Source organism: Nitrincola sp. (assembly GCF_048264025.1).
GTDB lineage: Bacteria > Pseudomonadota > Gammaproteobacteria > Pseudomonadales > Balneatricaceae > Nitrincola.
In genome coordinates this window covers 56,373-112,681 of sequence record NZ_JBLXDN010000013.1, presented here as the reverse complement: position 1 = coordinate 112,681, position 56,309 = coordinate 56,373, and the positions used below count along the sequence as shown (strand labels likewise).

Here is a 56,309-nt window from a genome sequence, read left to right as displayed (position 1 = left end):
CCAAGATTAATCGGAAAAGCGTTATCGTGGTGGGTGATGGCATGAAACAGTATAAGGTATCACCAGGTCTTCTCAGACCACTTAAGGATGTGAAGTAAGTCTATAACGTCCTAGAATGAACGATTACTCCCGATAAGGTGTTTCGGCTCGAGCTGCTCACCGAGAATTGCAGTACCGAGCAGAATGGCGCTAATTGGGATAAGGAAGGTTACGAGTAATAAATTGGTCGCACCAGCTGTCGCCAAAATGCGGAAATAAAGGATATAGGCGAGTGCTGTGGAAAACAAGGCGAGTCCGATAACCGCCCCCCAAACTTCTACGCCGGGCAAAGGCTGCCCCCAAGGCTGCTCAACCACAAGTGCTAAAGGAAACAGCACGAGCGCTGAAGCTGTCACTTGACCCGACGCCGTCACCAAAGGCGAACACCCCAGTGTGCGAAAGCGCCGACCGAAGATACCAGCGCAAGCGTAGGAGATCGCCGCACCGAGCACAGCAACCCCATTGAACTATTCACGGCTTTCATGTGCATTCTTCCTTCCGTTGTTTGAATGCACTTAATTTAGGCGGATTTGCAAGCGGCAACACTCCGATTCTTGCGGTGTGATTTAACCCGTCTGGAAGTTAATCGACTAGCTCTATTCCCAATAACTCCAACAAACTTGATGCCTCATAACGTGAAAACTTGGCACCTTTAACTTTGTTCTCTAACACATTGATTGCAAAGTCAGTTGATTCACTGAAATCAACGTTTTCCAAGTTCGTATTCATAAACAAGCTATGGGTAAAGTCGCAACCACTCAGGGTAGATTTTCTGAAATCCCCTTCCCGAAAATCTACCTCATGTAGTTTGCACGCATCTGCAATCAGTTCGTTTAACGTCAGTCCGAAAAATGATGAATCATTCAAAATGCAACGCTGGAATTTCAACTCAAAGTCAAGGTGGTACACAGGCCAGGTGGCTTTGGTCCAGTCAACACCCACCAGCTTGCTCTCTTGAAAGGTGGCTCCGAAAAACTTGCTGCCAGATAAATCTATCAAGCTCAGATTACAACGGACAAAATCGCAATTAATGAATTTGCACTGTTTAAATTTTGCCCGGGAAAAGTCACAGTCTTCAAACAAACACTCTTCAAACTCTATATCTGTATAATGTATATCTGGCAATTCAAGTTTTTTAAATTGAGTATCTAAATACTGCATACCATCGGTAAAACTTTTCATCATTTAATCAGTTCTCACTTGAAATAATATCAACCCTGTCCCACCAGAGTGAGCCGACTTTCTGAAACTCTAAATCATTAGCTGTGTGCCAGCTAGCCTGAGGGTTTTGCGGGGCCGGTATTCTGATTTTTCCACTTGAATACTCTGAATTTTCAATATCATATGCAACTTTAAAAATTCCAACCGGAAACACCCCAGTTACCATGGTTTTATTATTTTCTTGATTCTCATTGGATTCAAACATTACAAAAAATTGATTAAGGTTATTACCACCATGAAAACCCTCTACTACAAATGAAGCAAGAGTTATTTTATTACTACCATTATCATTACGAATAATTTTTAGATTTATTGACTCTTCCACAAGACTGGCTTGGGAATCCTTATATAAATCATATATCAAAAATATTTCATCTTGGTATTCTGATGAAACTTCGTCAATAGCAAATGCTGAATTGAATGCTAGTGCAACAACCAATAACATTATGTATTTTATGTTCACGGGCCAACCTATTAAACTAAGAGTATATAACACTCGGCTTTAAAGCTTCCAACCTACATCTAAGCTTTACTTTTGTCAATAATGATAATCATTATCCATGCAAGCATGCTCGAATGACAATACAGCTCAGAGCCACAGATCAAACGTATGGCTCTGAGCATTTTCTTAGCTACTGAGCCAGCTTACGCAGTACAAAGTGTAGTATGCCGCCATGCAAGTAGTACTGGAACTCATTGGGCGTATCTATGCGCACTTTGGCCTCGAAGCTCACCTCTTCACCGTTCTCTTTTCGGGCTGTTACCGTCACCCGTTTGCTGTGCTGGTCCACTGCAGGCACAGTGAAATGTTCACTGCCATCAAGATCCAGAGAATCGGCACTTTGTCCGTCGACAAACTCCAGCGGCAGAATACCCATCCCCACCAGATTGGAGCGGTGTATACGCTCGTAGCTTTGTGCAATCACCAGTTTCACCCCCAGTAAAGCCGGCCCCTTGGCTGCCCAATCCCTTGAGGAGCCGGTACCGTATTCCTTACCTGCCAGTATCATCAGCGGCGTACCCTGCTCCTTATACTTCATTGCCGCCGCGTAGATCGACATTGGCTTGTCATCAGGGAAATAATGGGTGGCGCTGCCTTCAGTGCCCGGTGCCAGCTGGTTCTTCAGTCTGACATTGGCGAAGGTACCGCGCATCATCACTTCATGATTACCGCGTCTGGAACCATAGGAATTAAAGTCTTTCGGCGCTATCCCCTGCTGTTGTAGATACTCACCTGCCGGGCTATCAGACTTGATCGCTCCCGCCGGAGAAATATGGTCGGTGGTAATACTGTCACCTACTTTGACAAGGCAACGGGCATCATGTATCACCGGCACCTGATCAGGCTCGGCCTTAATCCCGTCAAAGAAAGGCGGTTTACGTATATAGCTGGAATCCGGCCACTGATAGCGATCCGAGTCGTTGACCTCCAGATTGCGCCAGTTAGCATCGCCTTTAAAGACATCGGCATAACTCTCAGTAAAGTCCTTGGCATGGATATTGGCATGGATGCATTGCTGGATTTCCTTGCTGCTGGGCCAGATGTCTTTAAGGTACACTGCCTTGCCTTGGGTATCCTGCCCCAGGGGATCATTATAAAAATCGATATTCATGCTGCCGGCCAGGGCATAAGCCACCACCAACGGAGGCGAAGCCAGGTAGTTGGCATGTACATCCTGATGAATGCGCCCTTCGAAATTACGGTTGCCGGAGAGTACCGCAGCAACCAACAGGTTTTTCTGTTTAATGGCTTTACTGACAGGTTCGGGCAAAGGACCGGCATTACCGATACAGGTGGTACAGCCGTATCCCACCAGATAAAAACCCAGCGCTTCGAGATCAGCCATCAGGCCAGCTTGTTCCAGATAGCCGGTTACTACCTGTGAGCCTGGCGCCAGACTCGTCTTCACCCAAGGCTTGGTTTTCAGCCCCAGTTCCCTGGCCTTTCTTGCCAGCAGGCCAGCGGCCATTAGCACCGCCGGATTAGAGGTGTTGGTGCAACTGGTTATGGCTGCAATCACCACATCACCATGAGTCAGATTGAAGGTTTCTCCCTGGTGTTTGGTGTCATCTTTACCCTCCTCACTGGCGTTTTCATTCCCTACCGCGGTGCTGCCACCTTCATTTTCAAACCGGCCAATCAGTTGCTTTTGTGCTTCCTGATGATTGCTGGCCAATGTGGCAAATTCGGTTTTGGTATCGGTCAAACTGATTCTGTCTTGTGGGCGTTTTGGCCCGGCGATGGACGGCACCAGAGCAGATAAATCCAGCACCAATAAATCTGAATATTCTGCTTCAGGCGTGCGGTCATCATGCCACATACCCATGTGCTGCATATAACTGCGCACCAGCTCTATGTGTTCATCATTACGGCCCGTCAGGCGCATATAATTCAATGTTTCTTCATCAACCGGGAAGATACCGCAGGTAGCACCGTACTCCGGTGCCATATTGGCGATGGTGGCACGATCAGCCAAGCTAAGCTGTTTTAAGCCCGGGCCGAAAAATTCTACAAACTTACCGACCACGCCCAACTTGCGCAGCTGTTCAGTCACAGTCAGCACCAGATCGGTCGCAGTAACCCCTTCGGGCATTGAACCACTGAGCCTCACACCGACTACCTGCGGAATCAGCATACTGATGGGCTGACCTAACATGGCCGCTTCAGCTTCAATGCCGCCTACCCCCCAGCCGAGGATTCCGAGGCCATTGATCATCGTGGTATGGGAATCAGTGCCCACTAACGAATCAGGATAAAGCACACCGTCGCGCTCGAAGGTCACTCTGGCCAGATATTCCAGATTGACCTGATGAACTATGCCGGTACCTGGCGGCACTACCTTGAAATTATCAAAGGCCTGTTGGCCCCAACGCAGGAACTGATAGCGTTCCTTGTTACGCTGCATCTCTATGTCAGTATTTTTTCTGAAGGAATCAGCGGCACCGTATTCGTCCACCATCACCGAGTGATCGATTACCAGTTCGACGGGGGTAAGCGGGTTAATTCTATCCGCTGGCTTGCCAAGCTGCTGCATGGCATCGCGCATGACAGCAAGATCCACAATGGCGGGTACACCGGTAAAGTCCTGTAACAACACGCGCGCGGGAACAAAGGCAATTTCCTTGTCCGGCTCGGCCTTTGGCTGCCAGTTAACCAGCGCTTCGATATCTTCATCGGTGACAAAGTCCTGATTAGCATGACGAAGCATGTTCTCCAGCAGGATTTTCAAACTGTAAGGTAGGCGCTGTGGGTTGAACTTGTCAGTCAGGGCATTAAAAGGATAGTACTGATATGAACGCCCGTGATGCTCCAATGTTGTCGATTTTGCATAAGCTGATGACATGTTGCCTCCTTGGTCCCAAGTAAACTGATGGTATCAGTATAGCGGACCAGACGGGTTGTACCTGTTTGATGGCACTCCGAAGGTAACATGTTTCTATAACCGACGTCCGTGTTGATGAATGAATTAAGTTTTTGCCGCCCTGAACTGGCTGGATTCTATAATTTCACCAAACACTCGCATAAGGTCCGGGTCATACTTTTCTCCGGTTTCTTGATGCAATATATCCATGATTTTCGAGTGAGTTCGTACGTGATGATAGGACCTCTTCACGGCTATGGCATCATAGCTGTCGGCAATGCTGATAATGCGTGAGCAAATCGGAATTTTTTCTCCAGATAGGTTATCTGGATAGCCCATACCGTTGTAATGCTCGTGGTGATGACGAATCAACAGCGCCGCCTGCTGCGAGCCCTCGAGTTCAGTGGCGCGCATTATCTCCTCTCCGATTTCGGAGTGCTGTTTCATCGTTTCCCACTCAGTTTTATCAAGTTTAGAAGGCTTGAGCAGGATGTGGTCGGGTATGCCTATTTTACCTATGTCGTGGAACGAAGCGGCAACAATAAGCGTATTAATCTCATTATGTGACAGGCCACACGATTTCCCAAGACTCACAGAAAGACCTTGCACCCGCTCGGAATGGAGTTGGGTTGAAAGATCGCGGTAACCCAATGCAACAGACAAGGCTTTGGTGTACTTGAGCAGGGAGTTAAATGCCTGATCTTCCAGTTTCATGTGACCTCCTCGGGAACCTAAAGCCAGTCCATCTATGAAATACTGAACTCAGTATAGGTCAAACTCTCACGGTAAGATCGATGAAAGCGATTGCTACCCAGGCCGTTGGGAAATTACAGCCGAATGAGTGTGCTGCCGGAATGAAATAGCTTCCAGGAAAACCAATACTCATCAGAGATGGCTATCGGCATCAGATCTGCTGTTACCTCACCGGCCATATACTTACCCCGAATATCCCATACTGTTCCGCTGGAGATATCAGCAAGGGTGTTATCGGCATTCAGGGTAATATTTACAGGTGTTCCGGCTACTGAGCGTTTAAAGCCAAGTACGGTGTTGTTCACGGCAACAAGAACAACATCCAGCTCATCGTTTGTGATCACGCCTTGCGTTAGCAATTCTTCTTTAAGATACGCCACCTGAGGTTGAGCAATGTTATCGATAATGCCCACTACACGCGTTCTGGCGGGAAAGGTAGTATCTCGCTTTGTTGCAGACAGTCCCGGTGTAAATTCACTGGCTAAGATGTTTTTCCAGATTCCAGGAACAGGCAGCTGAAATTCCTTAAAGTCCTGTTTCGTTACCTTGACCAGTTGAGGGCAAGGACTCAGCTGCTTCACTTCAGCCCAGGGTAAAATCTGAAAAGGAATCATCGTCAATGTACGAGGATGTAGCCTGCCTATGATGGATTCGAAGGTAGCTTGCTGAAAAAATGTCTTAGTCTTTCTATCAGCCACAATCATATTGGCATTTTTGAACGATCCAACAAACAGTGGCCCTATGTCGCTCACATCAAAAGGGATAATACTGTGACACATGGCACAATAGGTTAATGCAACAAGACGATCGCCAAAGCGATCATTAATGATGTGGTGATGTATCACATAGTCCAACGGATATGCCTTTGTAACCCCGTTGTATTCAATCACCCCCAACTGCATATCGTCCTGAAGCAGCAGGTTTGATCGATCATCGGCCATCACTGGGAAATCTACGGCTTTAAAGGCGCTTTCCTGATGCATTCGGTAGGCTAAAACCACGGCCAACCCCATCAGCATGAGAGGCAACAGTGTCCACAGAGGAAACTCACCGGTTTGCCAGGTTATCAGAACCGTAGCGACACCACCGCCAACAAGAATGCCCCAGGTAAAAGGCTTTCTGATGAAATAGTGATAATACAGCCACTGCACCGGAAATGACTGAATGAGGGTCATGTAAATGGCTGCAGTGCCCACCACCAATGACAGAATTGCAAACCCATAAAATATAAATATCATTTTTCAGTCCATGACTCTTACACGAGTTTTCATAAATGCCAGGGCCCACAGCTACAGCTGTTCACAAGGTACATCAAAGTCGATGTGATAATGCTCATCATGGCGTACCCAGGATCGTCTGGTGGAAAATTCTATATTACTACGCAGGTACTCTGCATACTGAGTGCTAAACAGGTTGGGCTGCAACTCAGGATCGAATATCACTCGCCACAGATCATACCCTCGTAATTTTGACTGCTGATGCAACGCCACGATATGGGCAGCCATCGCCTCATAATCGATCTGCAATCCGTCGTAATGACTATTTTCGTCAAACTCAATGTTGTAACCAAACTTGTTGAGAGAATGTGTGGGTAGATGGACAGAGCGACCATCCGAATTGATGACTGGAACCATAAAGTCTACAGAAAGACCATTCATGTGGGTCTTATGAGGGCTGAATGGTCCTCCCTCTCTAAAACCCGCCTCCGCATATTTGTAGACTTTATCCGGCTGCTCACTCTCAAGATCCTGGTAGGCAGACACAACAATATCCCTTACAGCAGAATGAACATAGGTTCTTCCTGCCAAGCGAGCAATTGAACTGTAGCCTTCATAGTTAGTACCGCCAGACGGCAATTGCGCAGCATTCTCTAACCTGCCATTGGAAGTCGTGCCGTAACAGGTACTGTCTTGCGCCATTGCCAACACAGGAAAAAATATAAAAATAGCCAGGATAAATCGCATAGGTTACCGAGGGTTTAAACCCAACTCTATTTGTTTACGCTTACTTAAACCGAGTGACACAATGCGATAAGACTCTGATAAATAATATATTAGCTCTTCATCCAACTCACTGGATGTGCCTATTTGCTGTATCCATTTCATACCACGGTTTGCAAAGTAAGGTGCAGGAATATAACCATCCAGATTGCTGAGAAAATCAAAGTTCAAATCTGAAACTTTAAATGTGAATGCCGGTTGTTTATTCTTTCCCCAACCACCAACAGCAAATACCTTACCACCCACTTTCCATACATGAGAACCTCCCCATTGCACAACGTGGGTTGTCGCTGGAAAAGAACCACAAAAGTGATTGAACTCATCATAGTTCATGCTTGATATTCCCTAGCCTTGCTCGTCAGGTCACATTGTAGCTCGAAAAATAGCGGCGGATATACTCACTGGCAGCTTATAGCTTAAAGTGAGCCACAAGCGAACGCTGTCGCTTGGCCATACCTTTCAGCTCATCAGCAATCTGAGCACTGGATCTGGCATCGGACGCATTATTCTCAGCGGCTTCGTTAATCGAGACAATACTTTCGCTGATTTCACGTGCTGTGTAGCTCTGCTCCTCAGTAGCACTGGCGATCTGCACGTTCATTTCGACGATATCAGATATGGCGGCATTCATTTCGACTAAACCACTTTCGGCAGACCCGGCCGCTTCGAGACTGACCCGGCTTTGCGACTGGCTTTTCTCCATAACATTAACGACGGCAGTGATCAGTTTTTGCATCAATTCGACCATTGACTGGATTTCGCTGGTGGATTGCTGGGTTCGTGCAGCCAGGGTTCTAACTTCGTCAGCAACCACTGAAAAACCACGACCATTATCTCCAGCTCTGGCTGCCTCAATCGCCGCATTAAGCGCTAAAAGATTGGTCTGAGCGGCGATGTTATGAATCGTATCAACGATGCTGTCGATCTTCATGCCATACTCATTCAACTCAGCGGTTTTCTCCGATGCATCGTTAATTTGCACAGCCTGGCTGCGAATACTCTCTGTAGAGGTGTTGATCCTATCTTTGACATTATCCATCAAGCTCTTAGAGCGCTCTGCTACCTCAAGCGTATGCTGACTGCGATTGGCAATTTCCTGAACTGCACTTTCCATCTCGGTCATTGCAGAGGATGTTGATTCCAGCAGAGCCCGTTGTTTATCCACGCCACTGGTTGTGGAGGCACTAAAATCTGCATTGTTCTGTGATTTTTCCGCCAACTGCTCAGAAATTTGTGATATTTCTTCGAGAGTCTTGTGCAAGGTTTTACTCAGATCATTCAGGTAACCACCAAGCTCTCCAAATTCATCCTTGCGGGCCGCATCGAAGCTGACCGTCATATTACCCTCGGTCATTTTTACCAATTGTGTGCGGAAAGCCTGAATACTGCCTTTAATCGAGCGAGCAATCAGAACGGCTATGATCACCGTAAGCAAAACAGCGACACCTGCTACGACCCAAAGCAAAAACAGGCTACGTTCAAGTGTTTTATCCGCCACCGTCTGAGACTGGGCTAACAGTCTGTCACTGATCGCGGTCAATACAGACAGATCCTCGAGTGTATTATCAACTTCGCTGACGGCTTCGTTCCAACGCGCATCAATGGCATTGTTAATCTCAACCTGAGCCCGATAGCTCTGCAGCAATCCCTGCCCCGACTCCAGATCATCCAGTAACAGCGGTACCATCAGGCTAAAAAGTTTACCTAAATCCTGGTTGAAACTAGCCAACGCCTCGTAGTTTTCGCGAATAATCAACTCCTGTCCTTCGACGGCGCGATTTAAAGCTTCCAGATCAGGATTCGCCAGATAATTGCTCATTCCGTTCAACACACTGCGTGTTGAACGGCTCAGGGTTTCAAGTACCAGTTTCAAATCCGGGTTGCGGCGACTGAGAGAACTATTGAGGTATTTATCCAGATATTTACTTAGTTGACGGTCAAGCTTGCCGACCCGATTGATACCGCTCAAAACCCTCTGGTCGTTTTCCAGCTTATCGACTTCAAGGGCCATCAGTCTCTCCGCGAGTTCCGCATAAGTAGTAGCTGCCCCCTTGATTTCGGATACCATCTCAGCGACTTCAGGCTCCTTAGTCAGCACTCGCTCGGGAATGGAGTTCAGTGCGGCAAGCACATTGGAAAAACTACGCTCAAACTGCTCGGACTGTTGGCTTACATTCTCCGCAGACTGCGCTCTCAGCGCCAGATTCAACGCCTGGTCAGCACGCAAAAGCGAGTTCTGTGTTTCTCCGGCGGCGCGAGATAAAGGAACGGCCTCACCATTCAAATTCCCGATCTCATCATTGATTGCGAGCATGGAAAACAGACTGGATCCAGCAATAACAACCAGCAGTAGCAACAGTGCAAAAAAACCGAGCGAAATCTGTCGAACCAGAGAAAGAGAGCGCATATCAAAACCTTCTCGAATAGGGTGATATTAAACTTATTTTACGAACTGCTGAATGTTCTCCGTCGTCACCAAGCGGAATGGGACCCAAATTTTTTCCGGCACATCAAGACCATTTATCATCGCCAGTGCGGTATCGACAGCACCCTTACCCTGACTGTCTGCATCCTGAAGAACCGTGACATCGAGAAGGCCTCGCTGCATGGATGCCAGCGCATCCCGGGTCGCATCGATGCCGCCAACAAGGTATTGATTTGGATCGATGCCGGCTTGCTCAAACGCCATAATCGCCCCAAGCGCCATTTCATCATTATTTGCGGCAATAATGGAGAATTGTTCCGGTGACTCCTCAAGCCAGCGTTTGACTATCGTCAACGCCTGGTTCCTGGCCCAATTGCCACGTTCTTGAAGCGTAACACTCATTCCAGGATACTTATCGACCACCTCGCGCACATAGTCGGTACGCACCGTGGACGCCGGGTTACCATCAGCTCCCTGAAGGATGGCAACCTGTCCCTCATAGGACGCCAGACGTGCCAGCTCCTCCATCTGCATGGCGCCTGATTCGGTTTCATCAGAACCTATGTACACGACCTTTTCGGGATAGGTGTCGATTTCGGGGAGTCTCTGCAGGAACACTATGGGTATATCACTGTCCCCTCGTGCATCCAGCATTTGATTGATCGCGTCGGGCGTGGTGAGAACAGGCAGCAGGATAATCGCATCGGCTTCAGCCTCGACAAAATGCCTGATCTGCTCCAATTGCAGATCCAGTTGATCCTCGGCATTGCCCACATAGACCACGAGATTGAGCTGATCTCCGCGTGTCTCAATACTCTCGCGAAGAGCCGTCTGGAAGTTGTCATCGAATTTTGGCATAGATACAGCCAGGAAGTTGGCGCTGACTGTTTGGGCACAAAAAATCACCAACACCACTGATAATACCAGCAAGAATTTTTTCACCAGCGCACCATACTTTACTTTAAGTGTTTTATTAAATTGGCTTACTCAACTCAGATTAGCCTAGATCAGGATAGCTTGCATATCCAGCCATAGACATTTTTTGTGCGGGTATTATTAGTCTGGGAGAATAGGTTGTCTGGCTCGACGAAGCAGACAACCTACTGGGATATAGAAGACTCAGCCTTCTTATTAAGCAATTACTTAGCTGGCTTTTTCACTGCCAATAAAGCGATAGATTACTGCACCCAGCATACCGCCAATGATCGGGGCCACCCAGAAAAGCCAAAGCTGGGCAATCGCCCAATCACCTACGAATAGAGCAACGCCTGTGCTACGTGCAGGATTCACCGATGTGTTGGTAACTGGAATGCTAATCAAGTGAATCAGCGTTAGACATAAGCCAATTGCAATCGGTGCGAAACCTTGCGGTGCACGTTTGTCAGTGGCGCCAAGAATGACAAGAAGAAACATCATCGTCATGACCACTTCGGTGATCAGTGCGGCAAACAAACTATACTCACCAGGTGAATGCGCACCATATCCGTTTGACGTAAACCCGGCTGAAACATCAAAGCCAGCCTTACCGCTAGCTATCAGATACAGCACACCACCCGCCACAATGCCGCCCAAGACCTGTGCAACAATGTAAGGTAAAAGCTCTTTTGCTGGAAAACGACCACCAGCCCAGAGCCCAATAGATACCGCCGGGTTGAGGTGACATCCAGATATATGCCCGATGGCATAAGCCATGGTAAGGACTGTCAGACCAAATGCCAGCGATACACCAAGCAGACCAATACCTACGTCTGGGAAAGTGGCCGCTAAAACTGCGCTGCCACAACCGCCGAGCACCAGCCAGAATGTCCCGAAAAACTCTGCACCATATTTATTCATACAGCTTTCCTTTCCAATGATGATATCCATCGAGGGTTATAGAAAACCCCGCTGTTTATAATTTAATACAATAGCCAGCCGAAGACGGCTTTAAAACACGCTGGCAAGTATAATCTGGAAAGGTTTCATTATTGAACAACAAAAACACTCAATATAATAAATATTATTTTCAATTTATTACATTTAATTTCAAGGAATTACATTTAATTTCGATTACCCGTTTTGCAGAATATTTTGGAAGCCACCGATATTTCACGCTGACAGCAGCCGCTTTTTAGGTTGCATGTCGCTTCACTAATTGAGGAAGCCAAATCATGTCAGTATATCGGTAGCCTTCAACATCGCACGAATGCGGTCAATGTGGACTTGAGAATCCTTAGCCCGCTGGGAGATCGATGAAGACGATTGTTTGCTTTCATTCTTACTCATAGTGACCAGTAGATTCTGGCGCTCCTCAAACATTCTCAGTGCTACCCAGAGGGTTTCTTCAATTTTTACAGTTTGTTGCGCCAGCAACACCGAGGAAGTAAACGCATGGCCTGTATGACAGCGATACCTTAACAGCTTTCCTTCCGTCATTTGCCATAGCACCCCACCGCAGTCCGGACAATTATACGGCACCTGATCGCCGAGCGCCTCGACAGCAGGCAAATCGCTTAAAACCCGCTGTGCTATCTTAGCCTCGATAATTATATCTTCCGGTACCGGCTTGTTCTCCGGTAGCTCTCTGCTTAAAAGATCAGACAACACCGCCCCCATTTCGGCTACTGGCAAACAATAATCAGCGCCGACATTGGCTATTACCGATTGTGGCATATCCGGATAAGACGCCTCCTCTGGATCTTGAGCAATGCAAACACCACCGCAGCGTTTGATAGCCATCATGCCGCTGGTGCCATCATCCAGATATCCTGTCAGAATGATGCCAATCACTCGATTACCATAAGCCACAGCGGCTGAACGAAATAAGGGATCAATAGCCGGTCGTGAACGGTTTTCTCTGGCACCTTTGGTAACCAGGATTTTTCCCTTCACGATCAGCATGTGTTGATCTGATGGCGCCAAATAAATATTACCGCTTTTGAATGCCTGTTTATCCTGTGCATGGACACAGGTAAGCTGGCTGCTCTCATTTAAAGCGTTGACCAGCACGTCTCCTGTGGTGTCAGCACTCATGTGGGTGACAATAAAAACAGGTGCCGGAAAATCCTGCGGAAACTGCGTAACTAGTTTTTTTAATGCGGCCATGCCACCAGCGGATGCTCCAATAACTATGAGCATTGAACTTCTGTTTTTATTCATCACCACTTCCATCGATGCAGCAGGCTCGAAAAATCTATTGGCACCGCCTAACTGAAATTGAGACCAGAAATAGTGATGCCACCGTCAACCAGGATGCTTTACCCAGTGGCTTATGCTAACAAACTCTGCTGGATCGATATGCGCTATTGGGCACATACTAGTGAAGACTCTCTTTGGCCACTTCTGATGCATACAGGCGTTGGGATACCGTGCAATTATACTCGCTGGACTCGCATATCAGATTTCGAATCCGGACAGGCCAATGTCATAACGGGTAATAGCATAAAAATAAGGGGACATGCCCAAGTAGAGAGGTGCTTTACTCACATTCTCCTATGCCGTATTCACTTCTGCGTTTATGCTGATACATACGGTCGTCAGCCAGAATTCTGAGTTCATTAATATTGACTGTTTCTACCCTACTGGCCGAGCCATGACTGACACCAGCCTTTTCAAATCCATTTTGATGCATATAACTTATAGTTTCAGAGATAATCTGTTTGATATTTTCTACGTAGGCAAAGCTATCACTGGTGATAGCAAACTCATCGCCCCCCATCCGGTGCAGCACGCCGAATTCTCCAAGTCTTTCAGAGAGTATCTGGGCGAACATCTGCAGCATCTCGTCACCTTTGTGATGCCCATAGGTGTCGTTATAAAGCTTCAGATTGTCCATATCCAACATCGTTATCATACCCTTGGCAGGTAGTTTTTCCAGTGTAAGGCCTAATGCATAACGGTTGGGCAAACCCGTTAAGTCATCGTAATGCGCAATCCTCAAACTATGCTGGGCCAAAGCTAAATTATATTCTTTTTCGCGGTAGACCTCGGCAAACTGATAGCCCAGTACCAGACCGATAAGCAACACCTCAACTGTCACGGCTAACAGACCGATATGCTCGATATAGATGGTATAAACACCCTCTAAATCCTTGCTGGAAATAGCAAATGAGCCAATCATAAAAAAAGCCACAATTGCCACCAGGTAAAAATAGGCAATTTTATAACCTTGAATGGCCCGTACTAGAGCGGCAATCAGTCCATAAAGCATCATTAATCCAACCCCATAACGGGCACACTCTATGACCAAATTTTTATTGAAGATTGCTACAACAAGCAAGACGGCAAGCATCAGCAAAGAAAATTTGGCCAGGTTATTGAGCCAGGGGTGTGTGCTGGCTCTTATTTGCAATAAATGTTTGGCAAACAAAATATAAGCGAAGTTGCTAAATAGAATGGGCCCACCAACAAAATAAAACCAATGTATATTGAAAAGATCCGGAGTCACTAACAGGGCCGAGCCGTTATAAATCACATTCATAACGATAAAAAAGGTATAGGTGATTTCGGTAATACGCCTTCTGAGAAAGGCCAAAATACCGTAATACACGGCCAAGCTTATCAGCACACCCAGACTGACCAAGGTGATCACACTACCCCATTTAATGGCTTCTCGGTAATGCGGGAGTGAGTCCCAATAAGGCTGAGGTATAGCAATAAAATAGGTTGAAACCAGTGCGGTGGTAAGTTGATATTGTCCTGGAGGCAAGCGAAACTCGCGCCCATGGCGCATAAAAAAAGGATTATCAGATGCCGACTCAATGCCACCTTGCGCCTCGGCGACAAGCTTGCCAGCCTTATCGGAAACATAGTGATGAAAGTAGCCTAAGGCACTGGCATTTTTAAAATCAATGACAACTGCTTCATCAGTATCGGTGATCTCAAATACCGATTGAAAAACAAAACGTCCACCCTTTAAAGCAGGCGCATTAACTGTTTTAATGGGTTGCTCAGGGAAACGCCAATCAGGACTGACCTCATGCCACTGCCCAACAAATTGTTGCTGAGCAAAACTGGTAGCTGGCACAAGAACAAACAGTGGCCATAACAAACTGATGAATAAATACTGAAAACGCTTCTCACCCAATTGCTGAACGCGCTCACAGATACGGCTACCTGTATGCATGATCCGTCCTAAGGCTAGCATCCAATTCAGCTTGTTTGGTGCCCTTAAACAACAACGCGGTTGCGGCTAAATTCTCTGGTGACAAGCGATAGATGCGCATCGTATCAACACAGTAAGCGCCTAATTTTTGGTAAAATTCGATAGCAGGGGTATTCCAATCCAAACAACCCCATTCAAGCATTTCACATCCACGATCAAGTGCATGTTTTGACAAAAACTGCATCATAATATTGCCCAATCTTTTTCCGCGCATAGACTCATCAATAAAGAATCCATCAATGTATAACCCTAAGCGCCCAGTAAAGGCCGAGCTTTTCTGATGGAAGTAGGCAAAGCCAACTGTTGTTCCATCGTAAACGCCAAACACAGCTTCGCCCTGTTTTGCTGCAAGCAACCGCTCTATTCGCTCAGGTGTAGCGGTAATTTTATCGGACATTTTCTGAAAAGCTCCCAGCTTTTTCATGAAGCTAACCACCAATGCCGCGTCTTCAGGGGTAGCCATTTGCAGAAAAAATTTCGGGTCTTGAGTATGTATGTTTGGCATCAATAATTCTCTTGCTACGTCACTATCATTGACTTATCTAGTGAAACACAGAGTCAGTCGCTTTATATCACTTATGGGGTAATTCGTCATACTCAGGTAATTCGCCTGGAGATATATACCATTCAGCCTTTGATGCGCAGAATATGTTTTGGACTGGCTCTATACCAGGGTGTTCATCAAGAGTGCCTGCAGGTATAACGACCACTGTCCCGCTTTTAGCGCGCCAGGGCAATGATGAACCACACTGTTTACAAAATGCAGTGGCGAAGTGCTTGGTATTTTCGGGCGAATAATAACCCACCAGAGACTCGCCTTTAAGCCACGTAAACTGCTCAGGAGAGACCAACAGATTTGACGCATGGGCGCTGCCGGTGAACTTACGGCAACGTGAACAATGACAGTATTGAAAAATCCCAATATTTCCGGTGATCTTGTAGGCAACCTCCCCACATAAGCAACTCCCCTTCGAACTGACATTCATACACGTTACTCCTAATATATAAACCTGCCATTACTGATGATTAGCTTAGAAAAAACATCTGGTAAATCAGCAACTCGTTGCTATTTCCACAACCAGATCAGGTACGAAGCTAGGCGATTCAAACTCATATGGATAACCACCTGGATTAGCTATGATCCGTGTCCCCATGCACTCAAAATCAACAGCTTCATGAACATGACCATGCACCCACAGTTCCGCTTTTCCCATTAACCGGGCAAGATCCGATGCAAAGGCTGGCGAGAGGGCATCACCTCTATAATAAACAGGGATACAATTTGCTAACGGTGCATGGTGGCTGATGACAACTTTAGGGCCAGCATAAGGAGAAGCCAACTCTTTTTCCAACCACTTAATAGCTCGATTATGCAGCCGTTGACTTTCTTCAGGTGTAAAAATCATCCCATCAGGCTGTTCAATGATGCGAAAGTCTGGCATGACAGATACAGCTTTCTTATAGGTAAAAGCTGCACTGTTATCAGGGCAGTTCGCATAGAGTTCAAAATCTGTCCAGAGTGTACTGCCTAAAAATTTTACACCACCAATATTAACACTGGCATTATCGAGTAAATGGATGCCGAGCCTTTTGGCTTCATGGTGTAAGTCAGCACGCAGCGCAGACATGGAACGATTGTAATATTCATGATTTCCCGGCACATAGATAACCGGTACCCCAGAAAAACGACTGGCAGCCCAATGAAGTCCTTGCGTTCCTGTGTGGATATCACCAGCCAATATAACCACATCGGCGGCCACATCTGGCAGGTCGAGCCCTTCATCGAAGTGTTCCAGATGCAAATCAGAAAAAATTCTCAGCCGCACAGTACAATCCCCTTATCGAGCTTATTTATCTCGGATCACATGTTCGTCCAGGCTAGGCGTTTCGCTCCACTACGTCAGGGAGCCATATGATGTCAGTAACACCTATATCCTGCCCACACTGACTTAGCAGTGTTGTGATTTGACCGCGATGATGGGTTTGATGATTGAAGAAATGGGCAACCACCAGCCACATCTCATATTTGCGGGTGGAGGGATTAACAAGGCTTGTATATTCCAGTTTGCTAGCCAACTCAGAATCCGTCAGCGCGGCGGCCCATGAAACGATGACTTCATCGGTTGCAACACGATCCTCCCATAGCGCTTCAAAGTCACTATGCAACTCCTCACCAAGATCTGCTGCCTGAAATGGTTTGCCCAAGAAGCGCCCTAACCAGATTTTATCGCCAAGCAGAATATGATTGAGCGTGCCATGAATGGATTTAAAAAAAGCCCCCATGTCTTTTTTACGTTCGCTATCAGAGAGCTCTGCACACACGGCATACATCCGCTGATTCATCCAGCGATTATAGGCCGCCATATCTCTAGCCTGAACTGCAAGCATGTAATACTCTCCTTTTCTATACGGGTCTAGCGTTCGTGAGCAGCAATTGCCGAACATGTTCCGTAACCTGTGGCATGCCTTCAAGTACGGCCTGGGCAACACCAAAATCGTGATGCATTGACATGGTCGTGGGCACGGCTAAACAACTAATACCGGCGGCATGCGATGCTTTCAAACCATGTTGTGTATCTTCAACTGCAAGGCATTCAGATGCTTGCAAGCCTAGCCGCTGTAGAGCCAGTAGATAGCAGTCCGGTGCTGGTTTACTTGCGCGAACATCATCCCCTGATACAACGGTAGCAAAGCTATCACCGAGATTATTTGCCTTAAGGGTTGCATAGACGCTTTCTGAGCCCGCTCCTGTAACTATGGCGAGATCTAGACCACAAAGACGAAATTCCCTGATAGTTTCAAGTACACCATGCATGAGTGGAAAGGCGTTTCGACGTAGGTACTCGCTGGTAGCAGCATCTTTCGCTGCTACCAGCGTTTCGGGGAGCTCATCCAGCTCAAACCTATGCACTATATCAACAGCATTGGCCTTGGTGGGCACACCAGCATAGTCTTGTCTGTACAGCTGCTCGGGCAACGAGACGCCATACTGAGCCAAGACAGTTTGCCATAACGCATAGTGAACTGGTTCGGAGTCAACTAAGGTTCCATCGTGGTCAAAAAGAATGGCTCTAAGTGGCATAACTTGGTATTTCCCTTGGATTTTAATATAAGGCCACTGAAGGCCAACGGCGTTGCATTTTTCTGGTTAACCCCAGCTATTTCCCGCCGGCCAGATCGATGAATGATCCAGTAACATAGGATGCTTCATCTGATAATAACCAAGCAATAGCATTTGCTACTTCATCAGGTGTACCACCACGTTGCAACGGGATCTGAGGCGCTAAGCGTTCAACTCGGTTAGGCTCACCGCCATCCGCATGCATATCCGTATAAATGAAACCGGGTCTTACCGAGTTCACACGAATACCCTTAGAAGCGACCTCCAGTGACAAGCCTTTTGTTAATGAATCCATCGCCCCTTTAGAGGCGGCATAATCGATATATTCAAACGGCGCGCCGCTTCGTGAAGCCGCTGATGACACATTCACGATAGCGCCTGTCGATTTACTTCGATTGATAAATTCACGTGAGCAAAGAAAACAGCTAGTTACATTAGATAACAGAACTTTGTTAAACCGCTCAACCTCTATGTCAGCAAGACACGACTGAGGATACAAAATGCCCGCGTTATTGACTAAATGTGTAGCATGGCCATAGGTTTTTTCGGTTACATCGAATAAAGCTACAACGTCAGTTTCTTTGGAAACATCAGCTTGGAACGAAAACGCTCTACCACCAAGCGCCGTAATTTCAGCAACGACAGCATCGGCACTTTTGGCATCTGAGCGGTAATTGACACAGACAGCATACCCTCTTGATGCTAACAACTTCGAGGTTGCCGCACCAATTCCTCGACCACCGCCAGTAACGATAACAATTTTATTCATCGTATTTCCCTGATAACACGTGATTCGAAATCACCCACCACACCACCTTGCAGCTACCTATCCGACACAGCGAGTTGTGCACCAAAACCCACAAAGGCTACCGCACTTGTATGCATAATAGCGGCCAGGCCCAGAATAGTGGCCAACAAATGCGGAACTCCTCAGTCATTGTTTAGGTGTTACGATGACCGGCGAAAAACGCACTAAGTTCGGCATCCGGAACTTGATTATTCGAATAGTTAAACGTGCCATCTACAACCATTTCTTGTGCGGCCCTTCGCATGAGTCCGTATGTAGCACGAGCGAGACTCCCTCCGATACTAATACGCCGCACACCCAGATCTTCAAGCTGAGAAACCGTTAACGGCTGCCCCTTGAGACCCATGACAACATTTAGTGGCGCGTCGATCTCTTTAACCAGCTCAGCAATCACTTTCGGATCCGACACACCAGGAACAAACAGGCAATCTGCACCCGCTTCCCTATAGCTATTTGCCCTGTGAACAGCTTCCGAAAAGGGATTTTTCACGCCAGTAAGGTAGCAATCCGTGCGGGCAGTCAACGTGAACGGAATATCGCTTTCATCGGCCACTTTGCGCGCCATACGAATTCGCTCTATGGCGAGTGGCAGGTCGAACAGGGGCATGGATAGATCGCCGGTGAAGTCTTCTATGTTTCCACCAATAGCGCCAGAGATAATTGCCAGTTCTATCGTCTCGGCTACCTGCTCAGGCTCAGCACCATAACCCGCTTCGAGATCAGCGCTCACAGGGACATTAACAGCTTCGGCTATTTCTCGTACTCTATTGAGCATGTCCGTTCGCGTAACGGCTCCCTCATAGTCCGGAAGCCCGAGCGAGTAGGCAATGCCTGCGCTCGTCGTCGCGATAGCGGAAAATCCAGCTGCCGCAAGCATTCGGGCGCTACCGCCATCCCAAGCATTGGGCATCAGAAAGACCTTCGATTGTGCATGAAGATCACGGAATGTTTTGGCCTTGTTAAGATGCATCTGCATACGGGTTGCTACTCATACCGGATAAGTTTAGTTAATGCTTACGTTTGTTACATTTCAAAACGATTCAACATTTGCAGCTTACCTCAAATAAGCCCCTCAAGTTGTTGCAGCAGCTTTTGACCCTGAGGCCAATCACCCAATCCGCTATCGCCATTGATATGACCCGCCTCACCAATGTTAACAAGGTCGCTCCCCCAGTTCGACGCACATTTTTCAGAATAGATGATCCCGCCATAGGGGTCATTGGTGCTTGCGACAACAATAGATTTAAACGGTAACCGATCCACTGGCAATGGCTCAAACCCCAGGGCTTGAGTTGGGAATTCCGGGCTTTTAGGATCTGGGACGGCGACGAGTAAAGCGGCTTTTATTTTCAGATTCGTTTTGGCTGCCCAGTGAGCAACGAGTAAACATCCTAAGCTATGCGCCACCAGCGTGGTACTTGGACCGGAAGATTTAACAGCGTCTTCAAGTGAGACAACCCAGTCGGAGCAGATAGGGTTTTCCCAGCTCTGTTGGTGAACACGAATGCAGTTGTTATTGAGTTGCTCCCAGCGACTTTGCCAGTGATCTGGCCCTGAATTTCCGAAACCGGGTAGAATGAGAATTTTCATGTTGGTGCAACTCCTACCAAATAATAAAAATTTATAAAATATATCTTCTATCTAATTGATGTACTTTCATCATCGTAACGCTCGTCAAAGAGCACTACATTTTTCAACGATTCATTACCCGCTTCTTCCAGAATAACCTTCATGTCTCCATAAACAGTGTCGATTAACCCGTTGAGTTCATATATTTTTTCATTACTTTCAACGACAATGCCAACATTCGATAGCGCACCGTTAACTTCTTCATAATAGATAGCATACCCAGCATCTATTGTATTGAACTGCAGTTCTTTTCTGTTCGAAGCATTGCTATGATAAACAAAAGATCCACCAATATCTTGGTAATCATCGCCATAGACAGGTTCTCTATTGAAAGCAAATTCGATTTCTCCCTGCGGATTAGTTTGCATATAATAAAGAAAATCGTGGCTTTTAAAGAGTACAACGTTGCTTCCATTCTCCAGATCAAAAGAAAACTGCACATTAACTTCGCTTCTATCTACATCCACATTCACCTGAAATACTTCTTCACCATCCTTGTACTCTGTTATATAACTTTCTATAAAAGGAGTGCCTCTAATCCCATAGACCTCTTCGATGCTCTGCACAATCTCAAGCTTCCCATCTTCTACCTTATAGGTATCAAAACGGTGCCAACAACAACCACTCTTAGTCATGGCATGAATAGTCTCTGTTTCTGTATCTACTCCAAAAATTCCACAATACTCTTGCGCCACGCTGGTAAAATCATTATCAAGATAAAAACCATTTGATTTATTAATATAAATCAGAAATGAAGGACCACCATAACAACTATAATAGCCATTCTTGATGGCAAAATCTTTTTCACCATCAAAATTAAAGTCTTCATAGATAATTAAACTTTGATCGCCATAGGGTCTCTGAATCACATTAGAACTAAGGCCACTTTCACTTTCATAATTAATATCTACATCGCTTATATCTGCAAAAATAACTTCCGCATTCGTTTGCTTATCTTTAATATACAGCTCACCACCTTCAACATGAACCTCAGCATAGTATCTCGATGAGAAATCATCTATTCGGATGGTTTGAGCAAAAATAACAGCAGGGAAAACCAAACTAAAAAAGAGCAGAATGCCTTTAAGTTGTTGCATATATCCATCCATCAATGTCCAACGGCCAAAGGCTGCAATCGGAAACTATCCCTAAGCACACCTACTTTATGGTTTTGCACAAACAGTTTCCCGTTGTATGCTTACCCGCGCACTGCCCTGCTGGTCTGCTACAACGCCTGATTAGCAATTTTATATCACAGATTGGGAAATTACTCATATCCAGGTAATTGGCCTGGTATCTATTTGCAGCCCTCATGGTTGATAATCACGCTGACACTCTTGCCTTGGTTCCGAAAAGGATAGCGGTATGTATATCTGGTTATATGTTACAGGGGTTGTATTCTTAGTCGTATTCGCCGCTATAGCGCTACGGCAGCGTTTTCACCACCGGCTGCGCCAGGAACTGAGCCCTGCCCGAGTGCCAGTTCCCGAACTACCCGACATAGATCATCTTAATAGCCAAACGGTACGATTTGCGACAAAGCGAGGGCGAATGCTGGAGGGTTGGTGGCTTGCCAGTACCGAAGCGCAGGGTCATGTGATATTAACGCATGGCTGGGGTGCTAATCGGAGGGCATTGCTCCCCTTGGTGCCAATGCTAGTGTCGACAGGTTGGAATGTACTGCTATTTGACGTGCGTAACCATGGCAATAGCGACGAAGATACCTTCTCTTCAATGCCACGTTTCGCTGAGGATATTGATGCGGCGATAGCCTGGTTAAACGACAGCCAAGGCAAATGTCCGATTGCGTTGATCGGTCACTCAGTGGGTGCGGCGGCAACACTTCTGGCCGCCTCTCGCCGTAATGACATCGCAGCGGTGGTGAGTCTATCCAGCTTTGCCCACCCCACCGATATGATGAAGCGTTGGTTAGTGGAAAAAGGCATTCCATTCTTCCCACTGGGTTGGTACGTACTGGGCTATGTAGAACGGATTATAGGGTATCGGTTTGATACCATCGCACCGGTTGACACCATAACACGCGTTCATTGCCCTATTCTGCTGGTGCATGGCGACAGCGATACGACCATCCCTTTGGAAGACGCTTATAAACTGGCCAGCAAAACCGATAACGCCGTGCTGCGTGTCGTAGCTGGGGGCCATGATCTGACCCCCAGCATTATTCAACATGGCGACGAGTTAGTTGCTTTTTTACAGGTCGCCAGGCGTCAACAGTGTGATTAGCGCTTTTCCACTTGATGATCTTCGCCCCTGGAAGCTCCAACGTGACAAATTCCGCCGTGGAGCGCAGGGACACGCACAGAACAAGGACAAACATCAAAAAATTGCTGTCAGCCTTTATACCCAAGCACGGCAAAATAATGGCAGGTAGTGCCGCCAATAACGAACAAATGCCAGACAAAGTGACCATATTTCAATGCTGAGTCAGTGGCAAAGAAGATCACGCCGACTGTGTAGGACAGGCCTCCTGCCACTAACAAAAATAAGCCAGTCTGAGAAATATTGGCCATCAACGGCTCAATTGCAATCACGATTGTCCAACCCATCAGCAGGTAAAGACTGGTGAACAGAATGTGGTGATGTGACTTGAGAAGGATCTTTAAGGTGATCCCGATAAAGGCGAGCCCCCAAACAATTCTCAGCAACAACCAACCCCAGGGGCCGTACAAAACACCCAGTGTTAACGGCGTGTAAGTACCGGCAATTAACAGAAAGATGCCCGAATGCTCAATCACTAGAAACACCGCCTTGTTCCTGCCTGGCGGTAACGCATGGTAGAGAGAGGATGCCATATAGAGCATCACCATGGTGGCTGCGAAGATGCTGCAGCCCACGATAAATGCAGGGTCTCCAAGCATCACGGCATGCTGGATAAGAAAGAAAGCACCAATCAGCGCCGCAATCATCCCTATGCCATGACTGACCGAGTTAGCGACCTCCTCTCGCGGTGTCTGTTCACGTCCTGCTATTGGGTTATGCCTATTCATTCATATGAGCGGTGCACCGCTTTAAAGTCAAAGTGCTGAACCTCACCTGAGTAGTATCCGGTGTAGCCAAGTTGAAGAGCCCTCATACTGTAGTCAAGGCGAAGCCGCAACGAAAGGCCTAGCTATGAATTTAAGGTGACACATCCGCCTTGTTTCAGGATGCGCTTAGTTGAAGCCGGATTTTTCGCTAACAGCGATTCCGGTCTTATTGGGCGTTGAACCAGGTTCCCGCCGCAGTTCGGGCACTGATGCTGCAAAACACTTTCTGCGCAACTTGAACAGAAAGTGCATTCAAAAGTACAGATGACCGCTTCGCTTGAATTCGGCGGCAAGTCTTTGTCGCAGCACTCACAGTTTGGTCTAAGTTCTAGCATAAAGTCTCCTTTTCTGAACCCAGCTTTTTGCCCGCCTGATCGACGGATTACTTTGTAAACTTCAGCCTCTTGATATTGCTTCAGGTAAACTGGATTGAAGATTATCGAGAGCTTTATGAACCAAATGCTCGATTGCCTCCTCTGGATTACGACGCAATGTCATTTTAGAACGTAACGTTTTACCTGACTGGACCACTCCGTCAGAAGTGCGGTTTAACTATCACGATTTCAGTCACCCACAGGACTTTTAAGTTTCTTTGCCACTGCTCAGTTTCTGCAGGTGTTAGAGACAATCGCTGACAGGCCCTTTTCAGATCGGGGATGCTCACAGACTCAGGTGGTGTTACTAGAAGCCCACGCAGAAGTACACCCTCTGGCGCTTAGCGTAGCTTCATGCGGTTAACCCGAGATGCCACTTTCATTGCAATAGACATAGCTACCATATATCTGACTAAAAATATTAATGTATATTCATTGTAGCCCATTAATTACGCTGCTTTACTGCTAAATAATGTCAGTATTATTATAGTCACATCTGAAAATATGCCAGTGTCATCTCCCTTTACCGGTGCTCCACAGGCAGCGATGCGGGCCATAAAAAATATGGGCCGAAACGCTTGCTCATCCGAAACTCGCCACCGGCCTCTTTGCCCAAATCAGTGAGATAGTGCTTTTCTTCTTTGACTTCGAGATAGCCCGCAGACGTTAATTTTTCCAGCACATCCTGGGTGCTGAGACCAAGCTTTTTCCCTAGCTTGGAAGTGCTCAATTTTTCGGAGTCTGTATCAGAGTCTTCAGCTTGGGCTACTGTCTTAGCTGGAGCTTCCTTCGAGACTTTTTCCAAGGACATGCGGACTTCATCACTGATGCGAATAATTCTCTGCGCCTCCTCATATGCTTCCCGATAAAGCTCCCCATCCTCAGCACGACTTAGCGCTACACCCATCTCGTTATTATTGACCTGGCTGAATTCGTACAGGTTGAGACTGGTTATGATGCAGGTTTCTTCGTTCAGGTAGCATTTGGCATGAAGATTTTTGCAGAAGCTGGTTCTGACGAATGATAGCTCTTTGAGCCAGTTAATTTCCTCTGGCTGTAGTTCGTTCTTACCGTAGACGATCCGAACATCAATCTTGAGGCGATTTTTATCTTCTAGCAGTTCCTTGATACGATCATTCAGCTTTAGGAAGGGACTGATAAGTACTAACCGATCAGATGCACTCTTGATCAGCTCTTCGAGGAAGTAGTTGGTTGCGCTGGTATTCAGAAACTTGGCCAAGTTTAGTGCCTCCGATTTTTGACTGTGATTAGAATGGTACTGATTCTGCATGTAAATATAATAACGCCACGCTCACTAAAAAAATGCGAGCACCGCGTATTATTTTTCTAAGTACAACAAATTCTTAGGACACTATTCTACGATTTTACTTGTCAGTAATTTAAAGCCAACCACTCCAAAAAATACAGCAAATACAGCCTCAAATGCCACTTTAGATTTTAGATATACTTGTCTAGCGAATCTGTTAGAAAAGAGCACCGCATAACCAAGAAAAATTAACAAGCTTACCGCCCCAACCACAAGGATTACCGATAGAAGCTCTATGGGCTGCGCGGTTGTGGGAACACCAATTGAGTAAAGAGCGCCGAAGAACAGAATAGCTTTTGGATTAGTAAGATGAATTAGCAAGCCCTTAAAGTAGTGTCCTCTGACTGTCACTGTTTTATTTCTAGGTAGATCTAATGGCGTTGAATTGAACGCGGAGCGCAGGGATTTAAACGCTAAATACAAAAGATAGAGCGCTCCACAATACCTCAGGATTTCAAACACCCAAACATTGGTATGCAGTACTGCTGCAAGCCCAAACGCTGCGGCAGTAGACCAAACTAAGGATCCCGTAAGAACTCCGGCAGCGAGAGACAGACCGAAGAAACGACCGTGGCTCATAGAGGTTCCGGCTATTGCAAGTGTTGCTGGCCCAGGACTAGCTATCGCCGCAAAAGCAGCGGCAACAATGAGTAAATAATTAATCTCTTCCATTTACGTCTGACTCCTCGTATTGAGTTCTAGCGCTGCACAGCTCGTGCGGCTGCGAAGCCACAATGAAGTAGCCAGCTCCGTGACTGGCATTGCTAGGTAACTTTTATAGGCCAAACACACTGACGTAAAATTCTTTCCCGTTATCGGCCATTTCGACAGTATAGGTGATTGGAATTTCGTTAGCTTGCCCTGTGTTACTAGCGATAATACTCAATTCGGCGGCGCACTCGTAGGCCCCAGTCTGTTCATTTGTATTTGTGGTTCTTATTACACCAACCTTATAGGAAAACATTTTTGCGGCTTCAGCGCCTAGTTGATTAACCATTTCACGACCTGCAATTTGTTTGATCAGGTTTGTTGTTTCTGTATCGCTACATTTAGGAACAGGGACGGGACCCAACATTATTATGCCAAACAATAAAACCAATGCCAGCAACGGAAAACCTACCGCTCCCACTGGCTTTGAAAACATGCTGGGCCAGCCGCCCCACATGCTTTCACCATACATTACTTTTCGAAAGTAATCATAATTGGCTAGCTGAGCACAAATAACAGATGATGGAATCCAATAAGCAACAGCGGGAAACTCAAACCCAAGAATGAATTCCAAAAGCGTTAACAAAGTAGCCAGCACCCATGTTACACCTAGGATTACGGCGCCTTTTGCCCACATTTTTTTGCTAAAATAATAAAGAGAGCCAAACAGAAACGCTAATATATTGAAAGAAATCTTATTTCTCTCTCTGAAACGAAGCCCTTTGTATTCAGCAGAGCTCATAGCTCTGTACAGAAAATGCTCACCCGCTCCAATTTTTTGGAAGATATCGAACTTCACCTTCCAAGCTTCGCTCACACTTGGTGTGCTGCTTTCGGTAGATAGTGTTTCACTCATTTTGGCTCTCCATTCATTTCGTTGCTGCTCCCGTGGTATGTCTATAAGTGGCGCTAGATGCGCTTAATACCGCTCAGCATGCGCGGTTTTGTATTTTCAACTGAATTTCCCAAGCAAACATCTTGTGATGTGGCTAATCATGGAGTAATCCCAAGGCCATGGGTTTAGGATGATGCCCCTACTCAAATTCCACCTCCGTTTCGGCATAGCTGGCTAGCCATCGAACTCATCCTCTTCTGAAAACAGATATTTAAGGATTCGATCCGGCCTGTTTAAGAACTCCTTGGTGACCAGGTAGTGATCTGTTTCGTGATAAGCAACTTCCCGAATGCCGTCTTCCTCAAACTGATACAGGGTGGCACCCGGATAGGCTAGTAGAATCGGTGAGTGGGTGGCAATCAAAAATTGGGCGTGTCGAGGAACTTCAAGCTCATGAATGATTTTTAAGAACGCCAGCTGTCTTTGTGGTGATAAAGCGGCCTCCGGTTCATCAAGGATATATAGCCCGTGTTCAAATCGATGCTGAAATAACGCCAGGAACGACTCGCCATGAGACTGATGATGAAGCGATTTGCCGCCATAAGCCAAGAAGTTGGAAACACTATCGAGGTAAGAAGCAAAATTGTAGAAGCTTTCCGCACGCATAAAAAAACCTTCCGTCACTTTAGGCATCCACGAGAGGCGCAGTGCCTGCGCTAACTCTGAACGATCTTCTCTCGCTTCCCGATAATGGTCTCGGTTCCCACCTTCTGGATTAAAACCACAGATTTCGGCAAGCGCTTCGAGAAGGGTAGATTTTCCGCTGCCATTCTCTCCAACCAAGAATGTCACTGGAGTTGGTAGCTCAAGATCAATTCCATGACGAAATGCTGGGATGTTAAAAGGGAAATCGCCACCGTTCATACGCTCGGAGTTGCTACGTATACTGCGTAAATAGGGTGCACCTAAACGGGAAGAACCCTTTTGTGAAGTGTTTCGAGACGTCATTGCAAGCCCTGTACAGCTGTGCATTGTTAAGGTCAGAAAATTGTATCCGCAATGGCGTACATTTTCCAACCATCGACGGTCATCGTCACCAAGACATTTTTAATCTACACGCTCATCCCCTTCAGGCTGGTGTCAGAAATCCGGTATAGAGTGACAACATTACCAAGAAGAAGAACGAGAACGAGAACGAACACTAAAATCATCTCAACTTGAACCTGAACTATCAGATGTAAAATTACTGTGTTTTATGAAACAAAGTGCTTTCTCGTACACTTCGGCAACCATAATAAGCTGAATATGGCTGTAGTGCAGAACTATGTGGTCAGTCTCACCCTGTATGTGAGTTTCACTGACGGATACGGTGCCATCAGAGGGCTCTGCATTTCCTTTTATCAGCGGCAGGAAGCCAATACCTCCGTCTCCGGCAATACTTCCAAGAGGAATGTCCAGATCCCAGTCTGATCTGTTTTTTATCAATCCTTTCTCCATGCTATGACCCAGGAGGCTCCCAAGTTTTTTTGACTTCATCCACCGGGCAATAGCCGCGCCTTGATGCGGCGTACCAATAGTAACCACCTTGCGAATAGTATGATCTTCACCCACAGACGCGACATAGGCGCGCGCCAGTAATCCACCCAGTGAATGGCAGACAAGAAAAATCTCATTGGCATTGATACTACTAAGGTGCGAGGACAGGTTCTCTACATTCAGCTCCAGTGATTCGGAAGTCGTCTTATAACCAAAAGAGCTAGTCGAATAGCCTTGCGCTTCAAACCAACGCGCCATGGGTCGCATCACCAAGGGGCGCATGTAAAGGCCATGTATCAAAACAATATGTGCTTGATCAGACACAGGTAAACCTCCAGAAATACTCTATAGTTATTCACATCTACCTTCGCAGATCAGGTCAGCAATAGCCGACTTGCCACCTGCTTCAGCCCTTTGTAATCCACCTTGCCACTACCGAGTTTGGGCAGCTCGTCCACGGCAACAACCTGTGCCGGAATCATTAACGGATTCACCCCCGCCTTGACCATTTTCTGGCGGATATCATCAGCGCCCTCGGTGATCAGCAGCACTACTTTTTCACCTTTTTTATCGTCCTTGATATTGGTAGCGCCAAATTCGGTGGTTTCACTGTCTACCACCCCGGCGACGGCCGCCTCCACCGCACCCAGACTGATCATCTCGCCGCCAATCTTGGCAAAGCGGGAGTAGCGGTCGACGATACTCAGGAAACCGTCGCTATCGATATGCCCTTTATCACCCGTGCAGTACCAGCGCCGACCGTCCAGTTCAACAATGGCATCATCGGTTTTCTCAGGGTCATTCAAATAACCCTGCATGACCTGCCCACCGGAAACCAGGATCAAACCATCATCGCCACCGGGCAGTGATTCCAGCGATTCTGGATCGACAATACGGAAGCAACTGCCAGGCAGTGGCATACCCACCGTACCCGGTTTGTTACCCGTCTGAACCTTCCAACTGCTCGGGTCCATGGAATCAGGCACGTTAACACTGGCCACCGGCGCGGTCTCGGTGGCACCATAGCCTTCGAAAATCGTTTTTTTGAACTTCAGCTCGAAACTGTTACGCACCTCTGGCGATAGCTTTTCGGCACCGGCGACAATCACACGCAAAGAATCCAGCATGCTCGGCACGACATTGCGGTTGCGGCTATAAAGCCGTAGGAAGGTGGCTGTACCACACAGAATACTCACCTTGTGGCGATAAATCGCCTTGCTTATATTGAGCGCATCGGTAGGGTCCGGGTGACATACCGCAGGAATCCCTTCCACCATCGGCAGCAGGCTGTTTACCGTCAGGCCGAATGAATGAAACAGCGGCAGGCAAGCCATCATGGCATCGTTTTCATCGGTGTTGAGCACATCGCTGATCTGCTTGATATTGCCCATCAGGTTGCGATGGGTCAGCACCACCCCCTTGGGTGTACCCTCACTGCCACTGGAAAACAGAATCTGCGCCGGGCTCTCCAGTGTGGTACCGCGTCCGTACAGGTAACACAACCAAGAGGCCGGCAGCAGATAGGCACTGATCAAATGCGTCAGCAAACGGGTTTTGGTCATACGTGCGCGTATATCTTCCAGGTGTACCACCCGGGTACCGGCCAGCATCGCATCCAGATCGAGCCCGCGATCCGAGAGCTTTTTGGCAAACCGCTCAGAGGTATACACGGTATCGATTCCGGCGCTGCGAATCGCCGCTTGCACTGAATCCACGCCGGCGGTGAAATTTAGATTCACGGCGGTCTGACCGTTCAGCATCACAGCCAAATTAGCCATCACTCCCGCGGCACTGGCAGGCAGTATAAGGCCCACGTTCTGCTCGCGGCAGATTTTCTTCATGCTGCGCGCCATCGCAGTTGTACCGGCGATCACCCGGGCATTGCTGTAACGCACATCACCGAGCGTATCGATCAGACTGACCGAGGTCGGGCGACGCTTGGCCTGTTTCATCCAGGCCTGCGGCAGAGGTTCCAGCATCGCGGTGTAGTCTTCCCAAGCATCCACCGACAGCTCGAACACCTTCTGCTTAAGCGCCTCGGCTTTGGTACTCAACGGCAAAGGTTTACCCAGCGCTACAATCACATTGCGCTTGAAGCCATCAGTGGTGTTCTCACGCAGCTTTTCGCTATGCGAGCGGGACAGACGGCTACCCCACAGGCCACGCAGGTAGAATGGCACGATCACCCCCTGCTCGATATCTTCCACCACTTTCTCATAACCACGGCGGAACATGCCCAAATGCCCTGTGCGACTGATAGCACCTTCCGGGAACAGGCACACGACCTCACCCTGTTTAAGGCACTGATTGACACTCGCCAGCGCATCCTGGCTGTTACCGGCACTGATCGGAATCGCACCAAAAAGCTGCAGGAAAGGTTTCAGATACCAGGTTTCATAGATGCTGCGCAACATGACGAAACGTACAGGACGCGGGCAGGCGATCTGTACCATGGCCCAGTCGATCCAACTGATATGATTACCCAGCAACAGCACGCCACCCTCTTTCGGCAGATGCTCCAGCCCCGATACGCTCACCCGGTAGCGACGTTTGAGCAGCACACCGACGAAGATGCGCACCAGCGAATGAGGCAGACAATACAGCGTGTAAGCGGCACCCACGACGGCCACAACCGCTAACAGGTAGAACAGACCGGCGCTGCTGAAACCCAACAGCGAAAACAGCACCGTCAGCCCGAGAAAGCTGATCATTACCAGATTCTGAATCCAGTTATTGCCAGCCAGCACTGTGCCCATATTCTGTTCACGTGCGGTGTATTGGATCAGTGAGTTCAGCGGCACGATAAACAGCCCACCGCACACACCGATCAACAGCAGCAGCGCCGCCAGAGAGTACAACCCACTGAACAACGGCATGACCCCCAGACAGAAGGCGATACCTATAGCGCCCAGCGGCACCAGGCCAAGTTCAATATGCGCACGGGAAGCACGGCCAGCAACAATGGAACCGATCAGAATACCGATACCGCTAACGCCCAACAGCCCCTGAATCACCAGTGTATTGGTCTCGGCCAGCGCCTCTTTGGCATAGGCCGGAAATGCCGCCAACAGCACCTGAGAGATCGCCCAGAACATCGCCAAACCAACAATAGACAACCAGATAGCCCGGTTGCCCCGAATCGCACGGAGGTTACCGCGCAAATAACCGCCCTTCACATAGGTGCTAACACTGAATGTCTTACCAGGTTCGCCCGCGTCCCGCTGAGGCAGTCGTCCAGCTAGAATCCACTCGACAACAGACAACACCACCAGCACCAGCCCCAACGGCGCAATCGCGTGCATCACCGCCGAGGTATCGCTGAAGTCCGGCTGATAGAAATGCTCGAACAGCCCGGAAAATACAATCGTACCTGCCAAAATCGACACAATGGTGGCCGCCTGCACCAACGCGTTACCCTGAGCGAGACGCTCATCGCCGAGCAATTCGCGGATATAGCCATACTTGGCCGGTGAGTAGATCGCACTCTGAATCGATAGCAGTAACGTCAACCCGAAGGATACCCAGAACCAGCCAGCCATATAACTAAGGGCAATCAGCCCCGTGCCAGCAACAACGGCCAGCGCACCGTAGCGAATTACGGTCGGCTTGGGAAAACGGTCAGAGATAAACCCGGCAGGAGAAAATAACAGGATGAACGGCAGCAGAATCAGACCGTTGATCAGTGCTGTGAGAATCACCTGCAGGTCGCCATCCCAGGTTTTGAAGATGGTGTTCTGAATAATAATCTTGTGGCCTAAATCCACAAAGGCGTTAAGAAACACCACGAGGATATAGGCAAGAAATCCTTTAACTCTGAAAAGCTGGTTCACAATCGGCGTCCTATTGCGATTTATTTGTTCCGCGCCATCCTGATCAGAATTAAGGCGAGGTACAACTTCCCTGTTAATAGTTGCGTAAAAGCCACCATAAAGTATCATATAGCGATACTTTACTCCCGAGCGGCTCAAGCGAAATAGCAGAAAACCCATGGCCAGACAGACCAAAGCACTGATCACCACACTGAAACGAGCCCTGAAAGCCCACGGCAAAACCTACGCCGATGTAGCCACAGCGCTGGACTTATCCGAAGCCAGTGTAAAACGGCTGCTATCCACAAACCAGTTATCATTGGAGCGACTGGAAGCCATTGGCCAATTGATCGGCCTGGAAATCACCGATCTGGTCAAACAGATGGAAGAGGAAACAGGCCGTATCGAGCGCCTTACCGTCGAGCAGGAGCGTGAAATCGCAGGCGATTTGACTCTGCTGCTGATCACCGTGTGCATACTCAACCGCTGGACTCTGGACGATATCCTGCAGGTCCATCAACTTGACCCGCACATCTGCACCCGGAAACTGGCGCGCCTGGACAAACTTCAGCTTATTGACCTGCTGCCCCGAAACCGGGTCAAGCTGAAGGTGGCCGCCAACTTCAACTGGATTGAAAATGGCCCGATCCAGCAGTTCTTCCAGCAGCGTATCGCCAGCGAATACTTCAATTCCCGTTTTCAGGGCGAGGATGAGAACCTGATCGTGCTGAACGGTATGCTGTCGAAATCATCCAATCAGGCGTTCCAGCGACGCATGCAACGCCTGGCGCGGGAGTTTGAAGAGTTTAACCGGGAGGATGTATCGCTGGATTTCGATACGCGCCACGGGACGACCGTGATCATTGCCATCCGCGGCTGGCGCTATGGGCTGTTCAAAACCGATGTGGATACTATGCCTGCGATTGTTAAGTAAGCTCTGAAGTTCTGAGTGTAAGCACCTCATAACCCGTCGATGTGACCGCAATAGTATGCTCCCACTGCGCGGATAATTTCTTGTCACTAGTGACAACGGTCCACCCGTCTTTCTTCAGCTTAACCTTGGCCTTACCCTGATTAATCATCGGTTCTATTGTAAACACCATCCCTTCTTGCAGGACCAGACCTCTCCCTCGCTCACCATAATGCAGAACCTGCGGCTCTTCGTGCATTTCCCGGCCAATCCCATGACCACAATACTCGCGAACAACGGAATAGCCATGCTTTTCGGCATGCCTCTGAATGGCGTAACCAATATCACCAAGTGTCGCGCCAGGCCTTACGCTCCGTATTCCTTCCCACATCGCCTCATACGTTTTATCGACCAACTGTCTAGCAATTGGAGTTACCTCACCGACCATATACATCTTGCTGGAATCTGCGATAAATCCCCCCTGCTCCAACGTAATATCGATATTGACTATATCACCAGATTTCAATTTCTGGGTGGGTGAAGGAATTCCGTGGCATACAACATGATTTACAGAGCTGTTCAGAACGTATTGATAACCATATTGCCCCTTACTGGCAGGGCGGGCATTCAATTGGTCGGTGATGTATCTCTCTGCCAAATTGTTTATATCCATCGTGGATACACCGGCCTTGACGAAATCGTCAAGATAGTCGAAAACGGTTGCAAGTAAACGTCCAGATTCCCGCATCACATTTAATTCTTCGACACTTTTGTATTTTACGTTAGCCACCGACAGCCTTCCTTATGTCAACATTGGCTCGCTTCATTTGTTCGACCATAATTTCAGAAAACGACATGTTTGGATTAGCCTCAGCAAGCATGCCAATTTTTATCCAATACTCAGCCTGTGCATTTATAGAACGAACCATAACTGCGCTTGCTTTGCGAATCTCGCAATGCAGCTCCTCATCTATTTTTACAATCCCCATAGCCCCACCTTTAGCATGCGATTCATATACAATTCATATATGAATCATATATTCCAGATAGCAGCTATGCAAGGATAAGTGCAACACAAACAGAAACACTAAGATGTTGCACTCTTAGAACCCTGAGTTTGGCTGTTTCAGAAACGCCTTTTCTTCCTCTGTCGAGTTACGCCCCAGAATTTTATTTCTATGGGGGTAACGGTCAAATCTATCGATGATTGCTTTGTGCTTGTACTCAAAATCCAAGCTGTTTTGAATGCCTAACGCTTCATACAATTTAACGGCTTCCACGTGGATTAATTTTGACTCACTGTGCATAAATGGCATATACAAAAAAGAACACTGAATATCAGATAGCTGTTTTTCTAAATTTTTTGAGATTGCAAATTGCGCTAAAGCAAGCGCCATGGGATCACAAGCAAATGAATCTGGTGTATCACGGTAGATATTGCGTGAGAACTGATCAAGAACGATAATCTCGGCGAGGCTGCCAAGCGCTGTTTTTCGCCATGAAAAAAGCTCTCCGGCCTTAGCTTGACTATGAAGATATCCAAAACGCTTTTGGATCATGGAATCAAGCCTGTCATCCTTTTGCCACCACTGCTTTGGTTCAAGTTCATTAAACCAAAAATCTATGACTTCCTGAAACATTCTGACTCTCCTTTTCTGGCCCAAACTCTAGAGCACATAACACCCGGCATTGGCGAAAAGGCCGCCCCAGCCCCAAAGGGGTAACAACAGCCGTTTATTATGTGAATTTCGGTACAGCTAAGCACCTGATTTAACCATATCTCTGATTTTTAACGCTTTTTCAAAATGATCCAATTTGTGGGTTTCAATCCACCACCGAGCAGCCTCCATGAGCACCTCCGGCTGATCGTTTTTATTTTTAAAGAATGCGTAAAACGATAGCCCGACACCCTCTCCTTTCTGGTCGATTTTTTGATCACATACATCAACAATTTTTTCTCTAAGCTCTTTCCGCAAAGCAGTATTCCTATGTCGGGTTGATCTCATAACGCCTTCGGCGCTAATGGATATTCAGGTACACAGGGTCGGCAGACTTCGCCGGCATCAGTGAGTCACTAGGACCATGGGGTCAAATCCAAGTAAAGTTTAGCGCGAAAACCCTTGGCGTTGTGCAATTGAATGTAATACCCATCATCATCTCGACTCAGTTCAGTACCCGGATTTTCACCCCAGTTATCATCTGATTCAACAAAACGTACCGTCCAGCCCTCATTATTTAACGCGACATTCAACACGATTTTATCACGGTACAAATTTTCATCCGGAATACGACGGCTAGTAGACAAGATACCATTCACCCAAAAATCCGTGCTGCGTACAGCAAGGTCAACAGTAAAAACCATGGTCTTTCTTGAAGTGATTTTCGAAGAATCAAGAAAAACACTGGCCAACACAGGGTGCCTTGGCTGTTGTAATTTCGCACGCTCTGGATGAAATATCTCGTCATACGTTCTGAAGATAGCCGACGAATGTTCAGCGCGCCGGTCGGTAAGCGCAATCGGAATCAGAAAATCGCCTCTGGGCATGATGGTACATTCGAATAGGTAGGATCCGCGGATTTTCTTATCCTTTTTGTAGTATTTGAGAATACTCGGTGGCATTGGGAGATCTTCCGGTACCATGCGAAGGATCACCCTGTAATCCCCGAACAAGAATCGCACCAGGTTTTGGTACCCCTCCTGCGAGTTAACCATCCCATAATGGCCACTATGGCTAAGATGGCAATAAACGCGCGGCGCATTTTGCACATAAGAATTTTCAATACGCACCAAACCGTCACTAGCCGTGCCCACCCCCAAGCGAGCAAGACTGTAGTCACGGGAATTGGTACCCACCAGGCAAAAAAACCGTTCAGGAGGAAAGGTTTCATTCAGATGATTAACGTTACCCTCCTGCGGTTCAAGGTCGAGAAATTTGGCAATATTTTTGCGGTTAAAGTTGCTTATATCCCACAACCCCAGCATCCTCGGCACGTTAATACCGCCGATCTCAATACCGTTGTGTGGCGTTCCATACGTGAAGACCTTATCGATACAGCGTTTTGCCAGCTTGCTGCCCACGTTAGGGTTCTGCAGCAGACAGCGGCATATCAACCCACCCATAGAATGGGCCACAAGATACACTTTGAAGTCCTTTTCGGCCTCGGCATCACCACCACAAACCCGATCCCGTACCTCTTCAATCAGTTCACTCAGCCCTTTAGCCGCTTCTAAAATATCAGGACGATGACCATCCCCAGTTTCTGGTTGCTCATAGTAACGGTATATAATTACGCTTTGTTGTGGAATACGGCCATCATTTCTCTTACCCTCGAGATACTCATCTTTATAGCCGTACTCTTTCATTAATCGAATAAGTGGGGATTCAAATATATATGGCACAAACGACCGATCATGCGATTGCCTAATTCGAGTCGAGCCTAAATTAAACCCCATGTAAGGCGTATTTACAGTATCTTCGATATCTGCATCACGCATAGCGAAGCCACGCACATAGATTATTGGATGGCGTTTTGGGTGTAATGCCATGTTTCTATCCTCTCTGATTAAGAGCCTACAGAAAACCACTTTCAAAACACCAACTCTTTCTAACAGGCTCTGATTTAACTTCTATTGATACTTTGGTTTGTTAAAAGCTCAGACTGCTTTGGATCTGTTAATAATTACTGCTAATGACTACATCAAGTACATAAACTTATTATCTAAATAGATCTTATCCACGATAAACAATGGGCTCACATCGAAAATTTCTTCAAGCCTACTTACTATCTAATCATAGTCTAGGAGAGTCCACTAAAACGGGGGAACTACAACTTGGTATTGGTTACAGCAGTAAGATTCATTGTCACTAGAACCCCAGGTTTCGGAAGCTCATTTACGCCTATCACAGTGCGAGCTGGAAGGTGATCCCCCATCATCTCAACATAGGCACGATTCATTTCCTCAAAATCCTGCATGTTTTTAAGAAAAATGTTTACGTGAAGTATATGTTCCAAATCAGACCCAATGGATTCCAGCATTACTTGGAATGACTGAAGTATTTGCTTTGCTTGTGAGTATATATCCGTACCAGCTAGCTGGCCTGTTGCTGGATTGACACCGGCGGTTCCACCGATGCTTAAGAACGGGCCGACCTTAGCAATGTGATTGTAGGGACCGATTGGCGTCGGAGTATTGGGTGGAGTGGATGTTTCTACGATATGTGCCATGCTGTTTCCTTTTTCAATGGACGCCTAACGTCAAGCCAGACTCGAACTTGGGGCGCTAACGCCAGCCATCACGCGCTTGTCGCGTGGATGGCCTTGTCAGCATCCGCTATCTCATGTTGGCTAAACACCTGAATACCATGCCGACGCAGCAACGCGGCCGTAACCCCCATACCGGGATTCAGATTACCTGAAAAGCTACCGTCATAGATGAATGAACTGCCGCAAGAAGGACTAGACTCAGCCAGTACCGCTATTTCAATGTTAAGCCTTTTGCACAGTTCCAAAGCAATCGAGGCACCTGCGATGAAATCATCGGTAACAATGTTTCCGCCTTTTTCAACAACGTCGGCTTCACCATCTAACACACTGTTTCCGCTACCTTCAAAAATTTCCGCAGGCTTCCTGGGAATGCTCATTCCGGCCTCAACTTCTGGGCAAACTGAAACAACTCGGCCTTCAGATATCCACCTCTCTATAATCTGATCCTTCACTGAAAGGCTCCCACCATCGTATCGAACACGTTTCCCTAGAAGGCAGGCACTCATTAATACTTTTCTCAAATTACCAGGCCCCAGCATTGTGGTGCTAACGAGCCTGTCGGATTAGGCATTTTGAAATCAAAATCTCCAGCATCAACAGCTCCCTTCCTCATTCTGTTAATTGTGACCTGCTCAAATCAGATAAATACTGTCACTCATTCAAACAGACGATACTCATCAATTCAAGCTATCACAACCACCGTTTGGTGGATTATGATTTAGCTCATAACCTGACATCCATCTTGTTGATTGGCTCGGCGCAGGCACTGATGTTTTAGAGAGCAGTCTCGACAGTGTTGGTGATAGCCCTGGAAGCTTATAGTTTCTTGCTCTCCAATCACTCCCTTGAAGCGTTTCCACATGGGCTGGATGCTGGGCAGCGGCAGGTTTCCGTCAGCGGATCATAATCAAACTCAGCGGGTGTGAAGCGTTGTGCCACCTGGCCGCCCCGTTCTTTACGTCGTTGTGCCTTGGCTGTCTTGAAGGTTACGGACTCAACAAAGCGTAGATCGCGTTTACGGAACTGGTTATCCGCAATGTAGCCATTGAGATCAGCTTCATATTGGCATCACTGTGCCACCAGCCAAGGGCTGGTGGACTTATCCGACAGTCTCAACGCCGTGATTCACCGGCGCGTAGTGTCCGAGTGAAATTTCCTTGTTAGAAATTATTTTGCTATTTCTCTAGCTTTTTTGAGATATAAGAATAAGATATAAATATTATTATCAAGGCTATAATAGCAGATATTGCTCCGTATAAATTTGGAGAAGAAGTATCCTGAGCAAACTCATCTTTGACATAAAAAAATATCATCAAACAAAGTACAGCTGTTATGAAAAATATTATTGATTCAACCAATAGCACTGTTATTTTTTTAATGATCATTGATAATCCTCTCAATTAACTCATTAAATTCTGAGAGATTTTTATCATGTGTTGATATAGCTCTTAGAATTGGAGACATACTATCCCTGAATTCAACTATTAACTGCAACACCCGCTCATATTCTGTTGCAATTGCTCTTTAAATATTACGTCTGGTTGAATGAATCCCAGTATTTTCCTGGGACGCAGATTCAGCCTTACTTGAACCTTTGCAATCAGGGCTTGGGTTAAAGTCCGCAAATCCGTGCCCTTGGGTATGTATTGACGCAATAGACCATTTGCATTTTCGTTTGCGCCACGCTGATAAGACGCATAGGGATCTGCAAAGTAAACATCAGTATCCAGTTCACGAGCAATGCGTTCATGATCAGCGAATTCTAAGCCGTTGTCGGCGGTAATGCTGTGAACCAAAGCTTTAAAAGGCCGTAGCATGTCTATCGTCGCTTCAGCCACCGCATCGGCACGTTTACTAGTCACTTTCCTAACTAAGTAAAAGCGGCTTTTTCGCTCTAAAATAGTCACGATAGCCCCCGTTCCTTGCTTACCAATGACCGTGTCTATTTCCCAGTCACCATAGCGGCCTCGTTCATCAATAATTCCAGGCCTATCGTGTATGGAACGCCGACCAAGGATGCGACCTCGCTGCTTGTGAAGCCGCTTTTTATAACGTTTTAACCGATGTCTCAGGTGGGTGAACAAGCTGCCACCCTCATTAAAATCAGCCAGTACATAGTTATAGATCCACTCGTGACTGACGGTGTAACCAATCCTAGTGCAAATAGCCGATATCTGCTCAGGACTCCAGTCAAGTTCGAGCATGAACTCAACGGCATTCCTTGTGCTCTCACATATTCGCTTAGTTTTTGGCTTTAAACGGCGAATTAATGAGCGCTGTTGAGCTTTATCGGGGTCATATTGACCTGCTTCATCTGTGTTACGCAGCAACTCTCGATTGACGGTCGAAGGTGCAATGTTTAGTTTTCTTGCAATCTCTCGCTGTGAAAAATCCTGTGAGAGAAACGACGAAATCTGGTATCGTTGTCCCTCGGTCAGCTGCCGATAACTCATGTGTAGATCTCATTTTTTTTGGTCGAAAAATAAGGCTACCACATTTCGGTAGCTGGCCTCTCTCCGACCTGGCCCATCACATGAGTGTTGCGGTTATTATCTGAATTCAGGAACGTTTATTACTACTGCTGTTTTTTTCTTTGATAGCGGTATCTGCTGGAGCTGACGAGCGCATTCTCGATTTTCACAGCGATATGACTGTGCGTGAGGATGGCAGCATGAAGGTCATTGAAACGATCAAAGTGCGCTCTGAAGGAATGTCGATTAAGCGCGGCATCTATCGCACTATTCCGACCCGTTATAAGGGCACTTTTGGAAGTTACATTGAAACGCCTATACTTATTCTAAGAGTAGCCCGTGATGGGGAGAGGGAGCCTGTTCGTGTTGAAAAAAGAGGGCGGTATCTCGATTTATACATAGGCAACAGAAATCATCTGCTGAGACCTGGTGAGTATACCTATACGATCACCTACGTAATTTACCGACACCTTGGCTTCTTTGATGATTATGATGAACTCTATTGGAATGTGAGTGGTAATAAGTGGGAGTTGCCGATTGACCGCGTTAGCGCCAAGGTACACTTGCCTGAAGGTGCTGTGTCCGATGATTTTAGCGCTGAAGCTTACACTGGGCCTCTCGGTTCGAAAGATCAACACTTTCAAAGCGAAATAAATGCAACAGGGGTTTATTTTGAAACCACTCAGCGATTGGCTAAAGGCGAAGGGCTTAGTATTGTTGTGACCTGGCCGAAAGGCGTTGTTAAGCATCCAACTCCTTTGCAGCGGTTTGGTTGGTATTTAAGCGACAATAAAGATATGACAGTCCTCCTTATTGGACTATTTACGTTAGTAATATTTTATCTGCTTATGTGGCTGGCTCATGGCCGAGATCCAAAGCCGGGTGTCATTATCCCGCAGTACGACCCTCCGGCTGGTTACTCTCCAGGTGCCATTCATTATATTATGAACCAAAGTATTGATACTAAAACCTTTAGCACGGCGCTGGTTAGTTTGGCCACCAAGGGATACCTCATCTTGGTGCAAAAAAAATCCCATTACGCCGCAAGACGAACAGACAAAGCTGTTAGTAAGGATCTAGGGCCTGGTGAAATGGTTTTGTTGAAAAGCCTATACGAAGGTATACGATCAAAGACTGTGGATTTTAATCAGAAAAACCGAGTGCGGATTCAGGCCGCTATGGAAGCCAATCGACGTGCATTAAAGCAGCACTATGATAAAGAGTATTTTCGTAATAACAGACGATTTTTGCTACCAGGCATATTGATTACATTGTTTACGTTAATAGCTTTTGTGGCGGTCAATCCGCATACAGGAGTAGGTATTTTGGTTCTGTTTTTATCCGTATGGATGACATTGTTTACGTTTGCTATGGATGGGTTTATGAAAGATTTTCGCCCATTTGAAGTTGAAAAAGATTTCCATTCTATAAAGGATTTTATTGCCCTTTTACTTTTTATGTTAACTTTATTTTCCTTTGTGGTTTTTTTGATTTTTGCTTTGTTTATGAATACTTCACTGATAAATGCGGTTGCTCTGCTGCTGCTTTTATCAATACACCATGTGTTTAGTAAATTGATAAAAGCGCCAACGCTCACTGGTCGAGCTTTTTTGGATAAATTGGAAGGGTTTAAACTTTATCTTACCGTGGCGGAGCAAGATGAGTGGCAGCTCAAGCATCCTCCTGAAAAAACACCAGAGCTATTCGAACGCTTGTTTCCTTATGCCATGGCTTTGGATTTAGAACAGCCTTGGACGGATCGCTTCACTATGATATTTGCTAACATGAAAAGGCAAGGGCAGGCGTATAAATATACCGGGCTTTCCAGCCTTAGCTTGTCTCTTCCAGATGCAACACTGTCATCGGCTTTAGCTAGCTCAATTAGTCAAGCCACTGTAATCAAAAGCACTGGTTCGCGAGGCTCGAGTTCGAGTAGTTTTAGTTCAGGTAGCAGTAGCGGTTCGTCTGGTGGTGGTCGTGGCGGTGGCTGGTAATCGGTCTTGCGGCTATCTGAAATCCTAAACGAACATATTGGCCAGACAACGCTGTCAGCGTCGTTAATATAGGGTATAATTCTGCGCCTATTTTGCTTTTACAGTGACGGATACAGGAACAATCAATCATGCGCAGCCATTATTGCGGCGATCTTCGTAAAGAACATATCGGCCAGGACATTACACTTTCAGGATGGGTTCACCGTCGTCGGGATCATGGTGGCGTTATCTTTCTGGATGTCAGAGATCGTGAAGGCATCACCCAGGTGGTGTTTGACCCGGATCGTGAGGCAAGCTTTGCCCTGGCTGACAGTGTTCGTAATGAATATGTGATTGAGTTGAAAGGACTGGTTCGTGCCCGCCCCGAAGGTACCGAAAATTCGGAGATGCCAACCGGTGCGATTGAAGTACTGGGCAAAGAATTAGTGATTTTGAACAAGTCAGATACGCCACCTTTCCAGTTGGATGATCATCAGCAGGTGGGCGAAGATGTGCGTCTGCGCAATCGCTTTATTGATCTGCGCCGTCCGGAGATTCAACGGAAACTGCGTTTCCGTTCAAAAATCACCCACTATATCCGTAACTATTTGGAAGAAAATGGTTTTCTGGATATTGAAACCCCAATTCTGACGCGTGCTACACCCGAAGGTGCGCGTGACTATCTGGTGCCTAGCCGTACCCACGAAGGGCATTTTTTCGCGCTGCCGCAGTCGCCACAGCTGTTCAAACAGTTGCTGATGGTGTCAGGGTTTGACCGTTACTATCAGATTGCCAAGTGCTTTCGTGATGAAGATCTGCGTGCCGATCGTCAACCAGAATTCACTCAGATTGACATAGAAACCTCCTTTATGGACGAAGAAGGCATCATGGGGATCACTGAACAGATGATCCGCGGTCTGTTCCTGGAGCAACTGAATGTGGATCTGGGTGACTTCCCGCGCATGCCTTACTCAGAGGCGATGCAGCGCTACGGTTCCGATAAGCCGGATCTGCGTATTCCGATGGAGCTGGTCGATGTAGCCGACCTGGTAGCGGGTGTTGACTTCAAGGTCTTTGCTACCCCTGCAACGGACCCTAAAGGACGTGTGGCAGCACTGAAAGTACCTGGTGGTGCTGAACTGACGCGTAAACTGATTGATGACTATACTAAATTCGTATCTATCTACGGCGCCAAAGGCCTGGCCTGGATCAAAGTCAATGCCCTGGAAAACGGTGCTGAAGGACTGCAGTCACCGATTGTGAAATTCCTGGGCGAAGATGTAGCACTGCAGATTATGCAGCGTGTCGGCGCGCAGAATGGCGATCTGGTGTTCTTTGGTGCGGACAAAGCCAAAGTGGTGAACGAAGCCCTGGGTGCGCTGCGTATTAAAGTGGGTGAAGACTTGAACCTGCTGGAAAAAGAGTGGGCGCCACTATGGGTGGTCGACTTCCCTATGTTTGAAGAGGCTGGTAATGGTGGTCTGACCGCACTGCACCATCCCTTCACAGCGCCCAGCTGTAGCCCGGAAGAACTGATTGCTGCGCCTGAAGGCAAGCTGTCCCGTGCCTACGATATGGTACTGAATGGTACTGAATTGGGCGGTGGCTCTGTGCGTATCCATGACCAGGTCATGCAGCGGGCGGTATTTAAAGTACTCGGCATTAGCGATGAAGAAGCTGAAGAAAAGTTTGGCTTCCTGCTTAACGCCTTGCGTTACGGCGCGCCGCCACACGGTGGTTTGGCCTTTGGTCTGGATCGTTTGGTGATGTTGATGACTGGGTCGGCGTCTATTCGTGAAGTGATTGCCTTCCCGAAAACACAGAGTGCTGCCTGTCTGTTGACTGATGCACCGGGTGAAGTCAGTGCCGCACAATTACGCGAGCTGAATATCAAGTTGCGTAAGACACCCTGATGACAAGGTGAATATCACTGTCTGGCACCTGGATTGTCGTATAAGTCCCTAAAGGACATATCGCTCCAGGTCGGCAGTGAAGTGAACACTACGAAGAACGAACGGGGCTTAGCAGCCCCTTCTTTGTTAATGAGGTAAGAAGTTATGGCAGGTCATTCCAAGTGGGCCAATATCAAACACCGTAAAGCGGCCCAGGATGCCAGACGCGGTAAAATCTTTACTAAGTTGATCCGTGAATTGACGGTAGCCGCCAAAGAAGGTGGCAGTGTACCGGACGATAATCCACGTTTGCGTGCCGCTGTCGATAAGGCGCTTGGCGCCAATATGAAAAAAGACACCATTGAAAAAGCCATCCAGCGTGGTGCAGGTGGTGCAGACGGTGATAATTACGATGAGCTGACCTATGAGGGTTATGGCCCCAATGGCGTAGCGATCCTGGTTGAGTGCATGACCGATAATGTTAATCGGACTGTGTCACAGGTGCGGGCCGCTTTCAGCAAGCATGGTGGCAATCTGGGCACCAATGGTTCCGTCTCTTATCTGTTTGATAAAAAAGGCCAGATTACCTTTGGTAATGATACCGATGAAGATCGGGTTATCGAAGCGGCACTGGAAGCTGGTGCAGATGATGTGGTGACCCACGACGATGGTTCGATTGATGTCTTTACCAGTGTGACTGAGTTTATGGATGTGAAGCAGTCGCTGTTGCAATCAGGGCTTGAACCGGTTCATGCCGAGGTCGGTATGATTCCCTCAACTACTGTCGCGTTGGATGTTGAAACCGGTCAAAAGGCACTGAAACTCCTGGATGTGCTGGAAGATCTGGATGACACTCAAAACGTCTATCATAATGCTGAGATTCCCGAAGAGGCGATGCTTTGATCTTTGCCTCTAACCTTATTCTTAGCCTCAGTCGGCCGTGTTGATATGATCATCCTTGGGATAGATCCTGGCTCACGCATTACTGGCTATGGCGTGATCAATTCACTGAAAGGGCATAACGAATACATTGCCAGTGGCTGTATCCGTATTCGTGAAGGGGAGTTGGCTGATAAGCTGCAGCAGGTGTACGCCGGTGTGTATGAGATCATTGAGCGTTATATACCGCAAGAATTTGCTATAGAACAGGTGTTTATGGCGCGTAATGCCGACTCGGCACTGAAACTGGGCCAGGCCAGAGGTGTAGCGATTGTTGCTGCGGCAAATCAATCTGTACCCGTCTATGAGTACTCGGCACGAAAAGTGAAACAGTCGGTGGTGGGTTCAGGTGCGGCTGATAAAAGTCAGGTGCAACACATGGTGGCGCATATCCTTAAATTACCTGGTTTGCCTCAGGCTGACGCAGCTGATGCACTTGCTATTGCCTTGTGTCATGCGCATTCACGCCGCTCGCTGATTAGTGTGGCGGGTCAGCATACCGGGCGCGGTGGACGTTGGCGATGATAGAAATTGAAAATTTTGTCTACTATGCTGACTTGTTTGGTATAGCGATCTTTGCAGTCACCGGTGTGCTGGCCGCGCGCGGTAAGCAGATCGATCTGTTTGGTATTATGGTGCTGGCATTGGCAACTTCGCTCGGTGGCGGTACCTTGCGTGATCTGGCGCTGAATGCACATCCGTTGATCTGGATTGCTGATCCGATCCTATTGTGGACGGCTATAGGCGCGGCGGTGCTGACGTTTGTCTACTGTCGTTTTTGGTTGTTGCCTCGACGGGCGTTGCTGGTGTTCGATGCGGCGGGCCTGGCGTTGTTTGCTATTGCGGGTGCCGAAAAAGCCATGGGACTGGGCTTCTCGCCTCTGATTGCAGTGATTATGGGCGTGAGTACCGGTTGTGCCGGGGGTGTGATTCGGGATTTACTTACTGGACGTATCCCCGGTATTCTCCAGCATGAAGAATTTTACGCGACCTGTGCGCTGATAGGGGCCACCTTCTATGTGCTGATGCATGGACGGATGGAGCCGAATCTACTCGCTTTGTCAGCTATTGCATTGATTTTCTCTATTCGCATGCTGGCGATCTATAGTGGTTTTCGTTTGCCGGTGTTTGTGGTCACCGGCATAGATCGTACGCCGCGACGCGTGTTAACCGGGCGAAAAAAGCGTCGGGTGATGTCAATAAAACCCAAGGGTGATAAATAATCATGATCGGTCATTTGCGCGGTGTTCTACTGGAAAAATACCCCCCGTTTCTGATGCTGGATGTCGGTGGTGTAGGCTATGAGGTGGAAGCCTCAATGAACACTTTTTACCGCTTGGCTGATATTGGTCAGGAAGTGTCCCTGTATACGCACCTGGTGGTGCGTGAAGATGCCCAGTTGTTGTATGGCTTTGCCGATCGCCAGGAGCGCAGTGTGTTCCGCGAGCTGATTAAAACCAATGGTGTGGGGCCTAAGCTGGCACTGACTATTCTCTCGGGTATCAGTGGTGATGCATTTATCCGCTGTGTAGAGTACGAAGATGTGGCAACGCTGGTAAAACTGCCGGGCGTTGGCAAAAAGACCGCCGAGCGGCTGATTATCGAAATGAAAGATCGCCTTAAACATTTCAGTACCATGCCCGCCGGGCTTCGGGCTATGGAAGATGCGGCATCAGCCAGGCAGCCAGCTGTGGCTGTAGTGGATGAGCGTCGGGAAGCGGAAACGGCACTGATCGCTCTGGGTTATAAACCAGCTCAGGCCACGCAGGCTATCGAGCAAGCCAGCCGTTCGCTGGAGGCGGATGCCAGTGCGGAAGCACTGATTCGACTGGCTCTACGGTCCATGATCAGTTAATAAATGAGTAACAATAATGATAGAAGCTGACCGCTTTATAACACCGGTTGCGACCAGTCCTGTTGAGGAAAAGCAGGATCGTACGGTCAGGCCGCAGACCTTGCAGGACTACGAAGGTCAGCCGGTGGTGCGTGAGCAGATGGAGATTTTTATCCATGCGGCGCGTAATCGGTCCGAGGCGTTGGATCATACCTTGATCTTTGGCCCACCGGGGCTGGGTAAAACCACCCTGGCACACATTATTGCTAACGAGATGGGTGGGCAGATTCGCAGCACCTCAGGACCGGTTCTGGAAAAGGCCGGTGATGTAGCGGCGATGCTAACCAATTTAGAAGCGGGTGATGTGCTGTTTATCGACGAAATTCATCGTCTAAGCCCAAATGTTGAAGAAATACTTTATCCGGCGATGGAAGATTATCAGCTGGATATTATGATTGGTGAAGGGCCTGCGGCCCGCTCTATCAAGATCGATCTGCCACCTTTTACCCTGGTGGGCGCCACCACGCGTGCAGGCCTGTTAACTTCACCCCTGCGAGACCGTTTTGGCATAGTGCAGCGGCTGGAATTCTATTCTGTTGAAGACCTGACCCGTATCGTCAGCCGGGCGGCACGTCTTACAGCTACGCCAATTGATCCCGAGGGGGCGCGTGAAATTGCCTGTCGGGCCCGGGGAACTCCGCGTATTGCCAACCGCCTGTTGCGTCGAGCCCGTGATTATGCCGAGGTGCGTGGCGATGGTGCAATTACTCGTGAGTTAGCCGATCTGGCATTGAATATGTTGAATGTGGACGAAAAAGGCTTTGATCATATGGATCGGCGCATGTTGCTGGCCATGATCGAAAAATTTGGTGGCGGCCCGGTGGGGGTGGAAAGCCTGGCGGCTGCGATCAGTGAAGAGCGGGATACCATTGAAGATGTGTTAGAGCCTTATCTGATACAGCAAGGTTTTCTGATGCGAACCCCTCGTGGGCGGGTGGTAACGGATCATGCCTACTTGCATTTTGGCATTAAAAAACCCTATACCGAATAAGTGTCTGCATGATCCTGATCAAGGTTTAAGGCCAACGGGCTGTTACTATTGTCGAATATAGATCGATAAAAGTAACGGGATGGTGCCTATGATGGCTTTACCTAAAGATCGCTTCGTCAGTGACTGTCGTCGTGATCTGGTTCAGCTCCATGCAACGCTCAAGCAAGAACTGCTGGCTGCATCGGGGAGCGAAAAAAAGCAAGCGGCCTTGTTGGTCGAATTGCGAGCGTGTGAGGAAGCTATCAAGCGGATTGATAGTGGTTATTTCGGTCTCTGCAAAATGTGTGGCGAGGCGATAGAACTGAATCGCTTAAAAGCCGAACCGACAACCAGTTGCTGTTTGTCCTGCGAAAGCAGTAGCTAGCAACGCGATACTGCCTGTATTCTGCAAAAAAAACCGTTCTTGCGGCTCTTTCCTGGTTCTCAGCTACTTGTATTAATTTATACGACTGCTATTGTGAGCGCCTGCCTTCTGTCAGGTTAGGAGTGAACCGTGCAAGACAAGTTATCTATCTGGTCTCTAGTAGCAGAGGCCAGCTTTATCGTTCAGTTGATTATACTGGCACTGATGATTACCTCATTTGTTTCCTGGGTGATGATCTTTCAGCGTCGTTCTGTAATCCGCGCGGCACAACGTTCTATGCGTGCTTTCGAAGAGCGTTTCTGGTCGGGTGCCGATCTCGGACAACTGTATCGCGAAGTCAGTCAGCAGCCGAATGAAAACTGCGGTGTTGAAAATATATTTCGCGCCGGGCTGAAAGAATTTACGCGCCTTACCCAGCAGGGGAAGGCCGATCCTGATGTGGTGATGAATGGTATTCAGCGGCGCATGCGGGTGGCAATGTCCCGCGAAGAAGAAAAGCTGGCAAAACACCTGCCATTTTTGGCAACGGTAGGTTCTACCAGTCCTTATATGGGTCTTTTTGGTACCGTGTGGGGAATTATGAACACGTTTCGTAGTCTAGCAACAGTACCCCATGCCACAATATCGGTGGTGGCACCGGGTATTGCAGAGGCATTGATCACAACGTCAATCGGTTTGTTCGCAGCTATTCCGGCTGTTATTGCTTATAACCGCTATGCGGCGCAGTCGGAAACACTGCTGAGTAACTATGAAACCTTTGCCGATGAGTTCTCCAGTATTCTCTACCGTCGCCTGCATGCACTCTGAGGTTTGATGATGGAATGGCGTACTCGAAAAAAGCGTAGTCTGAATACAGAAATCAACGTGGTACCTTATATTGAGGTCATGGTGGTTCTGCTGGTGATTTTTATGCTGACGACGCCGATGCTGACGCAGGGGGTGGATGTTGACCTGCCCCAAGCCAGTTCGGAACCGGTGGAAACCGAAGATCAGGAGCCGCTGATCGTTTCGGTGGATAAGGATGGCAATTATTACATCAATGTGGGTGGTGATGATTCCGAGATAGTGGATGCCGATGCGGTCAGACAGCGGATCACCAGTGTGTTGAATGAAAACCCGAATAAGCTCCTGCTGGTCAGGGGTGATAAAAATGTGACCTATGACCGGGTGGTGCAACTGATGGTGCTGTTGCAGCAGGCGGGCGCACCCAGTGTTGGCTTGGTCACAGAGTAGGCTGGGCGTGGACAAGTATCGTAGTTATGTATTACCGGTTATTCTGGCGACCCTGGTCCATGTAATGATGCTGGCGATGATTGCTGGACAGTGGTTTGATTTTTCCGAAGCGCAACGTCCACAGCCACGCCACTTACAGGCGCGCATGATTGATATGAGCAGCTTGCAGACGGATCAGGCCGCTGCCCAACAGGCGGCAGAACAAGCCAGGGCACAGGAGCAGGCACGTCAGGCCGAACAGCAGCGCCAAGAGCAGGCTGTGGCTGAGCAGCAGCGTCAGGAAGAGCAGCAAAGGCAGGAACAGCAACAGCGTCAAGAAGAGCAGCAACGCCAGGAGCAGCAACGCCAGCAACAACAGCAGCGTGAAGCCGAGCAGCAGCGTGAACAGGAATTAGTCGCTCAGCGGGAGGCCGAGTCGCGTATTCGCGCCGAGCAGGAGCGCCAACAACAGGCTGACGCAGAACGCCAGCGTCGCGAAGAAGCTGAACGTCAAGCGGCTGAAGAGCAGCGTCGGCAGGAGGAGCGTCGCCAGGCTGAAGAGCGTCAGCGTCAGGAAGCTGCCGAGGCCAAGGCGCGAGAAGAGGCTCAGCAACGTGAAGCGCAGGCGCAGGCTGAAGCAGAGGCCAGAGCCGAAGCGCAGCAGGCAGCACAGGCAGCCGCTAATGCGGTGATTGGTGATATTAGCTCTTATATTAGTGCTATGCTGACAAGAAACTGGAACATTCCAGCCACCGCACGGACAGGAATGCAGGCAACGGTTGAAATACAGCTAATGCCAAATGGGGAAATTGCTGATGTGCGCATTGTACAAAGCAGTGGCGATTTGGCATTTGATCGTTCAGCGGAACAAGCGGTTAGACGCACAGAGCGTTTACCTCGTGTAGCTGAAGTGGAACCAATATTATTTGAGCGTCGTCTGAGAAGAACACAGGTGATTTTCAGGCCTGAAGGGTTGAGATGGTAATGACATTATTTAGAAAACTATTATTTTTATTCATGTTCTGTTTTAGCTCATCGCTGATGGCGCAACAGTTGGTGGTGGAAGTGACCCAGGGCGTCGATAGCCCAGTACCTGTAGCTGTCGCGCCCTTTGGGTGGAGTGGCAGTGCACTGCCTGACGATATTGCCAGCATCATTAGTCAGAATCTGGGGCGCAGTGGGTTTTTCAAATCGATGAGCCGTGAAAATATGCTGAGCTTTCCTGAGCGGGAAGAGCAGGTATTTTTTCGTGACTGGCGCATGATGAATCAGGATTACCTGGTTATAGGGCGCATGGAACCCTTATCTGACAGTGAAATGAAGATTACTTTTGAGCTATACGATGTGCTCAAAGAGGAACGTATTTTTGTTCGTGAAGTGTCTGCTGGCAATCAAAGCCTGCGTGATGCGGCCCACTATATTTCGGATGTGGTTTTTGAAGCCTTAACTGGTATCAAGGGCGCGTTTTCTACCCGTATTGCCTATGTGGCAGCCGATCGTCGTGATGCTGAAAACCAACGCTACCGTTTGCAGTTGGCTGATTGGGATGGTGAACGTGCCAGAACCATTCTGGAGTCCAATGAACCGATTCTGTCGCCCGCCTGGTCATTTGATGGGACTAAGCTGGCTTATGTGTCCTTTGAAACTACCCGCCCGGTGATCTATGTACAACATCTGGCAACAGGGCAGCGCGAGCAGGTACAGTCGTTTCCTGGCTTGAATGGTGCGCCAGCCTGGTCACCTGATGGTCACAAGCTGGCTATGGTCTTGTCCAAAGATGGCAACCCTGAAATTTACGTGCTGGATTTGAGAACCCGAGCGCTGGATCGAATGACACAGAACAGCGCCATCGATACGGAGCCTTTCTGGGCTCCAGATGGTAAATCGCTCTACTTCACCTCTGACCGTGGCGGTTCACCACAGATCTACCGGATGGATCTGTCGTCACGCTCAGTGGAACGTGTTACTTACGAAGGCAGTTATAATGCTCGCGGACGTCTCACGCAAGACGGACGTTTTCTGGCCATGGTTCACCGTGGCAGTTCACGCCGTTTCCAGATAGCCGTTCAGGACCTTAAGAATGGACGTCTGGATATTTTAACCAACAGTGATTACGATGAGTCTCCAAGCATTGCGCCGAACGGTAGCATTGTGATGTATGCTACTCAGAATGGAGGTCGCGGTATTTTGTCTGCGGTATCTCTGGATGGGCGTATCCGTTTCAATATGCCGGTTCCTCAGGGTGATGTCAGAGAGCCGGCGTGGTCACCATTTTTGCAATAAACTGTATCAACCTTAAATTGAATTGCTTGCTTTGAAAGCAGGCAACAGGAGAAAAAAAATGCGTTATGTTCATTTAACTAAAGCGCTGACATTGGCTGCCGTTATGGCATTTGCTGCTGGTTGTAGTTCAACCGGTAGTAAAACTGATTCCGGAGCTACGAGTGGTACAGGTACTGACACCAGTGCGTACGGAGCTGGAACTGGCACTGGTGTGACGCCAGGCAGCTGGGAAGAAGTAGCAACTTTGAAAAATGTATTTTACTTCGAGTTTGACCGTGCTGTAGTGCGCCAGGAATTTTTCTCTGATCTGGAAGGCCATGCGCGTTACCTGGCTGGAAATCCGTCTGCACGCGTTAGACTGGACGGTCATACTGATGAGCGTGGAACACGTGAATACAACATGGCACTGGGAGAGCGTCGTGCAAATGCTGTTGAGCGTCTGTTGATTGTTAATGGTGCCAATGCCGGTCAGATTGAAACCGTTAGCTATGGCGAAGAGCGTCCGTCCGTAACTGGCAATCACGAAGGTGCCTGGTCACAGAACCGTCGTGTTGAATTGAGATACCTGAGTCGCTGATAGATAAATTATGAATCCTTCACTGAAATATACAGTTGCAGGGTGTTTGTGTGCTGTGCTGACTTTGTCAGCACAGGCTCAGGTGCCGGTGATCGAAATCAGGGGAAGCGAGGCTGGCGCTGCATCTGCAACGTCAGCCGGTATTTCCGGTCAAAGTGAACTGATTCAGCTGGTACTTCAGCTTCAGGAAGATGTTCGCTTTTTGCGTGGCGAGCTTGAAACCACGCAGCATAAACTGCAGCGGTTAGAAGCTGATTCCTCTGACCGTTATCGTGATGTGGATCGACGCCTGAGTGTGTTGATGCAGGTGGCTATGGATTCTGAGGCGCTACCACCTCTGTCTGCACCTTCTGATCTCCAACCTGTCGATACACCTGCGCCAGCTACTGATACTGAACCTCTCATTTCGGCTGAGCCAGCCTCTGCTGATGATCAGCAAGCTTATGATGATGCTTTTGCATTGGTCAGAGCGCGTGAGTTTGATCAGGCCATCATAGCGTTTGAAGCATTTGTTCAACGTTACCCTGAGCATGCTAATACAGCCAATGGCTATTATTGGTTGGGTGAGTTGCATCTGGCCAACGAGTCACCGGAGCAGGCTAGTGTCGCGTTTGAGACTGTGTTGGAGGAGTTTCCTAACCACCACAAGGTTCCTGATGCCCTGTACAAACTGGGTGTGACCTTTTCCAGATTGGGCGAACAAGAGCGCTCACGGCATATGATGCAGCGAGTGATCAGCGAGTTCCCTCAGAGTACTGCGGCGACCTTGGCGCAAAGTTTCCGACCTATCGAAAGTAATTGAAGAGGGTGTTAATGATGACTGGCGAACGTGCCGTTGTACTGCTGTCCGGAGGGTTGGACTCGGCAACGGTTCTGGCTATGGCCAAAGATCAGGGTTATAGCTGCTATGTACTCAGTTTTGATTACGGTCAACGTTCACTCACTGAGTTGAATGCTGCTCGTCGCGTTGCTATAGATGCCGGTGCCGTCGAACACCGTGTTCTACGCCTGAACCTGGAAGATTTTGGCGGGTCTGCACTTACCGATCCTAGCCTCAGTATGCCTGAGTCGGATAGCGACGAAGTGCAAGAGGGTGGAATTCCACTGACCTATGTTCCTGCGCGAAATACTGTGTTTCTGTCTCTGGCGTTGGGTTGGGCCGAAGTTTTGGATGCGAGTGCTATCTTTATTGGTGTGAATGCAGTCGATTATTCCGGTTATCCGGATTGTCGTCCTGAGTTTATCCGTGCGTTTGAAGCCATGGCTGCTCTGGCAACACGTCAGGGTGTTGAAGGTAAGCCAATACGCATCCATACCCCCTTGATAGACCTTACTAAAGCGCAAATCATTCAAGTGGGTGCCACGCTTGGATTGGATTATGCCAAAACGGTCTCCTGTTATCAGGCTGATGATGAGGGGCGGGCTTGTGGTCGCTGTGACAGTTGCCGCCTGCGTGCCAAGGGTTTTGAGCAGGCTGGTGTGCCGGATCCGACACGCTATCAACCCTGACAGGTTATCAGTCTATTCGTTTTCCTCTCTGTGCTATAATGCCAGGTTTTCATGCATGCCCAAGGCTTGCTGGCCCTACATTCAACTCGGAATTATTGATGCTAAGTAAACGAGATTTGGCAGACCGTATTCTTGTGCAGGAACATTTTGCTCAGGAGCACTTACCTGATGCGTTGGATAAGCAGCAGACAACAGCACTGATCGACGAAATTCTGTCGCTGTTAAAGCTGAAAGATGCCTGTTTGGTCGCACATTACTATACCGATCCAGTCATTCAGGCGCTGGCGGAGCAAAGTGGTGGCTGTGTTTCGGATTCGTTGGAAATGGCCCGTTTTGGTAGTCAGCATCCAGCCTCAACGCTGCTAGTAGCGGGCGTGCGCTTTATGGGCGAAACTGCAAAAATACTCAGCCCGGAAAAGCGCATTCTTATGCCGACCCTCGAAGCCACTTGCTCACTGGATCTTGGTTGTCCGGTCGATGAATTCTCTGCTTTTTGCGATCAACATCCAGATCATGAGGTGGTAGTTTATGCCAATACCTCGGCGGCGGTGAAAGCGCGGGCTGATTGGGTCGTGACCTCTAGTATTGCGTTACGAGTGGTCGAGCATCTGGCAGAGCAGGGCAAAAAGGTAATCTGGGCCCCGGATAAACACCTCGGCGAGTATATTCAGCAGAATACCAGTGTCGATATGCTGCTTTGGGATGGTGCTTGCATCGTTCACGAAGAGTTCAAGGCTAAAGGGTTACGTGATCTGAAAGCGGTTTATCCTGACGCGGCTGTTCTGGTACATCCAGAGTCACCGGAAGCTGTAGTGGAGCTTGCCGATGTTGTAGGTTCTACCAGCCAACTGATCAATGCCGCGGCTACTTTGCCAAACCCGATGTTTATCGTAGCCACAGATCGCGGTATTTTTTACAAAATGCAGCAGGCTGCACCGGGTAAAACCCTGATTGAAGCACCAACCGGTGGTACAGGGGCTACGTGTCGCAGTTGTGCTCACTGTCCATGGATGGCCATGAATGGATTGGAAAACCTGCGGGACGTGTTGTTAAAGGGTGACCAGGAAGTGCATGTCAGTCGAGAGCTGATCGAACGTGCCCGGGTGCCTCTGCAGCGTATGTTGGATTTTCCGCTGAAGTGATCCGTGGCGTAGGCCTATAAATCTTCTTTGATTTGCTGGCGTATTTCCAGTGTTTCGGCTTCAAGCTGTTCGAGTCTGGCCAGATCCGAAGGTTGAAGATTAGGTTCGCGTTTGGCAAAGGTTACCTGCTGTATGGCACTGTCGATATTGCCGGTCAGCAGGAAGTATTCAATGCGCGCTTCGTGCACCCCTATGATATTGCCGGTCAGGCCCTCTGCTTCAGCCAGTTGGTACCAGCTGTCAGTATCCGTCGGGTAGTCCTGCAGCAGGCGTCTGTAAACGGGAATGGCGCGCTCAGGTTGTCCGGATGTATGCATCACCTGTGCATGTATTTTCATCACTGGCATACTGTCTGGGTACAAGGCCATCATCTCGTCAGAGCGTCTCTCCGCTTGAGCAAAGTCATTCTCCGCCAGCAATAATTCTATCTCGCTTAATTTTACATAGGTGTGCCGTTTCCATGGCTCAGGCAGTTGATTGAAATGCTGCTTGGCGACATCCAGTTGACCTGTGCGCATGGCAGCCTGCATAGCACCATAATGCGCGACGGCTGGATTGCTGCTATTCACATCCGCGACAAAGCGTTTTAATATTTCTCCGGGTTGAGCACTTAGGTGCACCTCTGAGCGGGTACGAATAATATCAAACTCTGGTGAGTAGGCGCGGTGGCTGACATTGGGCAGTGTTTCGGCTCTGTTTAGTGAGTCGGCAATGCGTGCTTCAGTCACTGGGTGAGAAAGTAAAAACTCTGGGGGGCGCTGACCATAAAAGCGGTAGCTGCGCTGTAGGCGTGAAAACATCTGTGGCATGGCTTTGGGATCACGGTCAGCGGCAACCATGGTTTGCATACCCACACGGTCGGCTTCTTCTTCATTACGTCGGCTAAATGTTAATTGTGCCTGCGCTGATGCCCCCATAGTGGAAGACAAGGCTGCCGCTCCCCCTTGAGTGTCAGCAGCGGCAATCAGTATGCTGGCGAGTATGCCGGCTAATACCAGTGGCCGGTTGCGTCGTTCTTCCTCGATGCGCTGGGCAAAGTGGCGTTGGCTTAAGTGGGCAAGCTCATGGGCTAATACGGATACCAGCTCATCTTCAGACCCAGCCGCTGTAATCAGCCCCGCATGCACACCAATGACTCCGCCTGGTACAGCGAAGGCGTTGAAGGTCGGGTTGTCCAGTAGGATTAGCTCCAGACGTCGATCTGACAATTGGCTATGCGGTGCGAGATCCCAAAGCAGCTCTTCCAGGTAGTGAAAGGTCAGGGGATCGTTCAGTAAGGGTGCGCTACCTCGCAACATGCGAGCCCAGTTGCGTCCAAGACGGTATTCGGATGCCATGGACACCGACGCGGATGAGCGATCAGACAGGACTGGCAGGTTGGTTGAGGCGCTGCTGACTGAGGTGAACAGCAAGCCTGAGCAAATGGACAGCAGCGTGACTGAGAATATAAATCTCAAATGTAGATACTTGTTTGTCATAGTGATCAGTTGTAATACCATGGGCAGCACTTTAATCTAAGCGTGGCAATTACGTCCAGCAGCTTCAGCCGTCTGCTGCATTGAAATCCGAGGTTTGTATGTCATTTAACCCAGAGCCAGATCAACTGCTTGATGCCAGCGAGCTTAATTGCCCACTGCCTTTGTTGAAGGCCAAGCAAGCATTAAGCAAAATGGACGTTGGGCAACTGCTGCAGGTGATAGCCACTGATGCGGGCTCCGTCAGAGATTTTAAAGCCTACACAGATCAGTC

59 protein-coding genes (1 of these 59 only partly in view) are annotated in these 56,309 nt (G+C 48.1%); 19 read left to right on the top strand and 40 right to left on the bottom strand.

The genetic code is table 11. The annotated features are described in order from the left end of the window. Positions 1–110: 110 nt before the first annotated feature. From ACN0R1_RS11605 to ACN0R1_RS11500, 22 genes are all read right to left on the bottom strand, one after another. A complete protein-coding gene (locus ACN0R1_RS11605) occupies positions 111–491 on the bottom strand; it encodes an EamA family transporter (protein WP_417582987.1) in 381 nt (126 codons plus the stop codon). Positions 492–621: 130 nt separating this feature from the next. After that, positions 622–1,221, bottom strand: a complete 600-nt coding sequence (locus ACN0R1_RS11600) for a pentapeptide repeat-containing protein (protein WP_417582985.1) — start codon at positions 1,219–1,221, stop codon at positions 622–624. Between the two features lie 7 nt (positions 1,222–1,228). Then, on the bottom strand, positions 1,229–1,723 hold the full coding sequence (locus ACN0R1_RS11595; protein WP_417582983.1) for a hypothetical protein: 495 nt from the start codon (positions 1,721–1,723) through the stop codon (positions 1,229–1,231). A gap of 169 nt (positions 1,724–1,892) precedes the next feature. Next, positions 1,893–4,604, bottom strand: coding sequence for an aconitate hydratase AcnA (gene acnA, locus ACN0R1_RS11590; RefSeq protein WP_417582981.1), 2,712 nt, complete (start codon positions 4,602–4,604; stop codon positions 1,893–1,895). Between the two features lie 123 nt (positions 4,605–4,727). Beyond that, positions 4,728–5,336 (bottom strand): HD-GYP domain-containing protein, encoded by a 609-nt coding sequence (locus ACN0R1_RS11585; protein WP_417582979.1) that lies wholly within the window; start codon positions 5,334–5,336, stop codon positions 4,728–4,730. 113 nt (positions 5,337–5,449) lie between these two features. Continuing rightward, on the bottom strand, positions 5,450–6,613 hold the full coding sequence (locus tag ACN0R1_RS11580; RefSeq protein WP_417582977.1) for a DUF3179 domain-containing protein: 1,164 nt from the start codon (positions 6,611–6,613) through the stop codon (positions 5,450–5,452). A gap of 51 nt (positions 6,614–6,664) precedes the next feature. Then, on the bottom strand, positions 6,665–7,339 hold the full coding sequence (locus tag ACN0R1_RS11575; protein ID WP_417582975.1) for a penicillin-insensitive murein endopeptidase: 675 nt from the start codon (positions 7,337–7,339) through the stop codon (positions 6,665–6,667). A gap of 3 nt (positions 7,340–7,342) precedes the next feature. Then, positions 7,343–7,708, bottom strand: coding sequence for an MmcQ/YjbR family DNA-binding protein (locus ACN0R1_RS11570; protein WP_417582973.1), 366 nt, complete (start codon positions 7,706–7,708; stop codon positions 7,343–7,345). A gap of 76 nt (positions 7,709–7,784) precedes the next feature. After that, positions 7,785–9,782, bottom strand: a complete 1,998-nt coding sequence (locus ACN0R1_RS11565) for a methyl-accepting chemotaxis protein (protein WP_417582971.1) — start codon at positions 9,780–9,782, stop codon at positions 7,785–7,787. Positions 9,783–9,815: 33 nt separating this feature from the next. Continuing rightward, on the bottom strand, positions 9,816–10,742 hold the full coding sequence (locus tag ACN0R1_RS11560) for a substrate-binding domain-containing protein (protein ID WP_417582969.1): 927 nt from the start codon (positions 10,740–10,742) through the stop codon (positions 9,816–9,818). Positions 10,743–10,943: 201 nt separating this feature from the next. Continuing rightward, a complete protein-coding gene (gene aqpZ, locus ACN0R1_RS11555; protein ID WP_417582967.1) occupies positions 10,944–11,636 on the bottom strand; it encodes an aquaporin Z in 693 nt (230 codons plus the stop codon). 312 nt (positions 11,637–11,948) lie between these two features. Continuing rightward, on the bottom strand, positions 11,949–12,938 hold the full coding sequence (locus ACN0R1_RS11550) for a chemotaxis protein CheB (RefSeq protein WP_417582965.1): 990 nt from the start codon (positions 12,936–12,938) through the stop codon (positions 11,949–11,951). 319 nt (positions 12,939–13,257) lie between these two features. Then, a complete protein-coding gene (locus ACN0R1_RS11545; RefSeq protein ID WP_417582963.1) occupies positions 13,258–14,904 on the bottom strand; it encodes a diguanylate cyclase domain-containing protein in 1,647 nt (548 codons plus the stop codon). Further along, positions 14,891–15,448 carry a GNAT family N-acetyltransferase gene (locus ACN0R1_RS11540; RefSeq protein WP_417582961.1) on the bottom strand — a complete coding sequence of 186 codons (558 nt, stop codon included), beginning with the start codon at positions 15,446–15,448 and terminating at the stop codon, positions 14,891–14,893. Before ACN0R1_RS11540 ends, ACN0R1_RS11545 begins: the two co-directional genes overlap by 14 nt. A 67-nt stretch (positions 15,449–15,515) precedes the next feature. After that, positions 15,516–15,929 (bottom strand): GFA family protein, encoded by a 414-nt coding sequence (locus ACN0R1_RS11535; RefSeq protein ID WP_417582959.1) that lies wholly within the window; start codon positions 15,927–15,929, stop codon positions 15,516–15,518. 66 nt (positions 15,930–15,995) lie between these two features. Continuing rightward, positions 15,996–16,769 (bottom strand): metallophosphoesterase family protein, encoded by a 774-nt coding sequence (locus ACN0R1_RS11530; RefSeq protein ID WP_417582957.1) that lies wholly within the window; start codon positions 16,767–16,769, stop codon positions 15,996–15,998. A gap of 52 nt (positions 16,770–16,821) precedes the next feature. Continuing rightward, a complete protein-coding gene (locus tag ACN0R1_RS11525) occupies positions 16,822–17,331 on the bottom strand; it encodes a DinB family protein (RefSeq protein ID WP_417582955.1) in 510 nt (169 codons plus the stop codon). Positions 17,332–17,347: 16 nt separating this feature from the next. Next, the gene (locus ACN0R1_RS11520; RefSeq protein ID WP_417582953.1) at positions 17,348–18,025 is read right to left on the bottom strand and encodes an HAD family hydrolase; all 678 of its coding nucleotides are present in this window, start codon (positions 18,023–18,025) and stop codon (positions 17,348–17,350) included. Positions 18,026–18,101: 76 nt separating this feature from the next. Beyond that, the gene (locus ACN0R1_RS11515; protein ID WP_417582951.1) at positions 18,102–18,833 is read right to left on the bottom strand and encodes an SDR family oxidoreductase; all 732 of its coding nucleotides are present in this window, start codon (positions 18,831–18,833) and stop codon (positions 18,102–18,104) included. A gap of 172 nt (positions 18,834–19,005) precedes the next feature. Next, a complete protein-coding gene (locus ACN0R1_RS11510) occupies positions 19,006–19,848 on the bottom strand; it encodes an isocitrate lyase/PEP mutase family protein (protein WP_417582949.1) in 843 nt (280 codons plus the stop codon). A gap of 83 nt (positions 19,849–19,931) precedes the next feature. Next, positions 19,932–20,462: an RBBP9/YdeN family alpha/beta hydrolase gene (locus ACN0R1_RS11505; RefSeq protein ID WP_417582947.1), complete on the bottom strand. Its 531-nt coding sequence runs from the start codon at positions 20,460–20,462 to the stop codon at positions 19,932–19,934. A gap of 47 nt (positions 20,463–20,509) precedes the next feature. Further along, on the bottom strand, positions 20,510–21,598 hold the full coding sequence (locus ACN0R1_RS11500) for an XAC2610-related protein (protein ID WP_417582945.1): 1,089 nt from the start codon (positions 21,596–21,598) through the stop codon (positions 20,510–20,512). Between the two features lie 268 nt (positions 21,599–21,866). On the opposite strand from ACN0R1_RS11500, the gene ACN0R1_RS11495 reads away from it, so the two are divergent. After that, on the top strand, positions 21,867–22,745 hold the full coding sequence (locus ACN0R1_RS11495) for an alpha/beta hydrolase (RefSeq protein WP_417582943.1): 879 nt from the start codon (positions 21,867–21,869) through the stop codon (positions 22,743–22,745). 107 nt (positions 22,746–22,852) lie between these two features. Here ACN0R1_RS11495 and trhA read toward each other — a convergent pair whose 3' ends face one another. From trhA to ACN0R1_RS11455, 8 genes are all read right to left on the bottom strand, one after another. Then, the gene (gene trhA, locus ACN0R1_RS11490) at positions 22,853–23,509 is read right to left on the bottom strand and encodes a PAQR family membrane homeostasis protein TrhA (protein WP_417582941.1); all 657 of its coding nucleotides are present in this window, start codon (positions 23,507–23,509) and stop codon (positions 22,853–22,855) included. A gap of 122 nt (positions 23,510–23,631) precedes the next feature. After that, complete coding sequence (locus tag ACN0R1_RS11485) at positions 23,632–23,883, bottom strand: DUF1272 domain-containing protein (RefSeq protein ID WP_417582939.1); 252 nt, start codon at positions 23,881–23,883, stop codon at positions 23,632–23,634. Between the two features lie 562 nt (positions 23,884–24,445). Next, entirely contained in the window at positions 24,446–25,162 is a 717-nt protein-coding gene (locus ACN0R1_RS11480; protein WP_417582937.1) for a phospholipase D family protein, read from the bottom strand. A 132-nt stretch (positions 25,163–25,294) separates the two neighbouring features. Continuing rightward, positions 25,295–25,921, bottom strand: a complete 627-nt coding sequence (locus ACN0R1_RS11475; protein ID WP_417582935.1) for a LysE family translocator — start codon at positions 25,919–25,921, stop codon at positions 25,295–25,297. Between the two features lie 103 nt (positions 25,922–26,024). Then, the gene (locus ACN0R1_RS11470; RefSeq protein ID WP_417582933.1) at positions 26,025–26,813 is read right to left on the bottom strand and encodes a DUF2628 domain-containing protein; all 789 of its coding nucleotides are present in this window, start codon (positions 26,811–26,813) and stop codon (positions 26,025–26,027) included. Between the two features lie 213 nt (positions 26,814–27,026). After that, positions 27,027–27,716 (bottom strand): AAA family ATPase, encoded by a 690-nt coding sequence (locus ACN0R1_RS11465; RefSeq protein ID WP_417582930.1) that lies wholly within the window; start codon positions 27,714–27,716, stop codon positions 27,027–27,029. Between the two features lie 288 nt (positions 27,717–28,004). Then, complete coding sequence (locus ACN0R1_RS11460) at positions 28,005–28,652, bottom strand: lipase family alpha/beta hydrolase (RefSeq protein WP_417582928.1); 648 nt, start codon at positions 28,650–28,652, stop codon at positions 28,005–28,007. 50 nt (positions 28,653–28,702) lie between these two features. Continuing rightward, on the bottom strand, positions 28,703–32,158 hold the full coding sequence (locus tag ACN0R1_RS11455) for an acyl-[ACP]--phospholipid O-acyltransferase (RefSeq protein ID WP_417582926.1): 3,456 nt from the start codon (positions 32,156–32,158) through the stop codon (positions 28,703–28,705). 157 nt (positions 32,159–32,315) lie between these two features. Between ACN0R1_RS11455 and ACN0R1_RS11450 the strand changes: the two genes are divergently transcribed. Then, entirely contained in the window at positions 32,316–33,071 is a 756-nt protein-coding gene (locus tag ACN0R1_RS11450; RefSeq protein ID WP_417582924.1) for a helix-turn-helix domain-containing protein, read from the top strand. Here the strand turns inward: ACN0R1_RS11450 and map are convergent. The 9 genes from map to ACN0R1_RS11405 form a co-directional block, all read right to left on the bottom strand. Further along, on the bottom strand, positions 33,064–33,837 hold the full coding sequence (gene map / locus ACN0R1_RS11445) for a type I methionyl aminopeptidase (protein ID WP_151055211.1): 774 nt from the start codon (positions 33,835–33,837) through the stop codon (positions 33,064–33,066). The genes ACN0R1_RS11450 and map overlap by 8 nt on opposite strands. After that, a complete protein-coding gene (locus ACN0R1_RS11440; RefSeq protein WP_151059054.1) occupies positions 33,830–34,036 on the bottom strand; it encodes a ParD-like family protein in 207 nt (68 codons plus the stop codon). The genes map and ACN0R1_RS11440 overlap by 8 nt, the downstream gene beginning before the upstream one ends. A 114-nt stretch (positions 34,037–34,150) precedes the next feature. Beyond that, positions 34,151–34,687: a DUF924 family protein gene (locus ACN0R1_RS11435; RefSeq protein WP_417582922.1), complete on the bottom strand. Its 537-nt coding sequence runs from the start codon at positions 34,685–34,687 to the stop codon at positions 34,151–34,153. A gap of 117 nt (positions 34,688–34,804) precedes the next feature. Continuing rightward, positions 34,805–35,023, bottom strand: coding sequence for a DUF6500 family protein (locus ACN0R1_RS11430; protein ID WP_417582920.1), 219 nt, complete (start codon positions 35,021–35,023; stop codon positions 34,805–34,807). 98 nt (positions 35,024–35,121) lie between these two features. Continuing rightward, positions 35,122–36,594: an esterase/lipase family protein gene (locus ACN0R1_RS11425; protein WP_417582918.1), complete on the bottom strand. Its 1,473-nt coding sequence runs from the start codon at positions 36,592–36,594 to the stop codon at positions 35,122–35,124. A gap of 278 nt (positions 36,595–36,872) precedes the next feature. Next, entirely contained in the window at positions 36,873–37,274 is a 402-nt protein-coding gene (locus tag ACN0R1_RS11420; RefSeq protein ID WP_417582916.1) for a RidA family protein, read from the bottom strand. 68 nt (positions 37,275–37,342) lie between these two features. Beyond that, a complete protein-coding gene (locus ACN0R1_RS11415; RefSeq protein WP_417582914.1) occupies positions 37,343–37,819 on the bottom strand; it encodes a DUF523 domain-containing protein in 477 nt (158 codons plus the stop codon). A gap of 669 nt (positions 37,820–38,488) precedes the next feature. Continuing rightward, the gene (locus ACN0R1_RS11410; RefSeq protein WP_417582912.1) at positions 38,489–38,698 is read right to left on the bottom strand and encodes a hypothetical protein; all 210 of its coding nucleotides are present in this window, start codon (positions 38,696–38,698) and stop codon (positions 38,489–38,491) included. A gap of 99 nt (positions 38,699–38,797) precedes the next feature. Continuing rightward, entirely contained in the window at positions 38,798–39,766 is a 969-nt protein-coding gene (locus tag ACN0R1_RS11405; RefSeq protein ID WP_417582910.1) for an IS30 family transposase, read from the bottom strand. Between the two features lie 140 nt (positions 39,767–39,906). Between ACN0R1_RS11405 and ACN0R1_RS11400 the strand changes: the two genes are divergently transcribed. The 16 genes from ACN0R1_RS11400 to nadA all read left to right on the top strand — a co-directional run bounded on the left by ACN0R1_RS11400 (position 39,907) and on the right by nadA (position 54,560). After that, entirely contained in the window at positions 39,907–41,778 is a 1,872-nt protein-coding gene (locus tag ACN0R1_RS11400; RefSeq protein WP_417582908.1) for a DUF2207 domain-containing protein, read from the top strand. Positions 41,779–41,906: 128 nt separating this feature from the next. After that, positions 41,907–43,670 carry an aspartate--tRNA ligase gene (gene aspS / locus ACN0R1_RS11395; RefSeq protein ID WP_417582906.1) on the top strand — a complete coding sequence of 588 codons (1,764 nt, stop codon included), beginning with the start codon at positions 41,907–41,909 and terminating at the stop codon, positions 43,668–43,670. Positions 43,671–43,814: 144 nt separating this feature from the next. After that, a complete protein-coding gene (locus ACN0R1_RS11390) occupies positions 43,815–44,552 on the top strand; it encodes a YebC/PmpR family DNA-binding transcriptional regulator (protein WP_417582904.1) in 738 nt (245 codons plus the stop codon). 45 nt (positions 44,553–44,597) lie between these two features. After that, positions 44,598–45,113 carry a crossover junction endodeoxyribonuclease RuvC gene (gene ruvC / locus ACN0R1_RS11385; protein WP_417582902.1) on the top strand — a complete coding sequence of 172 codons (516 nt, stop codon included), beginning with the start codon at positions 44,598–44,600 and terminating at the stop codon, positions 45,111–45,113. Continuing rightward, positions 45,110–45,811 (top strand): trimeric intracellular cation channel family protein, encoded by a 702-nt coding sequence (locus tag ACN0R1_RS11380; RefSeq protein WP_417582900.1) that lies wholly within the window; start codon positions 45,110–45,112, stop codon positions 45,809–45,811. The genes ruvC and ACN0R1_RS11380 overlap by 4 nt, the downstream gene beginning before the upstream one ends. Before the next feature lie 2 nt (positions 45,812–45,813). Next, on the top strand, positions 45,814–46,443 hold the full coding sequence (gene ruvA / locus ACN0R1_RS11375; RefSeq protein ID WP_417582898.1) for a Holliday junction branch migration protein RuvA: 630 nt from the start codon (positions 45,814–45,816) through the stop codon (positions 46,441–46,443). Between the two features lie 16 nt (positions 46,444–46,459). After that, the gene (gene ruvB, locus ACN0R1_RS11370; protein ID WP_417582896.1) at positions 46,460–47,473 is read left to right on the top strand and encodes a Holliday junction branch migration DNA helicase RuvB; all 1,014 of its coding nucleotides are present in this window, start codon (positions 46,460–46,462) and stop codon (positions 47,471–47,473) included. 88 nt (positions 47,474–47,561) lie between these two features. After that, entirely contained in the window at positions 47,562–47,837 is a 276-nt protein-coding gene (locus tag ACN0R1_RS11365) for a TraR/DksA C4-type zinc finger protein (protein ID WP_417582894.1), read from the top strand. Positions 47,838–47,966: 129 nt separating this feature from the next. Continuing rightward, positions 47,967–48,644, top strand: coding sequence for a protein TolQ (gene tolQ, locus ACN0R1_RS11360; protein WP_417582892.1), 678 nt, complete (start codon positions 47,967–47,969; stop codon positions 48,642–48,644). A 6-nt stretch (positions 48,645–48,650) separates the two neighbouring features. Beyond that, the gene (gene tolR, locus ACN0R1_RS11355; RefSeq protein WP_417582890.1) at positions 48,651–49,070 is read left to right on the top strand and encodes a protein TolR; all 420 of its coding nucleotides are present in this window, start codon (positions 48,651–48,653) and stop codon (positions 49,068–49,070) included. A 7-nt stretch (positions 49,071–49,077) separates the two neighbouring features. Further along, a complete protein-coding gene (gene tolA, locus ACN0R1_RS11350; protein ID WP_417582888.1) occupies positions 49,078–50,034 on the top strand; it encodes a cell envelope integrity protein TolA in 957 nt (318 codons plus the stop codon). After that, complete coding sequence (gene tolB / locus ACN0R1_RS11345; protein WP_417582886.1) at positions 50,034–51,332, top strand: Tol-Pal system beta propeller repeat protein TolB; 1,299 nt, start codon at positions 50,034–50,036, stop codon at positions 51,330–51,332. Before tolA ends, tolB begins: the two co-directional genes overlap by 1 nt. 58 nt (positions 51,333–51,390) lie before the next feature. After that, positions 51,391–51,909, top strand: coding sequence for a peptidoglycan-associated lipoprotein Pal (gene pal / locus ACN0R1_RS11340; RefSeq protein WP_417582884.1), 519 nt, complete (start codon positions 51,391–51,393; stop codon positions 51,907–51,909). A 10-nt stretch (positions 51,910–51,919) separates the two neighbouring features. Then, a complete protein-coding gene (gene ybgF / locus ACN0R1_RS11335; protein WP_417582882.1) occupies positions 51,920–52,711 on the top strand; it encodes a tol-pal system protein YbgF in 792 nt (263 codons plus the stop codon). Positions 52,712–52,722: 11 nt separating this feature from the next. Continuing rightward, positions 52,723–53,418 (top strand): 7-cyano-7-deazaguanine synthase QueC, encoded by a 696-nt coding sequence (queC, locus tag ACN0R1_RS11330; protein WP_417582880.1) that lies wholly within the window; start codon positions 52,723–52,725, stop codon positions 53,416–53,418. Between the two features lie 98 nt (positions 53,419–53,516). Then, a complete protein-coding gene (nadA, locus tag ACN0R1_RS11325) occupies positions 53,517–54,560 on the top strand; it encodes a quinolinate synthase NadA (protein WP_417582878.1) in 1,044 nt (347 codons plus the stop codon). 14 nt (positions 54,561–54,574) lie between these two features. On the opposite strand, the gene ACN0R1_RS11320 is transcribed toward nadA, so the two are convergent. Beyond that, the gene (locus tag ACN0R1_RS11320) at positions 54,575–56,017 is read right to left on the bottom strand and encodes a M48 family metalloprotease (RefSeq protein ID WP_417582876.1); all 1,443 of its coding nucleotides are present in this window, start codon (positions 56,015–56,017) and stop codon (positions 54,575–54,577) included. Positions 56,018–56,136: 119 nt separating this feature from the next. On the opposite strand from ACN0R1_RS11320, the gene ACN0R1_RS11315 reads away from it, so the two are divergent. Then, a protein-coding gene (locus ACN0R1_RS11315; RefSeq protein ID WP_417582874.1) for a sulfurtransferase TusA family protein crosses the window boundary here: on the top strand, positions 56,137–56,309 show its 5' portion. Its footprint extends 67 nt past the window's final position; 173 of the gene's 240 nt are visible here — the first part of the coding sequence; its start codon is at positions 56,137–56,139; the stop codon falls past the right edge of the window.

What these genes read in the sequence shown, in the direction of transcription:
- ACN0R1_RS11600 (WP_417582985.1), bottom strand. Translation starts at nt 1,221, where the DNA reads ATGAAAAGTTTTACCGATGGTATGCAGTATTTAGATACTCAATTTAAA.
- acnA (WP_417582981.1), bottom strand. Translation starts at nt 4,604, where the DNA reads ATGTCATCAGCTTATGCAAAATCGACAACATTGGAGCATCACGGGCGT.
- ACN0R1_RS11585 (WP_417582979.1), bottom strand. Translation starts at nt 5,336, where the DNA reads ATGAAACTGGAAGATCAGGCATTTAACTCCCTGCTCAAGTACACCAAA.
- ACN0R1_RS11580 (WP_417582977.1), bottom strand. Translation starts at nt 6,613, where the DNA reads ATGATATTTATATTTTATGGGTTTGCAATTCTGTCATTGGTGGTGGGC.
- ACN0R1_RS11575 (WP_417582975.1), bottom strand. Translation starts at nt 7,339, where the DNA reads ATGCGATTTATCCTGGCTATTTTTATATTTTTTCCTGTGTTGGCAATG.
- ACN0R1_RS11570 (WP_417582973.1), bottom strand. Translation starts at nt 7,708, where the DNA reads ATGAACTATGATGAGTTCAATCACTTTTGTGGTTCTTTTCCAGCGACA.
- ACN0R1_RS11565 (WP_417582971.1), bottom strand. Translation starts at nt 9,782, where the DNA reads ATGCGCTCTCTTTCTCTGGTTCGACAGATTTCGCTCGGTTTTTTTGCA.
- aqpZ (WP_417582967.1), bottom strand. Translation starts at nt 11,636, where the DNA reads ATGAATAAATATGGTGCAGAGTTTTTCGGGACATTCTGGCTGGTGCTC.
- ACN0R1_RS11550 (WP_417582965.1), bottom strand. Translation starts at nt 12,938, where the DNA reads ATGAATAAAAACAGAAGTTCAATGCTCATAGTTATTGGAGCATCCGCT.
- ACN0R1_RS11545 (WP_417582963.1), bottom strand. Translation starts at nt 14,904, where the DNA reads ATGCATACAGGTAGCCGTATCTGTGAGCGCGTTCAGCAATTGGGTGAG.
- ACN0R1_RS11540 (WP_417582961.1), bottom strand. Translation starts at nt 15,448, where the DNA reads ATGCCAAACATACATACTCAAGACCCGAAATTTTTTCTGCAAATGGCT.
- ACN0R1_RS11535 (WP_417582959.1), bottom strand. Translation starts at nt 15,929, where the DNA reads ATGAATGTCAGTTCGAAGGGGAGTTGCTTATGTGGGGAGGTTGCCTAC.
- ACN0R1_RS11525 (WP_417582955.1), bottom strand. Translation starts at nt 17,331, where the DNA reads ATGCTTGCAGTTCAGGCTAGAGATATGGCGGCCTATAATCGCTGGATG.
- ACN0R1_RS11520 (WP_417582953.1), bottom strand. Translation starts at nt 18,025, where the DNA reads ATGCCACTTAGAGCCATTCTTTTTGACCACGATGGAACCTTAGTTGAC.
- ACN0R1_RS11515 (WP_417582951.1), bottom strand. Translation starts at nt 18,833, where the DNA reads ATGAATAAAATTGTTATCGTTACTGGCGGTGGTCGAGGAATTGGTGCG.
- ACN0R1_RS11510 (WP_417582949.1), bottom strand. Translation starts at nt 19,848, where the DNA reads ATGCAGATGCATCTTAACAAGGCCAAAACATTCCGTGATCTTCATGCA.
- ACN0R1_RS11505 (WP_417582947.1), bottom strand. Translation starts at nt 20,462, where the DNA reads ATGAAAATTCTCATTCTACCCGGTTTCGGAAATTCAGGGCCAGATCAC.
- ACN0R1_RS11500 (WP_417582945.1), bottom strand. Translation starts at nt 21,598, where the DNA reads ATGCAACAACTTAAAGGCATTCTGCTCTTTTTTAGTTTGGTTTTCCCT.
- ACN0R1_RS11495 (WP_417582943.1), top strand. Translation starts at nt 21,867, where the DNA reads ATGTATATCTGGTTATATGTTACAGGGGTTGTATTCTTAGTCGTATTC.
- trhA (WP_417582941.1), bottom strand. Translation starts at nt 23,509, where the DNA reads ATGAATAGGCATAACCCAATAGCAGGACGTGAACAGACACCGCGAGAG.
- ACN0R1_RS11485 (WP_417582939.1), bottom strand. Translation starts at nt 23,883, where the DNA reads ATGCTAGAACTTAGACCAAACTGTGAGTGCTGCGACAAAGACTTGCCG.
- ACN0R1_RS11475 (WP_417582935.1), bottom strand. Translation starts at nt 25,921, where the DNA reads ATGGAAGAGATTAATTATTTACTCATTGTTGCCGCTGCTTTTGCGGCG.
- ACN0R1_RS11470 (WP_417582933.1), bottom strand. Translation starts at nt 26,813, where the DNA reads ATGAGTGAAACACTATCTACCGAAAGCAGCACACCAAGTGTGAGCGAA.
- ACN0R1_RS11465 (WP_417582930.1), bottom strand. Translation starts at nt 27,716, where the DNA reads ATGAACGGTGGCGATTTCCCTTTTAACATCCCAGCATTTCGTCATGGA.
- ACN0R1_RS11450 (WP_417582924.1), top strand. Translation starts at nt 32,316, where the DNA reads ATGGCCAGACAGACCAAAGCACTGATCACCACACTGAAACGAGCCCTG.
- ACN0R1_RS11440 (WP_151059054.1), bottom strand. Translation starts at nt 34,036, where the DNA reads ATGGGGATTGTAAAAATAGATGAGGAGCTGCATTGCGAGATTCGCAAA.
- ACN0R1_RS11435 (WP_417582922.1), bottom strand. Translation starts at nt 34,687, where the DNA reads ATGTTTCAGGAAGTCATAGATTTTTGGTTTAATGAACTTGAACCAAAG.
- ACN0R1_RS11425 (WP_417582918.1), bottom strand. Translation starts at nt 36,594, where the DNA reads ATGGCATTACACCCAAAACGCCATCCAATAATCTATGTGCGTGGCTTC.
- ACN0R1_RS11420 (WP_417582916.1), bottom strand. Translation starts at nt 37,274, where the DNA reads ATGGCACATATCGTAGAAACATCCACTCCACCCAATACTCCGACGCCA.
- ACN0R1_RS11415 (WP_417582914.1), bottom strand. Translation starts at nt 37,819, where the DNA reads ATGAGTGCCTGCCTTCTAGGGAAACGTGTTCGATACGATGGTGGGAGC.
- ACN0R1_RS11410 (WP_417582912.1), bottom strand. Translation starts at nt 38,698, where the DNA reads ATGATCATTAAAAAAATAACAGTGCTATTGGTTGAATCAATAATATTT.
- ACN0R1_RS11405 (WP_417582910.1), bottom strand. Translation starts at nt 39,766, where the DNA reads ATGAGTTATCGGCAGCTGACCGAGGGACAACGATACCAGATTTCGTCG.
- aspS (WP_417582906.1), top strand. Translation starts at nt 41,907, where the DNA reads ATGCGCAGCCATTATTGCGGCGATCTTCGTAAAGAACATATCGGCCAG.
- ACN0R1_RS11390 (WP_417582904.1), top strand. Translation starts at nt 43,815, where the DNA reads ATGGCAGGTCATTCCAAGTGGGCCAATATCAAACACCGTAAAGCGGCC.
- ruvC (WP_417582902.1), top strand. Translation starts at nt 44,598, where the DNA reads ATGATCATCCTTGGGATAGATCCTGGCTCACGCATTACTGGCTATGGC.
- ACN0R1_RS11380 (WP_417582900.1), top strand. Translation starts at nt 45,110, where the DNA reads ATGATAGAAATTGAAAATTTTGTCTACTATGCTGACTTGTTTGGTATA.
- ruvA (WP_417582898.1), top strand. Translation starts at nt 45,814, where the DNA reads ATGATCGGTCATTTGCGCGGTGTTCTACTGGAAAAATACCCCCCGTTT.
- ruvB (WP_417582896.1), top strand. Translation starts at nt 46,460, where the DNA reads ATGATAGAAGCTGACCGCTTTATAACACCGGTTGCGACCAGTCCTGTT.
- ACN0R1_RS11365 (WP_417582894.1), top strand. Translation starts at nt 47,562, where the DNA reads ATGATGGCTTTACCTAAAGATCGCTTCGTCAGTGACTGTCGTCGTGAT.
- tolR (WP_417582890.1), top strand. Translation starts at nt 48,651, where the DNA reads ATGATGGAATGGCGTACTCGAAAAAAGCGTAGTCTGAATACAGAAATC.
- tolB (WP_417582886.1), top strand. Translation starts at nt 50,034, where the DNA reads ATGACATTATTTAGAAAACTATTATTTTTATTCATGTTCTGTTTTAGC.
- pal (WP_417582884.1), top strand. Translation starts at nt 51,391, where the DNA reads ATGCGTTATGTTCATTTAACTAAAGCGCTGACATTGGCTGCCGTTATG.
- ybgF (WP_417582882.1), top strand. Translation starts at nt 51,920, where the DNA reads ATGAATCCTTCACTGAAATATACAGTTGCAGGGTGTTTGTGTGCTGTG.
- queC (WP_417582880.1), top strand. Translation starts at nt 52,723, where the DNA reads ATGATGACTGGCGAACGTGCCGTTGTACTGCTGTCCGGAGGGTTGGAC.
- nadA (WP_417582878.1), top strand. Translation starts at nt 53,517, where the DNA reads ATGCTAAGTAAACGAGATTTGGCAGACCGTATTCTTGTGCAGGAACAT.